The following is a 57671-nucleotide window of genomic DNA, read 5'->3' as shown; positions in this document are numbered from 1 at the left end:
GTGACGGTCAAAAGAATAGGGCGCCCAAGTCATCAGGCGGAGCTCTCGTTTCCCGAGGGTGATGGTCGGTTGGTTCTGCCGCGCCCGCTGCGTCGCGTTGTGCGCTTTCTTGTCAGCCTCGGGAGTGGCCGCATCCATATTCCGGCTCACGTTGGGACGGTATCCGCCTTGGCATTCTTTGCGGCGACGGGTCTCTACGGCATGTCGCTCGGTGGTCACACCGAAGCGGTTGCGCAGGCGACGACGACGGCTGCAGGCTTTGCGATTGATGACGTGAAGGTGTCCGGCAATTCCGAGACCTCCGAAATCGAGATCCTGCAGTTGTTGGGGCTGGACGGTACGACCTCGCTCGTGGCGCTCGATGTCGATGCTGCGCGTCAGAAGATCGCGAAGCTTCCCTGGGTCGAGAATGTCGAAGTTCGCAAGGTCTATCCGAAGACGATCGAGGTAAAGCTCACGGAGCGCCAGGCTTACGCCATCTGGCAGCATGGCCAGGAGCTCTCTCTCGTGGAGAAGGGTGGCTCGGTCATCGCTCCGCTGCGTGACAACAAGTTTTCGCAGTTGCCGCTGGTGGTTGGTCGCGGTGCTGAAGTTGCCGCAACCTCGCTCGAAACCGAATTTGCGAAGTGGCCGGAGATCAGGGCGCGGGTAAAGGCCTACGTCTGGGTGTCGGGTCGCCGCTGGGATCTGCACATGGACAACGGCGTTGCGGTGAAGTTGCCGGAAGACGATGTCGATCTGGCTCTGGCGCGGCTGTCGAAGTTCATGAAGGAGCAGGACCTTCTGGAGCGCGACATCGCTGCGGTCGATCTCAGGCTCACCGACCGCACGGCAATTCAGTTGACGCCGGAAGCCATGGCGCGCCGGCAACTTGTGCTTGATCAGCGGACCAAGGATTTGAAGAAGGCGGGGCAAAATATATGAGCTTGTTCGGTTCGTCCCATTTCGGATTGCCGCGCCTGAAGCCGCTTTCGTCGAAGCGGTCCCACGTCGTTTCGGTGCTCGACATCGGATCGACGAAGGTCGTCTGCATGATCGGCCGCCTGACGCCTCGCGAGGAAAGCCAGGTGCTGCCCGGCCGCACGCACAACATTGAAATCATTGGGATTGGCCACCAGCGTTCGCGCGGCATCAAGACCGGCGCGATTTCCGACCTCGATGCGCTGGAAAGCGTGATTCGCCTTGCTGTCGATGCCGCCGAGCGCATGGCCGGCCTGACGGTCGAAAGCCTGATCGTTAACGTCACGGCCGGTCGTCTGACGAGCGATATCTACACCGCAACCATCGATCTCGGTGGCCAGGAAGTCGAACTGAACGACCTCAAGAAGGTTCTGTCGGCAGCCTGCCAGCAGTCGCTGCGCCAGGATCGTGCCGTGCTGCATTCGCTGGCAACCGGCTTCTCGCTCGACGGCGAACGCGGTATCCGAGATCCCTTGTCGATGTACGGTGACGTTCTCGGCGTCGACATGCACGTCGTCACCGCTGAGCGTACCGCGCTTAAAAATCTCGAGCTCAGCGTCAATCGCGCTCACCTCTCGGTTGAGGGAATCGTTGCGACGCCGTATGCTTCCGGTCTGGCAGCTCTCGTCGACGATGAAGTCGAGCTGGGCTGCGCGGCGATCGATATGGGGGGCGGAACGACGACGATTTCGGTCTTTGCAGAAGGTAAGCTGGTGCACACGGATGCCGTCAGCCTCGGCGGCCATCACGTCACTACGGACCTCGCCCGCGGCCTTTCGACCCGTATCGAAGACGCCGAGCGCCTCAAGGTCGTTCATGCTTCCGCAATGCCGAACTCCTCGGACGAGCGCGAGTTGATCTCGATCCCGCCGATCGGCGAAGACGAACGCGACCTGCCGACGCAAGTGCCGCGCGCTTTGGTATCGCGCATTGTCAGCGCCCGTATCGAGGAAACCATGGAATTGATCCGCGACCGCATCCAGCGCTCGGGCTTCAGCCCGATCGTCGGCAAGCGCGTCGTGCTGACGGGTGGTGCGAGCCAGCTGACCGGCCTTGCCGAAGTTGCGCGTCGCATTCTTGCCCGCAACGTCAGAATCGGTCGTCCGATGGGCGTCTCGGGCCTGCCGACTGCAGCGAAGGGCCCAGCCTTTTCGACGGCCGTCGGTCTGATGATCTATCCGCAGGTCGCGGACCAGGAAACACATGCGTCACAGAGCGGTCTGCTCATGTCGCTTGGGGGAAATACCAGCCGCTTTGCCCGCATGGGGCAGTGGTTGAAAGAGAGCTTCTGACAATTGAGTGAATTGGCCGGCGTGGCGATGCGGCCATAAAGAGAAGGAACGGTAACATGACTATCAAGCTGCAAAAGCCGGATATCACTGAGCTTAAGCCGCGTATCACCGTGTTCGGTGTTGGCGGCGGCGGCGGCAACGCTGTCAACAACATGATCTCCGCTGGCCTCCAGGGCGTCGACTTCGTCGTTGCCAACACGGATGCCCAGGCCCTGACGATGACCAAGGCGGAGCGCATCATCCAGCTCGGCGCCAACGTCACTGAAGGTCTCGGTGCTGGTTCGCAGCCGGAAGTCGGCCGTGCCGCAGCCGAAGAGTGCATCGATGAAATCATCGATCACCTGAACGGTACGCACATGTGCTTCGTCACCGCCGGCATGGGCGGCGGCACCGGCACCGGCGCTGCCCCTGTTGTCGCTCAGGCGGCTCGAAACAAGGGCATCCTCACGGTCGGCGTCGTTACCAAGCCTTTCCACTTCGAGGGCGGTCGCCGCATGCGTCTGGCCGAAGCCGGAATCGAAGAGCTGCAGAAGTCGGTCGACACGCTGATCGTCATTCCGAACCAGAACCTCTTCCGCATTGCCAACGACAAGACGACCTTTGCCGACGCTTTCGCGATGGCTGACCAGGTACTCTACTCCGGCGTTGCCTGCATCACCGACCTGATGGTGAAGGAAGGTCTCATCAACCTCGACTTCGCCGACGTCCGTTCGGTCATGCGCGAAATGGGCCGCGCGATGATGGGCACCGGCGAAGCATCCGGTCAGGGCCGCGCGATGCAGGCTGCCGAAGCTGCAATCGCCAACCCACTGCTCGACGAAACGTCGATGAAGGGCGCACAGGGCCTGCTGATCTCGATCACCGGCGGTCGCGACCTGACCCTCTTCGAAGTCGACGAAGCTGCGACCCGCATCCGCGAGGAAGTCGATCCGGACGCGAACATCATCCTCGGCGCGACGTTCGACGAGTCGCTCGAAGGCATCATCCGCGTTTCCGTTGTTGCTACCGGTATCGATCGTGCGATCAATGCCGCGGCAGGAAAGGCCTTCCAGCCGGCAGCGAAGCCGATCGTGCGTCCTTCCGCGGCCGTTGCTCCGGCTCCGGCCGCTGTTCAGCCTACACCTGTCATGCAGCAGGCACCCAAGCCCGTCGACTCGGTTGCACAGGCAATCCGCACGGCCGAGGCCGAGATGGAACGCGAGCTCGAGATCCACGCTCCGCGTGCTGCAGCTCCGGTGCAGCAGCCGGCAATGCAGGAGACCTTCCGCCCACAGAGCAAGATCTTCGCTGCTCCGGAAGCCGCTCCCGTCATTCGCCCCGCCCCGGTTCAGCAGGCTCCCGTTCACGCGCCTGTTATCAGCCAGCCGGCTCCGCAGCCGGTCATGAGCCAGCCGGCTCCGGTCATGCAGCAGCCGATGGCCGCCCAGCAGGCCGTTCGCATGCCGAAGGTGGAGGACTTTCCGCCGGTCGTGCAGGCCGAGATCGACCGTCGCTCGCAGCCGGCCGCTCCGTCTCACGCCCACGAAGAGCGTGGCCCGATGGGGCTCCTGAAGCGGATCACCAACTCACTTGGTCGCCGCGAAGAGGAAGTTGCGCCAGAGATGACCTCGGCTCCGGCTGCGGCATCGCAGCAGCGCCGACCGCTTTCTCCGGAAGCCAGCCTCTATGCGCCGCGTCGCGGAAATCTCGACGATCAGGGCCGAAGCGTTCCGCAAGCTCGCATGATGCAGGAAGACGATCAGCTTGAAATTCCTGCGTTCCTGCGCCGCCAGTCGAACTGAGGCAAGGGACAGAATCGCCACAAGGATGCCCGGGAGTACGCTCCCGGGCATTGCCGTTTCAAAGCTCTGAATTCGACACGAATTGCGTTGTTATTTCAAAGGCATGCTTTCGTAACAATGCGAAAGAAACAGTGATTTGGATTGGAACCCGGGCGCACGTATGTATGTGCTCAAGGAACCGTCTTCTTGCGCTTTATCGCGAGGCTCTGACGGAGTGAAATGACCCCTGGCGGATGGTCCGGCATGTTAGCCGATGCGGATCACCAGGGATAATAAAGGCAAAAATTTATGGTTATTGGCATGTTGGGTTTTCAGACGACAGTATCGCGCCCGATTACGCTCTCGGGCATCGGCGTTCATTCCGGTGCTGACGTTTCGATTACCTTCAACCCGGCAGAAGCTGACACAGGCGTTGTCTTCAATCGCATGCACGACAACGGCGAGGTTTCCGAATATCGTGCCGTGTCTTCTCAGGTCGGCAATACAGATCTCTGCACCGTTCTTGGTTTCTCGCCGGCGCGATCGGTCGCGACGATCGAGCATGTCATGGCCGCTGTCTACGCGCTTGGTCTCGACAACGTCCTGATCGAAGTTCACGGTTCCGAAATGCCCATCATGGATGGCAGCTCGATGCCCTTTATCGAGGCGATCGAACAGGTTGGCCTAGTATCGCTTGGCGTCAAGCGTCGCTACATCCGCGTCACCAAGCCGGTTCGCATCGAGCATGGTGGTTCGTGGAGCGAGTTCCGTCCCTATGACGGCATGCGCTTTGAGGTTGAGATCGATTTCGACTGCCCGCTGATCGGCCGACAGAAGTGGGAAGGCGACATGACGGCTGCGACGTTCAAGTCCGAGCTGTCGCGTGCCCGTACCTTCGGCTTCATGCGCGATGTCGAGCGTCTTTGGGCCTCCGGCCACGCGCTTGGTTCGTCGCTTGAGAATTCGGTCGTCATATCGGACGACAACACCGTTATCAACGTCGAAGGCCTGCGCTACGCCAAGGACGAGTTCGTGCGCCACAAGGCACTCGATGCGGTTGGCGACCTGGCGCTCGCCGGTGCTCCTTTCATCGGCTGCTATCGGTCCTACCGCGGCGGTCACAAGATGAATGCTAATGCTCTCAAGGCGTTGCTCAGCGACCCGACCGCCTATGAAGTGGTCGAGACCTCTGCGCCGCGCCAGCGTGTTGCGGCTCGGGATTTCATCCGGGTCAACGCGCCGGAATTTGCTCCCTGGTCGGCATGACCTCCATCGCATTTATTAGGCCAGGGCCGCCTCCTTCGGGAGGCGGTTTCTTTATGGGGAGCAGGCTGACGATGATTCCCCGATAGATGTGCTGCCGCAGATGCTTAGTAGCACCAGATGCAGCATTCGCAGTGTAAAACCGGCGTTTATCGCCTGCATCGCCACAAAAATGCGTTAATGCATCATCATTGCGTTGCTCTGGCTCCACATTTGTGGCTAGAAACGCCAGCAAGGCGTGGCTGCCGTTGAGGGATGGCGGCGTTGGGATATTCCGATGGGTTATGCAGGGTCTGATAGTATGATGAAGACAGCGCGCGCTTTGTTCGCATCGCTCTTGGTGCTGAGCGCAGGTGCCTTAATTTCCGGATGCCAGTCGGACCCCGATATCGATATCACCAAGCTCGGCCTCGAGAACGATCCGCCGGATGTCCTCTATACCCAAGGCCTCGCCAACATGAAGGCCGGCAACATGGCCGAGGCGGCGCGCAAGTTCGACGCAATCGACCGCGAAAACCCGTTCTCAGAATGGGCGCGAAAGGCGCTCGTGATGAGCACCTTCGTCAAGTATCGCCAGGGCCGTCTGGACGACGCTCTCGCTTCGGGCAACCGCTATATGGCGCAGTATCCGAAGTCGAAGGACGCTCCCTACGTGCAGTATCTGATCGGTCTGACCTATTCGAAGCAGATCGTGGACGTCACGCAGGACCAGCGCGCGGCCGCCAAGACCGTCGAGGCCATGCAGGCCGTCATCGACAACTACCCGGATTCGGAATACGTCGACGACGCGCAGGCGAAAATCCGCTTCGCACGCGACCAGATGGCAGGCAAGGAAATGCAGGTCGGCCGTTACTACATGGAGCGCAAGGAATACCTGGCGGCGATCTCACGCTTCCGCACGGTTGTCGAGAAATATCCGAATACCAACCAGATCGAAGAAGCGCTTGCGCGCCTTGTCGAAGCCTATTACGCAATGGGCATCGTCGAGGAAGCACAGACGGCAGCCGCGGTTCTCGGCCACAACTATCCTGACAGTCAGTGGTATGCGGACTCCTTCAAGCTGCTGAAGAGTGGTGGCACCGAGCCGCGTGAAAACCCCGGTTCGTGGATTGCTGCCGCGGGCAAGAAACTCCTGCTCGGTACCTGAGGCCAATGCTGATCCAGCTTTCGATCCGCGATATCGTCCTGATCGAGCGGCTGGATCTCGCCTTCGAGACCGGCCTCTCGGTGCTGACCGGGGAGACCGGCGCTGGCAAATCCATCCTGCTCGATAGCCTGTCGCTCGCGCTTGGCGGGCGCGGAGACGGCGGTCTTGTTCGCCATGGCGAGGACAAGGGGCAGGTTACGGCTGTGTTCGACGTCGGTCCGGACCACAGCGCCCGCAAGCTGCTGCGCGAAAACGGCATCGATGATGACGGCGATGTTATCTTCCGCCGTGTCCAGAACGCTGATGGCCGTACCAAGGCTTACGTCAACGACCAGCCGCTCAGCGTTCAGCTCATGCGCCAGGTCGGGCAGATGCTGGTCGAGATTCATGGCCAGCACGACGATCGCGCCTTGGTCGATGCGCATGCGCACCGGATCCTGCTCGACGCTTTCGCAGGCGTGAACGAAGATGCTGCCGGAGTCTCCAATCTGTACCGCATCTGGCGCGATACCGAGCGGACGCTCAAGAAGCAGCGCGAAAAGGTGGCGAACGCTGCTCGTGAGGCCGACTACCTCCGCGCTTCCGTAGAGGAGCTCGAGAAGCTTTCACCGCAGGACGGAGAAGAGGACGAGCTCGCCGATCGTCGCCAGAAGATGATGAAGGCCGAGCGGATCGCCGGCGATATCGCCGAGGCTTCCGAATTCCTCAACGGCAATGCTTCCCCCGTGCCACATATCGCCTCGCTGGTGCGCAGGCTGGAGCGCAAGAGCCACGAGGCGCCGGGCTTGCTGGAAGATACGGTGGCGCTTCTGGATGCCGCTCTGGACCAGCTCTCCAATGCGCAGATGGAAGTCGAGGCTGCGCTGAGGAAGACGGAATACGATCCGAAGGAGCTGGAGCGTGTAGAGGAACGCCTGTTTGCCTTGCGCGCTGCCTCCCGCAAATACTCCGTTCCGGTGACCGAACTGCCGGCGTTGGCGGTCCGCATGATCAGCGATCTTGCCGACGTCGATGCCGGCGAGGAAAAGCTTGCCAAGCTTGAAGCCGAGGTCGGTGTTGGCAAGGCAAACTACGACGCAGCGGCGCGCAGCCTTTCCGATAAGCGTCATCATGCCGGAGACGCCTTGGCTGCTGCCGTCATGGCGGAACTGCCGGCGCTGAAGCTCGAGCGCGCAAGCTTCATGGTAGAGATCACCACCAATCCTGATGACGCGACCTCGGAGGGGATCGACGTGGTGGAGTTCCACGTTCAGACCAACCCGGGCACACGTCCTGGTTCGATCATGAAGGTGGCATCCGGCGGCGAGCTTTCGCGCTTCCTGCTCGCCCTGAAGGTCGCGCTTGCCGATCGCGGTTCTGCGCCGACGCTCGTCTTCGACGAAATCGATACCGGCGTCGGTGGGGCGGTTGCGGATGCGATCGGTCAGCGGCTGAAGCGGCTCTCCGACCGCGTGCAGGTGCTGTCGGTCACACATGCGCCGCAGGTCGCCGCGCGTGCGGCGACGCACCTGCTGATTTCGAAAGGACCGGCCGCCGAAGGCTCGGAGAAGATCGCGACTCACGTCGCGACGATGGCGCCTGGCGACCGGACGGAAGAAATCGCACGCATGCTGGCGGGTGCGTCGGTGACGGAAGAGGCGAGGGCGGCGGCGGCCCGGCTGCTGGCCGGGAACGGCTGATTTCCTAATCGCCGAATTGGGGAGAGGGCGAACGAGGACCTCTCGCTCTCTTTCAATCCATTCATTTTGCTCTAAAACCGACTCCAGATTCCGTGGAGCGAGAGCCGTATGTCGACCGAAGCCATAGCCGTTGATGCCCTGACGATCGAAGATGCCGCCGCCGAGCTTGAGTGGCTCGCCAAGGAGATCGCCCGCAACGACGAGCTTTATCACGGCGAGGATCGCCCGGCGATTTCCGATGCCGAGTATGATGCACTGAAGCGTCGCAACGACGCGATCGAGGCGCGCTTTCCGGAACTCATTCGCGAGGACAGTCCGTCGCGGCGTGTCGGTATCGCGCCTTCGGTAACGTTCGCGCCCGTTGTGCATGCACGGCCGATGCTATCGCTCGACAACACGTTCTCGCAGGAGGACGTGCAGGACTTCGTGGCGAGCGTCTATCGCTTCCTCGGCCGTCTGCCGGACCAGTCGATTGCCTTTACCGCGGAGCCGAAGATCGACGGCCTCTCTATGTCGATTCGCTATGAGAACGGCAGGATGGTGAGCGCTGCAACGCGCGGCGACGGCACGACCGGCGAAAACGTCACGGCCAACATCCGCACGATCAAGGAAATTCCCCAGACGCTGCCGGCGGGGGCACCAGCAGTCGTCGAGGTGCGCGGCGAGGTCTACATGGCCAAGAGCGACTTCCTGGCGCTCAATAAGCAGATGGAAGCCGAGGGGAAGCAGACCTACGTCAATCCGCGCAATACGGCAGCCGGATCGCTGCGGCAGCTCGACGCCAAGGTGACTGCGAGCCGCAAGTTGAAGTTCTTCGCCTATGCCTGGGGTGAGATATCCGACATGCCCTCCGACACACAGTTTGGTATGGTCGAGGTATTCAAGAGCTGGGGCTTTCCGGTCAATCCCCTGATGAAGCGGTTGAATTCCGTCGCCGATATTTTAGCCCACTACGACGAGATCGGCCTGAAGCGACCGGACCTGGACTATGATATCGACGGTGTCGTCTACAAGGTCGACAGCCTGGATCTGCAGCAACGGCTCGGATTCCGCTCCCGCAGTCCGCGCTGGGCGACGGCACATAAGTTCCCGGCCGAGCAGGCTTTCACGACTGTCGAGAACATCGATATCCAGGTGGGCCGCACCGGCGCCCTGACGCCGGTTGCACGGCTGACGCCAATTACCGTCGGCGGCGTCGTCGTAACCAATGCGACCCTGCATAACGCCGATTACATCGAAGGCATCGGGAACTCGGGCGAACGCATCCGCGACGTCGGGCACGACATTCGGATCGGTGACACGGTCATCGTGCAGCGGGCCGGAGACGTTATCCCGCAGGTGCTCGATGTTGTCATGGAGAAGCGCCCCGCTGATGCCGCCCGCTATGAATTCCCGCAAAAATGCCCGGTCTGCGGCAGCCATGCGGTGCGGGAGAAGAACGAAAAGACAGGCAAGCTCGACTCCGTAACGCGCTGCACCGGCGGCTTCATTTGCCGTGCGCAGGCCACCGAGCATCTGAAGCACTTTGTTTCGCGCAATGCCTTCGATATCGAGGGCCTGGGATCGAAGCAGGTCGACTTCTTCTTCGAGAGCGACGATCCGGCGCTGCAGATCCGTAACGCGCCAGATATTTTCACGCTTGAGAAGCGGCAGGCCGGTTCGCTGACAAAGCTTGAAAATATCGAAGGTTTCGGCAAGGTCAGCGTCGGAAAGCTCTATACGGCGATCAACGAGCGGCGGAGCATCGCGCTGCACCGGTTCATTTACGCGCTCGGCATCCGGCACGTCGGCGAGACGACAGCCAAGCTCCTGGCACGCTCCTACGGCACCTATGCCGACTTCGAAGCAGCGATGACAGCTGCCGCGCCGCTCTCGGGCGATGCCTGGAACGACCTCAACGCCATCGAAGGCATCGGTGAGATCGTCGCGCGCGCGATCGTTGAATTCTACAAGGAACCGCGCAATGTCGAGGTGATCTCGCGACTGCTCGCCGAACTGAATGACGGGACGCCCTTGCCTGCAGAGAAGGTTGCTGCTGCAGACAGCCCAGTCGCCGGCAAGACTGTGGTCTTCACCGGTTCGCTGGAGAAGTTCACGCGCGATGAAGCCAAGGCGCGGGCTGAAAGCCTCGGCGCTAAGGTCGCAGGCTCGGTGTCAAAGAAAACCGACATCGTGGTTGCAGGACCAGGCGCAGGCTCGAAACTCGACAAGGCACGCGAACTCGGTGTCCAGACGATGGACGAGGACGAGTGGCTGGCCCTGATCAGCGGATGAGGGATCGGCTGTCACCGACCTCGGAGCGTTCCTCTACCGCTTGATGCGCGCCATCGCGTAAGCATCGACGTAGCTGCCGGCGCGGAAGGCGAAAGCACGGAGTATACCTTCCTCTTCGAAACCAAATTTCCTGTAAAGGGCCAGGGCGGCTTCGTTGTCGGTGTAAACAGTCAATTCCAGGCGCATGATGTTCAGCCAGTTGTCGGCGGCATCGATGACGGCCGCGAGCATCGCGCTGCCGATGCCGCGACCGGTAAAGTCGTCATGCACGCCCATGCCGATGCTGGCGACGTGACTGCGGCGGCCGTGGTAACGGGTCATGCCGATGTCGCCGACGATCTGCTCGTCGATAATTGCGACCAGACGCATTGCATCCGGATTGCTGTTTTCGACATGGCGGCGGGTCTCTTCAATGCTTTGGTAGGGTGGACGCAAGGTACCGGCACGGAAGCCCGGCAGATTGACCAGCGCCGTCAATGCCTCGGTGTCGGACGGACGGATGGCTCGGATCGACAGTCCGGCGGGTATTTCTCTGGGGTTTGGATTCTTCTGCATGCAACTCTCCTTCTCAGTTTGAGGAGAGCCGGTTCCCGAACCCTGCTCGCCTCGGCAGGGTTTAGGGGATGACGGACTGCTTCTAACGCACCATCGCTCCCGCCAACCCTGCAAGGGTGGTCGTCCGCGTCAGCACAATGGTCACCAATCCGGTCATGCGCCATGATTTCGCAATCCGCTTGCGGATGTCAACAGCCGGATTTGCGCGGAGAGGGTGGGGAGGTTATGCCAGATCCATGCTATCGAATCGGAAATCTCGTTGAAAACCATCGCCATTGATTTCGAAACCGCCAACGAACAACGCGGCAGCGCCTGTTCGGTGGGACTGGCATGGATTGAGGACGGCAAGGTTACCCGCGTCGAGGAGCGTCTGATCCGGCCGAAGGAGATGCGGTTCTCCGGTATGAACATCGCCATTCACGGCATCCGGCCTGAGCATGTCGAGGACGCGCCGGCGTTTCCGGAAGTGATGGACGAATTCCACGACGATTTCCGAGGTGCGACCATGATTGCGCACAATGCAGCGTTCGATTTCAGCGTCTGGCGCGCGAGCCTCGATCTCTATCGGCAGTCCTATCCGGAGCTGACGTATCTCTGTAGCCTGAAGATGGCCCAGCGGATCTGGCCGCATTTCCTCTCGCACCGGCTCAACATGATCGCCGAGCATCTCGGCCTGCGTTTTGCGCATCACAATGCCGCCGAGGACGCCGCCGTCTGCGCGCATGCCGCGATCGCGATGGCAAAGGCTGTCGGGGCGGCTGCAGTGAACGCCATTCCCGCTCTGATAGGCATGAAGCCTGGCAGGCTGACGTCGACCGGGTATGAGGCCTGCACCTGCAGGAAGGCGTGAACACTTCCTTGTAAAGGCATCAGGCGCGCTTACCTAAGATGCGGATGCAATCAGGGAACCGTCATGTCCAGAAAGAGTTACATCGCGCTTGCCGCTGCTTCACTCATCGGCCTTAGCGCCGGCGCTGCCTCAGCCGACGTCGTCGGCAAGGTCGGGGTCGACTGGATTGGCAACGACATCATCATCGATGCGGTGGCCGACCCGCAGGTGAAGGGCGTGACTTGCCACGTCACTTATTTCGACCGCAGCGTTATCGATCGCGTGAAGAACGGCAACTGGTTCGAAGACCCCTCGAACAACTCCATCTCCTGCCGGCAGACGGGGCCGATCGAGATTGGCGACATCAATCTGTCGGAGGGCGGCGACGAGGTGTTCAAGACGGGCATGTCGCTTATCTGGAAGAAGCTGGTCGTCAACCGGATCTACGACAAGAAGAACGACACGCTGGTCTATCTCGCCCACTCCCGCGAACTGACTGATGGCTCGGCGAAGATGGCGATTTCAACCATCCCGCTATACGGCCAGAATGTCACGTGGAAGAACGGCAAGCCGCAATAGCAACACGCCTCGTCGCGCTAGGCGCGGCTCTTGGGATGTGCCGGCAGCTCGTCGCAGATGACATCCCAGGACACCTTTTCAGACGTCCAGACGTGAAAGGTCGGATGATACTCATCCGGGTCGTCGAGGCTGACTGTCATGATGTCGATCAGGTCTGGGTCGGCATCGTTCTGATAGCCGATCGGGGAACCGCATGAGCCGCAAAATGTCCTGACAACGCCTCTCGAGGAGGCAAATGCCCGAGGGGCTCCCTGTTCGTATACCAGCGTTCGCACGGGAAAGGTGACGAACGGAAGCGTAGGAGCCGAAGCGACCTTTCGGCATGTCTGACAGTGGCAGATGCCGCTCGCCAGCGGCGCCTCGTCAATTCTGTATCGGACCGCACCGCAGCCGCATCCTCCGGTGTGACGGGTTTTCGCCTCGCGCATTCTGCGTACCCCGTTGTTCTTCTGACAACCATTCGAACGCCCGTTCGCGCACTTCGTTCACTCGAAGCGACGTCGGACGATGCGATGAGGAGATAGCCTGCAATGCGGCCCTAACAATGACCGTACAGAAAAAACCGCTCGCAACGGTTCGATGCGAGCGGTTCGAAAATCTCTTGGCGGTTATGCTGGCTGGTCGCGTCAAGCAGCCTGTGCCAATTCGTCGGCGATTACGGTGTCGAGGTTTAGGAAGCAGACCATGGTCTTTTCCAGGGCGACGATGCCGCGGCAGAAGGCGCGCTGGGCTTCCGGGATGATCTCCGGTGCCGGCTGCAGGTCTTCGCTCTTGATGGTCATCATGTCGGAGACCTGCTCGACCAGCAGGCCGACGAGCTTGCCGGCAATGTCGGTGACGATAATGGCGGAGCGCTCCGACGGCTCGGTCATCTTCATGCCGAGGCGGCAGGCCATGTCGATGACCGGAATTACCGCACCACGAAGATTGATGAGGCCGAGGACGTAGGGCGGTGTGTGCGGCATTGGCGTTACGGGCGCCCAGCCGCGGATTTCGCGGATCGCCATGATGTCGATGCAGAACTCCTGCTCGCCGAGATGGAAGGAGACGATCTCGAGATGCGATCCGGTCTGGTTGATGACGGTATTGTTCATGATCAGAATTCTTCCCAGTTGTCTCCGGCCGGTACGGCCATGGCTCTGGCGGTTGCGCCGCCGCTGAATGCGCCCGCGACCTTGCCGATAAGGCTTCGTGCGGGAGATGGTTTCGGATGCGAGACTGCGGTGGCTTCCCGCGGCGTGGAACGGGCATTCATGCCTTCGCCGATCTTGAACGTCTGGATCAGGTGGATCAGGCTGTCGGCATCGGTGGCGAGCGCGTGACTTGCTGCGTTCGTTTCTTCCACCATGGCCGCGTTTTTCTGCGTGACCTGGTCCATCTGGCTGATGGCCGTATTGATTTCGTTCAGTCCGGTAGATTGTTCGCGTGCAGAGGTTACGATTGATTTAACATGCTCGTCGATGCGCAAAACATCTTCGCCGATCTGGCGCAGGGCTTCGCCGGCCGCCGTTACGAGTTCGCCGCCGGCCTTTACCTCGGCGCCGGATTTTCCGATCAAGGCCTTGATATCCTTGGCGGCACCGGCCGCGCGGCCGGCGAGTTCGCGTACTTCCTGTGCTACGACAGCAAAGCCCTTGCCGGCTTCGCCGGCGCGAGCAGCTTCGACGCCCGCGTTGAGGGCGAGGAGGTTGGTTTGGAAGGCGATCTCATCGATGACGTTGATGATTGTTCCGATCTCGCGCGAGGCGGTCGCGATTCGCTCCATCGCAGCCATGGCATCGGTCACGACCACATCTGATTTCGCGGTATTCTGCCGGGTGTGGGCAACCATGTGGCCGACTTCCTCGGCACGGTTGGTGGCGTTGCGAACCGTCGCGGTGATCTGGTCGAGCGCCGCGGAGGTTTCCTCCAGCGAGGCCGCCTGTTGTTCCGTACGCTTGGCGAGGTCGTCTGCTGCCGAGCGCATCTGCTGGCTGTTTGCCTGGATGGAAGTCCCGTTTCGGGCGATCCCGGCCATTGTCTGGCGGAGCGTCGCCGTGGTGTGATTGAAGTCGGTGCGCAAGCGCTCAAGCTCTGCCGTGAACGGCTGATTGATGGTGACTGTCACGTCTCCGCCCGCGAGGCGCGTAAGGCCGTCGCCCAACGCATGGACTGCATCGTTGAGCGCTTCGGCGTCCGCAAGCTTCGCTGCTTCACGGCTGCGGCGCTCGGCGTCGCTCTGCTGGCGTTCGCTGTCGCTACGCGCCTGCAATTCCTGCTTCTCGATTGCGGCAAGCCGGAAGCTCTCCGCTGCGCGTGCCATGTCGCCGATCTCATCGCCCCGGTCAGTGGCGGGGACAAGGCTATTGAGATCGCCGCGCATGATGCCCTGCATGCTTTTTCGCACACCCTCGATACCGCGACGGATGGAACCGCCATGGATGTATTGCAGGGTGCCCATTGTCAGGATGGCGACGATGCCAAGTCCCAGCTGGATCAGTATCGCCCGCTCCGAGATTGCGTTTGCCTCGTCGATACGCGCTTTGGCCAATTCGCCGCCTTCGTGGGCGAGCTTGTCCAGTGTCGCGCCCACCTTGTCGCCGCCACCGTCGATGGCGTCGTCCAGCTTGTCAAATTCACTGTCCGGCGCCCCGGCTTCGACAGCAGATTTCAAGTCTCCGACGACATTTTTCCCCAGAGACGCCACGTCTGCACCATAGGTGGACAACAGGTTTCCGGCGTTCAGCTCTTCGCCCAGGCGGTGCATCTCCTTGGAGCTGTTCTGCAGCTCGCCGATCGCCTCGTTCATCAGCTTCAGGCGTTCGGGCATCACGGCGCGATCGCCACGGTCGACGATGGTGTCCATGGCGGCAAGAATGAGGGTGAGGTTTGCGGCGCGCATCTCGTTAATCTGGTCGACGCTGGCCTGGATTTCGTTGGCATGTCTCAAAGCCGCGTCGGCGCTCGAATTTTGATACCAGCCAACTGCAAGCATCGAGCCGAAGCCAATGAACGCCGCGCCGGCAAGTGTCCCCAGCCGTTGGCCTACAGAGAGGCTCTTGCGCACTTTCATATCAGTCATTGATGATCATCCCCCTCCGCGATGAGACGCGGTGTGCATCTTGCGCTCACGCGGATAGCCGGGGATTGAAATGCCGGGTGGACCTCATGTCACGAGAACGTAGAACGTTCTATCCATTCCTAAATATAGATATGTATTTTTAAGTATTTGCTAACCCTCAAAGATTGCAACCGTCTTTGTTTCATCTGCTAAGTGGTTGAAGATTTTGGTTTTTGTGAAACCGATTTCGCCTTTTCCGTGTGCTGGTGGGGCAATCGGTCGCCACTGGGAAACGTGTTGTTGAATTGCGCCCCGAAGCAGGAGGCGATATCACCCGATAAACGGGAATAATCCCGATCTTTGAGGTTCGATCGATGAAGACTGTCCGCATTGCGGTCTGGGTTGCGGTGCTGCTGATGGCCGGAATTCTCGGCTGGCTGACGCTTAATGTCACCAAGACGAAGGAGGCCGTTTCCGAGGGGCCGTTCGGCGTGCCGTTCACGCTCGTTGCCCAGGACGGCAAGCCGATCACCGAGCAGGCCTTCCGGGGCAAGCCGACGGCGCTCTTCTTTGGCTTCACCCATTGCCCGGAGGTCTGCCCGACAACGCTCTTTGAGATGAACGGTTGGCTGGAGAAGGTCGATCCGGATGGCAAGAAGCTGCAGGCCTATTTCGTGACCGTCGATCCGGAGCGCGACACGCCTGAGGTGATGAACGAATACGTTTCCAACGTGTCCAAGCGCATCGTCGGCATATCAGGCGCGCCCGACAAGATTGCCGATGTCATCAAGGGCTACCGCGTCTACGCCAAGAAGGTTCCGGTGGACGAAAGCAATCCGAACGGCGACTACACGATGGATCACACGGCTTCTGTCTTCCTGCTCGATTCGGAAGGGCGGTTCTCCGGTACCATCGCCTATGGCGAAAATCCCGATACGGCTGTAAAGAAACTGGAGAACCTCGTCAGCAAGGGATGACGGCATGGCGTCAGGGCATCGCAGCATCTTGATCGCCGGAGCCGGTGCGACTGGTCTGACTGCTGCTCTTGAACTCGCCCGCCGCGGCCACCTCCCGCGCATCGTCGATAGCGACGCCGGACCGGTGCCCCTAACGGAAAGCCGTGCTCTCGGCATCAATGCCAGAACGCTGACGCTGCTTTCACCTTCGCGTGTGACGGACACGATCCTGCAGGAAGCGCAGCAGATACAGCACTTCCGGATCGCCGCCAAAGGCAAGGTCCTTGCCGACATCGACACCACGGAGGTTCCCGGTCCCTACAGTGCCATCCATGCGCTGGCGCAAGGGCATACCGAGCGGCTGCTGCTCGGCAAGCTTTCCGACTACGAGATTGCTCCGGAGTGGCAAACCGTCGTGGAGGCGGTTTCCGGCGATCTTTCGAAACCGAAGGTGACGCTAAGGAAGCTGGATGGTTCGGTCGAAACCGCGGATTTCGATATCGTGATCACGGCCGACGGGTCCCATTCAACGGTGCGAGAAGCCCTCGGCATCGGTTTCCCCGGGCAGGTGCTGGAGAGCAGCTTTTACCTGGCGGATTTTCGCTACGCCGGACCGGTCGATCCCAGCTTTGCCGAGATCAGCCTGTTCGATCCTGGCATGATCGGGCGCTTGCCTGTGACGCGTGACGTGCTGCGCTACATTTCGACGCTCCCCGATTTCGAGAGCCGCATCGAGCATCCCGCGCCCATTGCTGAGCGGGTCTGGGCGTCCGATTTTCGCATTCACTTTCGTCGTGCCGAGGTAATGGCGAGGGGCAACGTTTTCCTTGCCGGGGATGCTGCGCACATTCATTCGCCTGCCGGGGCGCGGGGGATGAACCTTGGCATCGAAGACGCATGCTGGTTGGCCTGGCTGATCTCGGAGAGGCGGGAGCAGGAGTATGCGGTGCTCAGGATGCCTGCTGTGACGACGGTGCTGAAGCAGACCCATCAATTGACATCGCTAATCACAATGACACATCCGATGGCAATCGCGATCCGCAATCTTGCCGTACCGGTTCTTTTGCGGATACCTGCATTCCGACAAAAATTGCTTCACGGTGTTTCCGGATATGATACGCAGTCGCCGCCCTGGATCGATGGCGCCCCATAAAAGAAAGAGTGATTGTGAGTGAAATACGCCTTTATGTGACGACGACCGAAGTGCAGGCCGGTGAGATTCTGGACCTGCTGTCCGAGGTCTTCGGCGAAGAAGACTTCGCGATCGCGACGACTGAAATCGACGAGAAGAAGGACATTTGGGAAGCCTCCGTCTACATGATGCGTGAAGACGAGGCGCAGGTTCGCGCGCGTGTCGAAGACGCGCTGAAGACGAGCTTTCCCGACGCCAAGGTCGAACGCGAGGTGATCCCTGACGTCGATTGGGTCGCCAAGTCACTCGAGGGCCTGAAGCCGGTTCGGGCAGGGCGGTTCCTCGTCCATGGCTCGCACGACCGCGACAAGGTACGGCCCGGGGACATTGCGATCGAGATCGATGCGGGCCAGGCGTTCGGTACGGGTCACCACGGTACGACGGCTGGCTGCCTGGAGACGATCGATCGTGTTCTTCGTTCCCGCTCCGTGCGGAATGCGCTCGACCTCGGAACCGGTAGCGGCGTTCTGGCGATTGCCGTGAGGAAGCTGCGTAACATTCCCGTTCTCGCCACCGATATCGACCCGGTCGCAACTCGGGTCGCGGCCGAGAACATCAGAAGCAACGGGATTGCGTCCGGTATCTCGACGGCGACAGCGCCGGGTTTTCACTCGACGGCCTTTTCCACACATGGTCCCTTCGATCTCATCATCGCCAACATCCTCGCGCGACCGCTGATCAAGATGGCGCCGCAGCTCGTCAACCACCTGGCGCCGGGAGGCTCGGTCATCCTCTCCGGCATTCTGGCCGCGCAACGCTGGAAGGTGCTTGCCGCCTATAATGGTGCGCACCTGCGGCATGTCCGCACGATCTGGCGAAACGGTTGGGTGACGATCCATCTCGACCGCCCTTGAGATGAAGGCAAAAGAAAAGGCGGTGCCAATGGCACCGCCTTGAGACCAGTTTCCCGGTCAGTGCCCGCGAGCTCGAAGGAGGAGGAGCGCTCGAGCGGGCTTCTACTGTTCTGATCGCCGATCCCGTGAGGGAGGAGGAGAAGGGAGCGGCGAGTTGCTCAGAACGTGTAGCTGGTTGCGACCTGATGGCGCGTAACCCTGTGGCCGGCGCCGAGCAGCTTGAGGGTGTCCTCATGCGGCGGACGGCGCGAGCCGATGATGTGACGCACAGTCTGGCGCTCGCCAGCCTGCACCGGGCTGCTGTAAGCGAAGCGCGACAGAGGGGCAGTCATATCCAAATTCCTTTTGTTTCGTTTCAGGTTCGTCTCGAACCCGTCTGATGGCGCCTATATAGCGATTTAGAAAAGCTGAGGGAGAGGGTTTCCTTCATGGGAGCCATGCAGAGAATGCATAAAGCGTGCCAGTTTGTGAATCGGCGCCTCATTTCCGCCGAATTATTGCGCGGCTCTCACTCAGGTATCGCGTAGCAATTTCTCGTATTCTCATGAAATTCCGATACCATAGCCGAATCTCTTCGCTGAGGGGATCGTCCAAAAAAACGGGTTAGTGAGCATGTTCCAGTCTTTCGAAGTCACCTCGACGCCACAATTCGGCCGCGATCGCGTTTCGGCCCTGCGCGCAAGCTTTGATGCGCTTGGCATCGACGCCTTTCTGGTGCCGCGCGCCGACGAGTTCAACGGCGAATACGTGCCAGCTTGCTCGGAACGCTTGTCGTGGCTGACGGGTTTCACGGGCTCGGCGGGGGTCGCGCTGGTGACGCGTTCGGAGGCGATTGTCTACGTGGACGGGCGCTACGTGACGCAACTTGCCGAGCAAGTCGACAACGCGCTCTTCACCGGTGGGGACCTTGTGAACGAGCCGCCTCATGCCTGGCTTGCAAAGAATGGCTCCAAGGGCTTGCGTCTTGGCATTGATCCCTGGCTGCACTCCGGGGCGGAGGTGCGGCGACTTGAAAAGGCGCTTGCCGAAATTGGCGGTTCGCTCGTTGTCCTGCCTCACAATCCTCTGGACAAACTCTGGAGCGACCGGCCGCAGGAGCCGTTGGGGCAGGTGACAATCCAGAACATCGTCCAGGCGGGCGTGCTCGCAACCGACAAGATCGCAACGGTCGCGGCCGATCTTGCAAAGAAGAACCTCAAGGCGGCGCTGATCGCGGATCCGTCTTCGGTCGCCTGGATCTTCAATATCCGCGGTGCCGATGTGCCGCACACGCCGCACCCGCTGGCGCGGGCGATCATCTATGCCGATGGCAAGGCGGACCTCTTCCTCGACAAGCGCAAGACCGGTATCGAACCCGAAGCCTATCTCGCTCAGATGTGCATGCAGCTTCCGCCGTCGGAGCTCGAAAAGAAACTGTCAGCTGTTGCAAAGGATGGTGGTCGCGTCTTCGTGGATCCTGACCTCACCTCGTATGCCCTGGCGGAGATCATTCGCAAGGGAGGTGGCGAAGTCGTGGAAGGGAATGATCCCGCAAAGCTTCCGCGAGCGGTGAAGAACAACGTTGAGATTAACGGTTCCGCGGCCGCGCATCTGCAGGATGGCGCAGCGATGGTCGAGTTTCTCTACTGGCTGTCGCAAGTCAAGCCCGGGACCGTGTCGGAAATCGACGTGGCGGAGAAGCTCGAAGTAGCGCGCGCCCGTGTCGGGCAGAGCATGCAGAACCCGCTGAAGGACATTTCGTTCGATACGATTTCCGGTGCCGGCGAGCACGCGGCGATCATGCACTATCGCGTCACGACGGAAACGAACCGCAAGCTGGAAGCCGGGGAGCTTTTCCTGATCGACTCCGGCGCCCAGTACATCAACGGCACGACGGACATTACCCGCACCGTCGGGATCGGTTCGGTCACCGAGGAGCACAAGCGCTTCTTCACGCTGGTGCTGAAGGGCATGATCCAGATCAGCACCGCGCGTTTTCCGAAAGGCACCCGCGGCTGCGATCTCGATCCGCTGGCCCGCATCGCGCTCTGGCGGGCGGGGGCCGATTTCGCCCATGGCACCGGCCACGGTGTCGGGTCCTACCTTTCGGTGCATGAAGGTCCGCAACGCATCGCCAGGTTATCAACGCAGGAATTACTGCCGGGGATGATCCTCTCGAACGAGCCCGGCTACTACCGTCCCGGCGCTTTCGGCATCCGCATCGAGAACCTGATCTACGTCCGCGAGGCAGAGGCAATCGATGGCGGCGACACGCCAATGCTCGGGTTCGAGACGCTGACCTTCTGTCCGATCGATCGCAGCCTCGTCATTCCAGAACTTCTGAACCATGACGAGTTGCATTGGCTGAACAATTATCATGAGCGCACGCGGGAGGCGCTGATGCCGCTGATCCACGACCACGACGTCAAGGCGTGGCTGGAGAACTCGACCTTGCCGCTGGAATACTGAGCCAGGCGGCCTTGCTCGCCGCCGATGGCGTCACATGCCGATCGTGTGACGCCAGCCCAGAACGAAGAGCCACGCGACGATCAGCATCCAGGTGTGCGAGGCCCGCAGGCCAACGACGAGTGCGACGAGCAGGGCCAGCTTCGAATCCCAGCCCCCCATGAAGAAGGCCGGCGCGACAAGCGTCGTCAAGACTGCAGCTGGGACCGCAGCAAGTGCGGCCTCCATGCGTGGCGGAATGCGCTTCATCGTGGTGATGAGGATATAGCCGCCGATGCGGGTTGCGTAGGTTGCAACCGCCGCAGCGACGATCACGAGTGCCATATGAAGATCGAAGGCCATCGTCATACCTCGTGCAGATCGGATTCGAGTTCCTGTTCGTGGGGCGGCGGTGGGAACAGGGCGGCAAGGATGATTCCCGCTGCGGCACCCAGGCTGACGTGCCAAGGTGAGCCGACATAGTGATAGGCGACAACAGAGGCGACCGCACTGACGGCGGCGACCGGCAGAAAGTTGTCGCGATGGCGGAAATCCAGGACGATGCCGAGGAAGTAGGCCGGCAGCAGGATGTCGAGACCGATCAACTTCGGGTCGCCGATGTAGTTGCCGAGCAGCCCGCCGAGCAGGCTCACCAGGACCCAGGGGATGTAGATGATGATGCCGAAGCCGAGGTACCAGACAAAGGTGACCGGCTTGCCGGCTTCGCCGCGCTTCAGCGTTTCGGCAAACTGCGGATCGACCAGCAGGAAAAAGGTGAAGAATTTCTGGAGCGGCGAAAAATGCTTGATGTAAGGGGCGATGGCCGCCGAATAGAGGACATGGCGAAAGTTGACGGCCAGGATGGAGGCGACGATCAGCCACGCCTGGACGTTATGGCCGAACAGTTCGAGGCCGACCATCTGGCTCGCGCCGGCATAGACCGTGGCGCTCATGAAGGTCACTTCCGCGAGCGACATGCCGTTATCGACTGCGAGCGCTCCAAACAATGCCCCAAACGGGGCCGAGGCCATCGCAATGGCTGAGCCACCGCGCAAGCCGTCGAAAAAATCAGCGCGACTCATCGGCGATAATCCTTCTGGAATTTTGTCCCCCGTCTAGGGACGGGCGGTATCCGCCGCAAGCAAATTTCCTTGATTGACCGATCGATTTCGCTGAACGATGCACACGCGACTGATTGCCGTTCGAGGAACAAAGATGACCCGGATCGAACTATCGAAAGAGGAAAAGGCCGAACTCATTGCGCGGATCCAGCACTATTTCGATAGTGAGTTGGACCAACCGATCGGCCTCCTGAAAGCGGAGTTTGTTCTCGAGTTTTTCGCGAAGGAAGTTGGCGCCGCTTACTACAAGAAGGGGCTCGAGGATGCGCAAGTCGCGCTTGCCAGACGCATGGATGACTTTTCCGAGGACGTCTATGAGTTGCAGCGGACTGCGACGGAGTGATCAGCCTTCCAAAATTTGTCGGCTGGTGACGATGTCGATGCCGTGCTCGCGCATTTCCTTGACCGCGATCGCAACACCTTCGGGTGTGATCCCACGGCTGGCATCTTCGACAAAGCGAACCCGCACTCCGGGCATCATTTCGGTCGCATCGAGGACGGAGAACTTCACACAATAGTCGGTTGCGAGACCGCAAACGTCGAGTTCCGTGACATCCTGCCCCTCGAGAAAGTCGGCGAGCCCGGTGAGGGCGTCCTGATCGTTGTCGCGGAATGCCGAGTAGCTGTCGACACCACGATTCTCGCCTTTCTGGAGGATGAGATCGATCTCGCCCGTCTTGAGATCGGGATGCAGTTCAGCGTCCACCGTTCCTTGAACGCAATGGTCCGGCCACATCATCTGCGGCTTGCCGGAGAGCGTCCCTAATTCGAACGGCTGCTTGCCGGGATGAGATGAGGCAAAGCTTCCATGGCCGGCAGGATGCCAGTCCTGGGAGGCGACGATCAGGTCATACTTGCCGCTCTCGATCAGGCGGTTTGCGATGGGAACCACTTGGTCGCCATCCGGCACCGGCAGGTTGCCGCCCGGGCAAAAGCCATTCTGAATATCGACTAGAAGCAAGGCTTTCATCGGTGCGACTCCCTCGATTTGCACTGCAACATGCCAAGGGCCGAGGGACGGCGCAAGCGCCGAAACGCTTCGCCGCATGGGCGGCGAAGCGGGCCTTGAAATGGTCAGGTCGGCCGGTGCCCCTTCAGCCCATAAAAGGCAATGTAAGCATAGCACAGAACCGGCATCAGGAAGGCGAGATGTATGCCGATCGTGTCAGCAAGGGCGCCTTGCAAAAGCGGCAGCAAGGCGCCGCCGACGATTGCCAGGCAAAGGATTCCAGAGCCTTGGCTCGTGTATTTTCCAAGGCCGTACAGTGCGAGACTGAAGATCGTTGGGAACATGATCGAGTTGAAGAGGCCGATTGCGAGGACCGACCACATGGCGACGTGACCGCCCGAGAAGACGGTGAGTAACAGCAACAGGATGACCGCGGCTGCATTGAAGGCCAAGGCCTTGCCGTCATCGACGTAGCGCATCACGACAGCACCAATGAACCGGCCGATCATCGCGCCGCCCCAGAAGTAGGATACATGATGGGCGGCCTCGGCTTCCGAAAAGCCTGCTATATCCGGCTGGCTCATGAAGTTGACCAGGAAGCTGCCGATGCTGACCTCCGCGCCGACATAGAGGAAGATGCCGATTGCGCCGAGCACGAGATGGCGATACTGCCAGGCCGAGCCGCCGCCGGTGATCGGCTCAATATCTTCCGCACCTTCAACCTGGGGGAGCTTGAGGGCTGCAAAGAGCGCGGCGAGTAACAGGAAGGCGACAGCCAGCAGCATATAGGGGAACTTCACAGCGCTCGCTTCGGCAAGCCTGACGGCGTCGAGTTGTTCCGGAGTGGTGCCCGCAACGGCGGCCGCTGTCGCCGACAGGATCAGGACTGCGCCGAACATCGGGGCAAGTGTCGTGCCGAGGGAGTTGAAGGCCTGTGTCAAGGTCAGGCGGCTTGCGGCGGTGTCGGGTGGACCGAGGACCGTGACATACGGGTTTGCCGCGACCTGTAGCACGGTGATCCCAGTTGCCAGCACGAAGAGGGCGCCGAGGAAGAGTGCATAGATACGGTAGCTTGCGGCCGGAATGAAGAGCGCGCAACCGATGGCGGAAATGATCAGGCCCGTCACGATCCCCCACTTGTAGGTGATGCGCTTGACGAGCGCGCCGGCGGGCAGGGAGACGATGAAGTATGCGCCGAAGAAGCAGAGCTGGATCAGCATCGATTGCGTGTAATTCAGCTGGAAGACGTTCTTCAGGTGCGGAATGAGAATGTCGTTCAGGCAGGTGATGAAACCCCACATGAAAAACAACGATGTCAGGGCCACGAGGGCAAATTGATAGCTCGCTGCCGGGGAAGCCGATGCCGGGCGCGTCGTCGCGGCACTGTTGGTGATGATACCAGCCACAGTCTTGTACCTCTTGTTCTTGTTGCGCCGGAAATTTTCTCTTGAAGCCGTCGAAACGGCGGGCCGGCGGTGGCTCGGCAAGGCACTTGGGAGGAGGCATGCAGCAAGCCACAAGGCTCATATATCCATTTGAAACCAAATTGGTAGTATTCAAACGATTTTTATTGTGCGTTGCGGCGGGTGGTTCGCCCCTGCGAACATGTGCTGACGCGGCCGGTTCTTGCGCCGGCGTTCCAAGACCGTGGAGAGATTTCCTGCGCCGGGGAAATGGTCAGGCCGCCGAAGCGGACTTTTCATTCGCCGCGACGCTGCCTTGTCCTTCTGTCTTGCGGCTGGCGTGATAGGCGCGTTTCTGCGCGTACATCGCAATGTCGGCACGCCGCACCATGGCTTCCATCGTTTCCCCCGGCTCGCTTGTCGCGACACCGAGCGATATGCTGAGCGGAGCATTGGAGTAGAACTGATTGTTGATCTTCAGCAGCTCGCCGATGGTCTCGACCATTGCGGCGACAGCCTGCTTGTCGGCGCCGGGCATCAGCACCGCAAACTCGTCGCCGCCGATGCGGGCAGCATGGTTTGGCTGTGTGGCGGCGCCATTCAGAACTTCGCCGAGACGGCGCAGCAGCGCATCGCCGGCATCGTGTCCCAGCTGGTCATTGGCCTCCTTCAGGCCGTTGAGATCGATGACGACAGCCGAGACCGGCCGCAGCGACTTGCGTTCGAGCCTGTTCAACTCGTCCACGTAGAAGGCGCGATTGTGAAGCTTGGTCAGGACGTCGTGCTTGCCGAGATATTCGAGGTAAGCTTCGGCCTTCTTGCGCGCTGTGATGTCGGTGAGGGCTACCTGCACAAGTGCCCAGTCGCCTTCGTGGCCGGGAAGGACGGAGAATTGCAGAAGGACGTAGCGCTCGGAGCCGTCGAGGGCGTAGTTGATCACTTCGCGCTGATGAAAGAGCCGGCCGTTCCAAAGCTCGATCAGCTGTTCGCGGAAGTGTTTTTCCATGTCGTCGCGGAAGACATCGCCAATGCGCTGCAGAAGCGTATGCCGGTCGGGTGCGCAGAACAGGTCGAGGGTTGCCTGGTTGACGTCGATCACCTGGATCTCGCTCATGCACTGACGCACGAACTCGGGATGGACATCGGTGAAAACCCTGAAATCGTCGATGCCGCGATCGCGGACATTCTCAAGCAGCAGTTTGATCTGGCTGAAATCCTCGACCCAGAGCGAGACCGGGGAATGCTCGAAGATGCCTTCGGCGTAGCGGCGATTTTCGCGCTCCTTGCGGCGCGCTTCCTCACGTGCGGTGACATCTTCCGTTGTCAGCATTATCTGCGCAAGCGACTGCTCATGGCCCGGCAGCACCGAACCACGGAGCTGGATATCGAGCCTGCGGCCGGACAGCGTATAGTTGACCGCGCTGCTGGTGAATTCGGTCTTGCCATCCCAGAGTTCTGCCAATTCGTTGACGTGGCTTTCGAGCATCTCGTCGCGAAACACCAGGCCGAGATTGGCGACCAGGTGGTCGAGATCGTTAGCCCCGAAGAGTTCGAGTGTCTTTCGGTTGACGCGCAGCACGCGGATAAGCTGTGAGCAGGCGGCGATGCGCGTTGTGTCTTCTCTAAGGTAAGCTCGGATGTCTTCGACGCCCTCAGCGCGCCAGCGATCGAATTGCGCCTTGACCCCGCTGAAATCCTCGATCCACATCGCGATCGGTGACAGGTCGAAGATATCGGAGTCGCTCATGATGAGACTTTCGGTTTGTTGTCGCATGTGTGGAGGCGCAGCGTTGTTCGTCGGCTTTTAAGCATGATTCGTAAACCTTCACTTGATGCGGCGAAGATCGGTTTCCCGATCCTCGTGCGATTCATGCCATTGACGCGCGCTCAGTCAGGCCAATCTAGAGATAGGAGACCTTGTGCCCGCGACAGTGCGAGTGAGTGATGATGGTGAGTAGCGTTCAGAGTCTCGGGCGACAGGCGACAGTCGCGACGGCCAAATTCTGTCTCGTCATGCTGGTCATGATTTTCCTAGCGGCGGGATCCCTGTCTTACTGGCAAGGCTGGGTGTTTCTCGTGCATTTCTGCGGGTGGTGCGCAGTCCTCACGGCCTATTTCGTCAAGCGCGACCCGGAACTGGTCCGGAAACGCATGAGTGTCGGACCGGCGGCGGAACGCGAGCCATCGCAGAAGCGCATACAGTCCTTTAACAGCATCGCGATCCTTGCGCTTTTCGTCGTTTCGGCGCTCGACCACAGGTTCGGCTGGTCGGTCGTTCCGGCCTCGATCGTGCTTCTCGGCAATGCATTGATCGCGGTCGGCTTTATCGGCTGCTTCTTCGTGCTCCGGCAGAATTCGTTTGCCGCGGCGACAGTCGGCGTGACGGCGGGGCAGCGGGTGATTTCGACCGGCCTCTACGGCGTGGTGCGCCATCCGATGTATGCCGCGGCGCTGGCGATGTTTTTTGGCGTGCCCTTGGCGCTGGCTTCCTATTGGGGTCTGCTTGTGTTGGCTCCCGTCATTGGTGGTCTGGTCGCCCGCCTCCTAGATGAGGAGAGGTATTTGGTGGGCAATCTGGTCGGCTATGCCGAGTACCGCAGCCAGGTCCAATGGCGCCTAGTGCCTGGGATCTGGTGACGGATCATTCCTCTGGAGGCTGGTGAGGCGGCGGCCCTTGCGGTAAATATCGCGGCAGGTCGATGGAGGGCGTCGTGGCAATCAGGGTCGTGCAATTGGGTTCGCCGCGGGCAGAAGGCGAGGGGGTGCGGATCGGTACCGTCCGCCGACCGCCACGGGGCGTGCCGAAGGAAGAATTTTCCAGCCGCAACTACTATGACGTCTGGCTGCCGGTGCTTTCGCCGAGCCAGCCCCTTGTGACGGAAGCGAAGGCCGCGACGACTGACGCCGAGTGGGCGGCCTTCGTCCGCAGCTTCACGAAGGAAATGAAAGTGCCGGAGGCGAGCCATGTGCTAGACCTGCTCGCCACGCTTTCGCATGCCAGTCATTTTTCAATCGGATGCTACTGCGAGACCGAGAGCCGCTGCCATCGAAGCGTGTTGCGGCGCCTCCTTGAAGAGCGCGGTGCGACATTTGCCGCGGAAGGCTGTGCCTGATGGCTGCAGAGGATGACCTGAAGCGAAAGCCAACGACCGAGCCCGGTCCTGATGAGAAGATCGATGCGACCTTTCGCAACGGGTCACTGACAGCAGCCGGCATCATTCTCGGTTTTTCCCTGAGTTTCATGAGCCGTTGGGCTTCGAATCCGAACGACTGGAGCCGGATCGATATCCTGCCGATGTTGCTGCTGACGGTAGGGATTGCCTTGCAGGTCAAGGTCTTTGCCGATCTGCTGGCCAGGGACTCGCTGATTGCGGCCAAGTACGATCGGGCGAGGCGCCTGTTCCTGATCGGAATCGCGGTCGTCGCCGCCGGGATCGGGCTCGCATTGCTCAACGACATACTGGGGTTGGGATCGATGCCGATCCTGGGGTGAGCGGGCGCCACGCCCGCTCCATGAATTCGGACTTCCTCGCTTGTCGGTAGTCGTTCGTGTACCTGCGGGATCAGGTCCCTAGGATGATCTTGCTGCAGGCAAATGCGACGGTCGGACTGCTCAACACGGCAATCATGAGCGAGGCTACGATCAGAGGCAGCGAATAACGTTTCATCTGCGTCCTCCTTCTCTCCCGCGATCGATGCGCGCGGGAGTTCAGTATGCGGGACGCGGGGCAGTAAACGAAGTCACGAAAGGGTGAGGCAAGCCGCGCTGTCGTTTGCTGCAGTTGTTGGTACATTATCTGAGGTCAGTGAGTTGGCGGTTCCGCTTTAGGAAACCCTCTCCACAAACCCATCCAAGACGCGCTTCTGGCCTGCCCGGTCGAACTCGATCGTCAGCTTGTTGCCCTCGATCTCCACGATGTTGCCGTTGCCGAATTTGAGGTGGAAGACGCGATCGCCGGTCTTGAATTTCGAGGGCTCGGCGGCGGTTGATTTCGCCACGAGTTCGCCATCGATGGTGCGGCTGCGCGGGCCGCTTTCGCCGTAGCCGATGCGTTCGACGGCGTGGCCAGAACGTGTGCCCCAGTTGTCGCGGGTGGCGTCCGTCTTGTTCTGCTGGGCACGCTTCCAGCCGGGCGTCGAATAGGAGTTGGCGAAGGGGTCAGCCTTGTCGAAACGGGACTGGCCGTAGCCACCGCGACCATAGCCGCCGTAGCTCTGCTCGGCTTCCGCCACCTCGACATGCATTTCCGGCAGTTCGTCGAGGAACCGCGAAGGGATGGTCGACTGCCAGAGACCGTGGATGCGCCGGTTGGAGACGAACCAGATGTGGCAGCGGCGCTTGGCGCGGGTGATGCCGACATAGGCAAGGCGGCGTTCTTCCTCGAGGCCGGCGCGGCCGCTTTCGTCCAGTGAACGTTGGTGCGGGAACAGGCCTTCCTCCCAGCCCGGCAGGAAGACGGTATCGAACTCCAGGCCCTTGGCGGAATGCAACGTCATGATCGAGACGGCGTCGAGGTTTTCGTTCTGCTCGGCGTCCATGACAAGCGCGACGTGCTCGAGGAAACCACGCATCGACTCGAAGCTCTCCATCGAGCGAATGAGTTCCTTCAGGTTTTCGAGACGGGTCGGCGCGTCCGCCGACTTATCGTTCTTCCACATGTCGGTGTAACCCGACTCTTCAAGGATCTGCTCGGCAAGCTCAGTGTGCTGGGTGTTTTCCAGCATTTCCTGCCAGCGGCGGAATGATTGGACGACGTCGAAGAGAGCTTTGCGCGCCTTCGGCTTCAGCTCGTCGGTTTCGATCATGTCGGCGGCTGCGGCCAGCATCGGAATGTCGCGGGCGCGGGCATAATCGTGGAGGGCGCGCACCGTCGTATCGCCAAGACCGCGCTTCGGGGTGTTGATGATGCGCTCGAAGGCGAGGTCGTCGGCAGGCTGGGCGACGAGGCGGAAGTAGGCCATGGCATCGCGGATTTCGAGGCGCTCGTAGAAGCGCGGGCCGCCGATGACTCGGTAGTTGAGGCCGAGCGTCACGAAGCGGTCTTCGAACTCGCGCATCTGGAATGAGGCGCGCACGAGGATCGCCATGTCGTTGAGCAAATGCCGCTTTCCTTTGGCGTCGCCGCGTTGAAGTTGCTCGATCTCCTCGCCGATTTCCCTGGCTTCCACCTCTGAATCCCAGGATGCGTGCACCTGGACCTTGATGTCATCGGGGTCGCTGCGGTCGGTGAAAAGCGTCTTGCCGAGGCGGCCTTCATTGTGAGCGATCAGGTGGCCGGCGGCGCCAAGGATATGCGCCGTCGAACGATAGTTGCGCTCCAGCTTGATGACCTTGGCGCCCGGGAAGTCCTTCTCGAAGCGGAGGATGTTGTCCACCTCGGCACCGCGCCAGCCATAGATCGACTGGTCGTCGTCGCCGACGCAGCAGACGTTCTGCGGCTCGCCCTTTGGGCGCTGGGCAAGCAGCCGCAACCACATGTACTGGGCTGTGTTGGTGTCCTGATACTCGTCGACAAGGATGTAGTGGAAGCGGCCGTGATACTCCTTGAGAAGATCCGGGTTTTTCCGGAAGATCGCGATCGGGTGCATCAGGAGATCGCCGAAATCGCAGGCGTTCAGCGTCGAGAGCCGTTGCTGATAGGCAAAGTAGAGTTCGCGGCCCTTGCCGTTGGCAAAGGCGCGGGCGTCGCCCTCGGGAATGTCGCCAGGGCCGAGGCCCTTGTTCTTCCAGCCATCGATCATTCCGGCGAACTGCTTGGCAGGCCAGCGCTTGTCATCGAGGCCTTCCGCCTGGATCAGCTGCTTGATCAGCCGGACGACATCATCGGTGTCGAGGATCGTGAAGTCGGAGCGCAGGTTTACGAGTTCGGCATGGCGGCGCAGAAGCTTGACGCCGATCGAGTGAAAAGTGCCGAGCCAGGGCATGCCCTCGACGGCGCCGCCGACGAGCACGGCAATACGTTCCTTCATCTCGCGGGCGGCCTTGTTGGTGAAGGTCACGGCAAGGATCTGCGAGGGGAAAGCGCGTCCAGTGTTCAGGATATGGGCGATGCGCGTCGTCAACACGCGCGTCTTGCCGGTGCCCGCACCGGCGAGCACGAGTACGGGGCCTTCCAGTGTCTCGACGGCTTCGGTCTGTTCAGGGTTCAGGCCGGAAAGGTAATCGGGGCGCCCGCCGCCATCGCGAGCTGCCATGGCACGGGCGGCGAGCCTTCCGGCGGCGGGAGCGGCAGGGGCCGGTTGCTTGCGCGGCGGCTCGCCCGGCTCTTCATCGAAGAAGGGGATATCGTCGAAACTATTGCTCATGGCGCGTAATGTAGTGATTCGGGATCGAAAGACCAGAAAAGATGTTCTGCTTTCATTCCGCCCCGCACCCGCTGTCCTCAGCTTATGCAGTGCATTCGAGCAGTCCTGCCCGGGAATTGCCCATGTGCGCTGTAAGGGCGGGCTCGGTCGCGCGCAAACATCGTCAATAAAACTCAGAAAACAAAACCGTCATTTGACGTTGGCGATGAAATTCTACAACACGGCAGGCGGCGGTCGAGAGTTGCCTGACAGTAACTCAGTCTTGAATTACAATTCAGTAATGCTGGAGCAATTCGCTTGCTGGTGATCGGCAAAGAGACAATATTGTCGCAGACGCGCGGCAATTTGTCCTGCGAACGCCTCTTTCGATAGACCCTGGACCAGCCTCGTGTCCCTCTGGAGACGTGAATGCCATTTTGGAAGCAGTTTATAGTTTGCCTTGTCGTGATTGCGGCCGGCTTTGCTGGATGGGTTTTCTTCGTGCCAGGGGCTGGCGAGACGCTACGGAAGGCCGGCTTTTCAGAGGTTTCAAAGCTGGCGCCCGGTGAGGCTGCACCGAAGCCGGTGGGGAGCGAGGAAGGGCAATCGAGACGTCGCAGCGGCGGAGCAAACGCGCCCGTTCTGGTCGCCACGCAGGCCGTCGTTCGTGGTGTCGTCAATGATCGGCTGAGTGCCATCGGCACGGGCGACGCCATCCGCTCCGTGGTGGTGATGCCGCAGGCAAGCGGGACAATTCGCGAGATCCTGATCAAGTCGGGCGACAGGATCACCAAGGGGCAGGTGCTTGCAAAGCTAGACAGCGAAGAGCAGGTCATCGCTCGCGGTCAGGCCGATGTGGCGCTGAAAAGCGCCGTCGAGAAATCCAGCCTCTACCACAACATCAAATCCAGCGTGTCGCGCATGGATGTCTTCGATGCAGAAATCGCCGAGCAAGGCGCACGCCTTCAACTGCAGGCCGCCGAACTCAATCTCGAGCGTCGCAGCATTGTCGCGCCGATCGATGGCATTGTCGGCATCATCCCGGTCAACGTCGGCGACAACGTTTCGACGACGACGCCGATCGCGACCCTCGACGACCGGACCGAAATCCTGGTCGACTACTGGGTGCCGGAACGCTTCGCCAACACGATCACGGTCGGCCAGCCCGTGGAGGCAACGTCGGTGGCACGGCCAGGTCGGGTATTCTCGGGCGCGGTCGAGGCAATCGACAACCGCATTGACGCCGCCAGCCGGACAATGCGCGTGCGGGCCCGAATCGACAACGCATCGGACGAACTGCGCGCCGGCATGTCGTTCAATGTCGGGATGAGGTTTGGCGGCGACCAGTATCCCGCGGTCGATCCGCTCTCAATCCAGTGGGATTCGCAAGGCGCGTTCGTCTGGCAGGTCGTCGACCGCAAGTCCGGCAAGGTGCGTGTCAGCATCGTGCAGCGCAATCCCGACTATATTCTCGTCAAGGCCGATCTGGACGATGGCGATGCAATCGTTACCGAAGGGCTGCAGCGTGTCCGTGAAGGCGGCGCGGTACGGGTGGCCGGCGAAGTGGCGTCGAATTCGGAGCCAGTCACGCAATGACCGTGACCGAGATGCAGGAGAAGCCGGCTTCCGGCAAACAGACCTTCACCGCGCTGTTTGTCAGGCGCCCGATCCTTGCGCTTGTCTTCAACGCCCTGATGATCGTTGCCGGCCTTGCAGCCTATGCCGGGATCGAAGTGCGCGAACTGCCCGATGTTGACCGACCCGTGGTGACGGTGCGCACGACTTTCGACGGTGCCTCGCCACAGACTATCGACCAGGAACTGACGAAGGTGATCGAGGGCGCTGCCGCACGCGTCAGCGGCCTCAAATCCATTTCCTCCAGTTCTCAGTTCGGCCAGAGCCGGGTGACGCTCGAATTCTCTGACTCCGTCGATCTCGCGGTAGCGGCAAACGACGTGCGAGATGCCATCGGCCGTATCGCCGACCGTCTTCCCGAAGAGGCGGATGCGCCGCAGATCGTCAAGGCGGATTCCGACTCTCAGCCGATCATGCGTCTTGCCGTTACGTCGTCGAAACTGAACATGGACGATCTGACGCTTCTCGTCGAGAACCAGGTCATCGACCGGCTTGCCTCGGTAGATGGCGTTGCCGATGTCGAAACCTACGGCGACCAGGAGAAGGTCTTCCGCGTCGACGTGAACCAGAGCGAACTGGCCAGTCGCGGGCTGACCGTTGGCGATCTGACGAAGGCGCTTTCAAGCGCTGCTCTCGACGTGCCGGCCGGATCGCTAAAGAGCCCGACGCAGACGATCGTTGTCCGCGCGATGGCAAGTTTGCAGACGCCGGAGGATTTCTCCAACGTCATCCTGCAGAACCACGTGCGTCTCGGCGATGTGGCAAATGTTACCCTCGGACCGCGCGACGGGCAGACGGCGCTGCGCTCGAACGGCGTTCCCGGCATCGGCCTCGGCGTCATCCGCCAGGCACAATCGAATACGCTGAACATCTCCAACGGCATCAAGGACGCCGTCGCCGAGCTTTCAAGAACGCTTCCCGAAGGCACGCGGATCGCCATCACCAGCGATGACGCCGTCTTCATCCAGGGCGCGATCCATGAAGTGGTACTGGCGCTCATCCTGGCCGCGGTCATCGTCACCGGCGTCATCTATCTCTTTCTGCGGGACTGGCGTGCGACGATTATCCCTGCCGTCAGCATGCCGGTTGCGCTGATCGGAACCCTGGCAGCGGTCTATCTCGTCGGCTTCTCGATCAACATCCTGACGCTGCTAGCGATCGTGTTGGCGACCGGCCTTGTCGTTGACGACGCGATCGTCGTTCTCGAAAACATCGTTCGCCGCCGTTCGGAAGGCATGGGACCTCGAGCGGCTGCCGTGCTCGGCACGCGCGAAGTGTTCTTTGCTGTCATCGCCACGACCGCGACGCTTGCAGCGGTCTTTATTCCGCTTTCCTTCCTGCCGGGGCAGGTGGGTGGTCTGTTCCGCGAATTCGGCTTCGTGCTGGCTTTCTCGGTTGGCCTCTCATCCATCGTTGCCCTGACGCTATGTCCGATGTTGGCTTCACGGATACTGACGAAGGAGATGCTTGAGGACCATGGCCTTCTTGGCCGTTTCGGAAGGTGGTTCGCCGACGCCTACCGATGGTCGCTGCACGCCTGCCTGAATGCACCGCTTGTGGTCGTCGTCGCTTCGTTGCTTTTTGCCGGTGCCGCTGTTCTTGCTTTCCAGACGGTTCGAAGCGAGCTGACGCCGAACGAAGACCGCGCGATGGTGATGATGCGCCTGACCACGCCGCAGGGGTCAAGTCTCGAATACACGCGCGACAAGATGCAACGGGTGGAGGAATATCTCCAGCCGCTTGTCAATAGCGGCGATATCAGCAATGTCTTTTCGATCTCGGGACAGGGCGGACAGGTCAACAGCGGCTTCATGGTGCTGACGCTGGCGCCGTGGGGTGAACGCCATCGCACACAGGCGGAGATCGTGGCCGATATCAACCGGGCCGCAGCAAGGGTTCCGGCGCTGCGCGGCAATGCGATCCAATCGAACAGCCTGCGCATCCGCGGCGCCGGCAACGGACTGCAGATGGCCTTGGTCGGCAACGATCACGAGGCTCTGACGACTGCGGCTGCTCAACTGGTGCAGGCCCTCGACGCCACGGGCCATTACGATACGCCGCGACTGACCAACGAACCGACCCAGGCCCAGGTGTCGGTGACGATCGACCGCGAGCGTGCCTCCGATCTCGGGATCGACATCACCGGCCTTTCAACGGCTATGCAGTCGCTCCTGGAAGGGCGATCGGTCGTTGACGTTTTCGTCAAGGGCGAAGCCTATCCGGTGCTGCTCACGTCGAACACCCGACCACTCGACGATCCGACGGATCTAGAGAACGTCTTCCTGAAGACGGGCGATGGCAAAATCGTGCCGATGTCTGTAATCGCGTCACTGACGGAGAGCTCGGTCGCGCCGCAATTGAACCGCGAACAGCAGCTTGCGTCGGTAGCGATCACGGCCGGCCTGAAGAATGGTCTTTCGCTCGGAGATGCCGTCAAGGAAGTAACCGAGATCTCCAAATCGATCCTGCCTGCCGGTGCGCGTCTCGTGCCACTTGCCGAGGCGGCGACGCTGGAGGAGAACTCAAGCGGCATGGCACTGACCTTTGGCTTTGCAATCGTCATCATCTTCCTGGTTCTGGCCGCGCAGTTCGAGAGTGTGCTGTCGTCGGTTATCATCATGTCGACGGTTCCGCTCGGGCTGGCATGCGCCGTCTTCGCGCTGATCATTACCGGGTCGAGCCTCAATATCTACAGCCAGATCGGCCTTGTTCTGCTTGTGGGCGTGATGGCGAAGAACGGTATTCTGATCGTTGAATTTGCCAACCAACTCCGCGATCGCGGCGAGGAGGTGCGCACGGCGATTGAGAAGGCGTGCGCGCTACGCCTGCGCCCCGTGATGATGACCATGATAGCGACGATCCTCGGCGGCGTTCCGCTGGTCTTCGCCCATGGCGCTGGCGCGGAAGCGCGCATTGCGCTTGGCTGGGTTATCGTTGGAGGGCTTGGCTTTGCGACACTGGTGACGCTCTATATTACGCCGGTCGCTTACCTGCTGATTGCCCGCTTCGCGAAGCCGCATGCTCACGAAGAGGAGCGGCTCCACGAAGAAATGGCGCACGCATCGCGTCCGCGCCCTGCCGCCAAGGCAGGCCGGCTGGAGGCGGCAGAATGAACCGCGCCTTCAGCGGGTAAGGTCCTGCGAGTTATGGCTTATAAAAAGTTGTAGGATTGGATGAATTTCTTCTAAATTTTAGACGTTTTTTAAGTGTGAGCGGTAATCATTCCGACAGAAGCCGAAAGGTCCTCCAGCGTTTTCTGAGGGCCGCCCTGGTGCCTCGTTCAGGCGCTCCCGGACAATGATCGTTCGCGGTACGGTTTGTTTGTATCAGTGTATTGTTGTGTTCGGAGTACAGTACCTTGAGCATTTATCGGCGCACCTCGGTGGATGCCGCGCTGTATGTATTGCGCGACATCGGTCGCGACATGACCAAAACCCAGAGGCAGGTGTCTACCGGCCTCAGAGTCGAAAGAGCGTCCGACAACGGCGCCTATTGGGCGATTAGTTCGACCCTGAAAACTGATCAGAAAGCTCAATCGGCCATTCGCGACGCTCTCGGCCTGGCGGCTGCGACGATGGGCACGGCCTATAACGCCGTCGACAGCGCAATTGATCTCGTCAGCGAGATCAAGGCAAAGCTGGTCGCAGCGACCGAGTCTGGTGTCGACAAGGACAAGATCAACACCGATATCGCCCACCTGAAAGATCAGCTCCGGTCGGTCGCGCAGTCGGCGGAGTTCAACGGCGACAACTGGGTTACGATCGACGATTCGGCCGATCCCTCCAAGCCGAGGGAGATCCCGTCGTCGTTCGTCCGCTATTCCGACGGAACGGTGAAGGTCGATATGCTGAGCTATGAGGTCGATCTCGCGCCCGTTGGGGCAACCACCTCGAAGGATGCTCGCTACCTGATTGACGACCGTACCACCGGTTCCGGTGAATATGGCGCTCTTACATCCCAGTATTTCGCGACCGAGGCCGGTGCCTCGCAGAACTATGTGATGCTCAAAGGCGCTGGTAACACGGCTGGGCAGGTTGAAATCGGTGTTTCGAGCAGCACGACGCAGGCGCAGGTGAAGGAGATGATCACCGTCGTCGATATGATGCTGAACCAGATGACGACGGTTGGCTCGGCCTTCGGTGCGCTTGAAAAGCGCATCAGCATCCAGAGCGACTTCGCGCAGTCGCTGGACGACTCCTATTCCCGCGGCATCAGCCGTCTGATCGACGCCGATATGGAAGAGCAGTCGAGCCTGCTGCGTGCCTTACAAACCCAAGAGCAGCTTGGCTTGCAGTCGCTGAACATCGCCAACGCCAGCTACGACACGGTTCGCCAACTCTTCCAGAACTTCTAACCGGTCGTCTTGAAGTAGAACTGTCGCTTAGATTCCGACGGGCGACTTAGCGGCCTGGCCGTTGTTGTTGCTTGCCGTCCGCAGTAGTTGTGCTTTTTGCCCAATTTCGAGCATCTGCAGCGTCTGCTTCATCTTGTTGCCGCAATCCTTAATACTGGTCGCATTAACACCGAATTGGAGATTCGCCCGTCCATGATCAAGAAATTCATACTTTTGACTGTTGCCGCAACTTACCTTAGTGCTTGCACCACGACCGACCCCTATACGGGCGAGCAGAAGATGTCGAATACATCGGGCGGCGCGCTGCTGGGTGCCGGCGTTGGCGCGCTTGCCGGTTTGGCGGTCGGCGGCTCGCCGGTCGGACGTCGCAATGCCGCGCTGATCGGCGCCGGCGTCGGTGCGCTCGCAGGCGGTGCGATCGGCAACTACATGGACCAGCAGGAATCGGAACTGCGCGCCCAGCTCCAGGGAACGGGCATTTCGGTGACCCGCCGCGGCGACAACATCATCCTCAACATGCCGTCCAACATCACGTTCGATGTTGACCAGGACGCTGTGAAGTCTGGCTTCTATCCAACGCTGAATTCTGTCGCGATCGTCCTGCGCAAGTTTAACCGCACGCTGATCGACGTCAACGGCCACACCGACTCGACCGGCAGCTTGCAGCACAACCAGGATCTGTCACAGCGCCGCGCCATGTCGGTTGCCGATTATCTCGGCACGCAGGGCATCGACCCGCGCCGCGTTTCCGCTGTCGGCTTCGGTCCGTCGCAGCCGATCGCTTCCAACGCTACGGAAGCTGGACGTGCTCAGAACCGCCGCGTCGAAATCCAGATTGCGCCTGTCACGCAGAGCTGATCCAGACTTCAGTCAAGAGAAACGGCCGGGCCAGCGCCCGGCCGTTTTCGTTATTGATGCATCGTCGCGCCCTTGGTGATCTTGTCGACGATCTTCTTTTCGGCCCGGATGGCTATGCCGACGACCTTGGCATCGTCGGGTGCGTATTCGGCAAAGACGGCCCTGTTGGCGGCGTCGTGGCCGGTTGCAAACATCTCCTCGATGAACAGCGACGAGGTTATGCCGCGCTCGAGCGAGCGGCGGTGGATTGTCGACATCGTTTCGTCCTCTGCAGACAGTACAATGATCGGCTGGATGGAAAGCGGATTGTAGAGATTGCCGGCGCGGTCTTTGTAGGCCTTGCCGATCATCTCGGGGTGCTGGCCGGCAATGCCACTCATCAGGAAAGCCGTGACGTTCAGCTTCTGCCAGGATGCAAGATTGTTTCGCAGGACGATCGCAATTTTGGTATCAAACATTCCAGTCTCTTTCATGCAGGTTCGAAAGTCGCGTTGGACCAGGATGTAACCAGTCACGCCTTCGAGGGTCTTGAACGTTTGTGCACGGAGCCCGGCGCAGACAGGATCGTGATTGCGCCGGTTTTTCCGGGAATCGAGCGGATGGAAGCGCAGTTTTCCGGCAAGGCCTTCGAGCCGCATCGCCACGATACCTATGCTCTCGGCGTCACGATGAAAGGCGTGCAGACCTTTTCTTATCGCGGCCAGCGGCGCTTCAGCATGCCCGGGCAGGTGCTCGTGCTCCATCCGGACGAGGAGCATGATGGTGGAGCAGGCACCGATGATGGGCTGCAATATCGCATGCTTTATCTTGAGCCGGCGCTACTGCTCCAATGCCTTGGAGCGGAAAAGATCGGGCTGCCCTTCGTTGACGACCCTGTCATCGGAGATCCGGTTTTGGCGGGTACGCTGCTAGCTGCACTCAGTGAGCTGGATCGCGAGCTCGACGAGTTGTTCGTCGACGACTTTGTTTCGCGTGTTGCCGGCGGACTTGCAAAGCATGCAAAGACCCCGCGGCGGCCGCTCGGCAACGTTGCGTGGCAGCGTGCTAGATTGGCGCGCGATTATCTCGAAGCACATGCGACGGAAGCGGTGCGATCCGGTGAGTTGGAGACGGTCACCGGTCTCGACCGCTTCTCCCTTTCGCGGCACTTCCGGGCCGCCTTCGCCACAAGCCCGCATCGCTATCTGCTCATGCGGCGGCTGCAGCAGGCGCGCGCCATGATCGGGGTGGGTGACGGGCTTTCGGATGTGGCCGCGGCGACGGGCTTTGCAGACCAAAGCCATCTGACACGTCATTTCAAAAAGGCCTATGGCATGACGCCCGGCCAATGGGCGAGCCTTAGACGGGCTTCTCCGCAAGGCCGGAGCGGCGCGCGATAAAGCGTGCCAGCATTGGGCCAGTAAACAGGATCACCAGGAAGCGGCCGGTTTGCATCGCCATCACGAAGGGCACGTTGACGTCGGTTGACGCCGCAATGATCGCCACAGAATCAGCCCCGCCGGGACTGGTCGCCAGATAGGCCGTCAGCGGATCGACGCCGGCGAATTTGTGCAAGGCAAGGGCCATACAGCCGCAGATCGACATTAGCAGCAGGATAGAGGCCGCGACGCGGGACAGGGCACGCGCGGCGTGCATGACGATGCGGCGTGTGAAACGCAGTCCGATGTTCCAGCCGATCAGGGCATAACTGATCGCCAGCAGCCAGAGCGGAAGTTCGATCTTGAACAACCCGAACCCTTGAAGCAGCGCGCCGAGAACCAACGGCACGGTGATCGTGCCGCCCTGAATGCGAAAGCGCACCGCAATGTAGGCGGACAGGCAGGTGAGGGCGACAGTGGCGGCCAGCGCCTGCCAGTCGACCGACGGGAAGAGGATGAAGGGCGGCGCTTCGCCACCATCGGCGGCAACCCAGAGGCGCGAGACAACCGAGGCCGCCACCGCGACGAAGACCACCCGCAGATATTGCATGAAGGCGACGAGACGGGCATCGGCGCCATAAGCTTCGGACATGATGACCATCGCGGACGCCGCGCCTGGCGAGGAACCCCAAACCGCGGTCGTTCCCGGCAAGACCTGCCAGCGCGTCAGCAGCCAGCCAAGGCCGGCCGCGGCAACGATGACGGAGAAGATCATCGCGAGAAAAAGTGGCGCGTCGGTCGCCATGGTCTTGAGGATATCGACAGTGATGGCGCGCGCCATCAGAAAACCGACGAGCGCCTGCCCGAAGAGGAGTGGCCAGCGCGGCACCTGAAGCGATCCCTGCCCGATGGAAAGGGCAAGGATGATTGCCGCCACCATCGGGCCGATAAGGAGCGAGGCTGGCAGCCCGAGCATTTCAAGCCCGACCACAAGCAGGGTCGAGATACTGAGCAGGAGAAACCATCGCGGCAGGCTGGCGTATCGAAAGAAACGGCTGGCGTCGTACAACGGCATGATTCCCATGCATGTCTTGCCAATGCTGGAGCCGCGATCAGGCGAAGCAGGAGAGCAGCACTGGCTGGCAAAAGAAGCCGGCCGGAGGGGCCGGAGGATATGCGGCGATATAGGCGCCTGCCGGGGAAGCGGTCAATTGCGAAATCCTGTCGGTTTCGCGAGGTCAGAGGCTGACACGCTCCGCCAGGAAGTCGAGCAGGGCCCGCACGCGAGCCGGCAACGGACCGCCCTGGCCAATGTAGACGGCGTAGAACTCCTCGATGTCGCCGGGGTTGAGATCCTCGAGAACGGGCACCAGCCGCCCGCTCTCGATATCGGCGCGAACGGTGAAGGTGGCGAGGCGGACCAGGCCTGCGCCTGACAGCGCCATGTATCGCATCGCTTCGCCATCACCCACCTGAACGCCTGGCGTAATCGGCAGGCCAATGGTCTCGCCACCATCGAGTAACGGCCAGCCCTGAACGCTGCGTGCGTAGGAGAAGCCGACACGGCGATGGCGCTTCAAATCCGTGATCGTCTTCGGTTCGCCTTCGCGTTTCAAATAATCCGGCGATGCCACGATGACGTTGCGGGTGAAGCCAAGCTTGCGCGCAATGAGGCTAGAGCTCTTCAACGGTCCGGCGCGGATCGCCACATCGGCGCGATCCTCGACAAGATCGACAATGGCATCGGTATGAGAGATGTCGAGGGTGACGGCGGGATTGAGCGCCAGAAAATCCGAAACGAGCGGTGCAAGGATATGATGGCCGAAGGAAGCGCTCGTGTTGATGCGGATGGGACCCGCGGCCTGCTCGCCGGCGGAGGCGTAGCGTTCGGCCTCCGCGATGTCCGCAAGGATCGAAACGCTACGCTCATAAAAGGCGGATCCCTCCGGCGTCAGATGCAGCTTGCGGGTCGAACGGTTGACGAGGCGAGCGCCGAGGCGTGCCTCAAGGCGCGCCACAAGCTTGCTGACGGCAGATGGTGTCATGCGGCAGGCACGCGCTGCGGCCGTGAAACCGCCGAGTTCGACGGCACGCACGAAGACTTCCATTTCGCCGGAGCGATTGATGTCTTGTCTGCTCATGATGAATTCAATTCATGGATAGTTTTCCTCCCGGCAATCTATATCACGATAGATTCAGTGTCTATCTCTTCTGAAGTCCACAACAGGAGACCGACCATGGAATACAGAAATCTCGGCGCATCGGGCCTCAGGGTGCCGGTTTTGAGCTTCGGTGCGGGAACATTCGGAGGCTCGGGTCCGCTCTTCGGTGCCTGGGGCAACACGGACGCCGCCGAAGCTCGACGCTTGATCGACATTTCGCTGGAAGCGGGCGTCAATCTCTTCGACACCGCAGATGTCTATTCGGGCGGCGCCTCCGAGGAAGTCCTTGGCCAGGCTATCGCCGGCCGGCGCGACGCCGTGCTGATCTCAACCAAGATCGCGCTACCGATGGGCGACGGACCGGGTGATTGGGGAACGTCGCGCTCGCGCCTGATACGTTCCACTGACGAGGCGTTGAAACGCCTAGGGACCGACTATATCGACCTGTTGCAGCTCCATGCATTCGATGCTTCGACGCCGATCGAAGAGGTACTCGCAACACTGGACGGGCTGATCGCGGCAGGGAAAATCCGCTATGTCGGCGTCTCCAATTTCGCGGGATGGCAGCTGATGAAGTCGCTCGGCATTGCTGGGCGGCATGGCTACCCGCGCTATGTTGCGCATCAGGTCTACTACTCCCTTGCCGGCCGCGATTACGAATGGGAACTGATGCCGCTCGCTGCCGACCAGGGCGTCGGTGCGTTGGTCTGGAGTCCGCTTGCCTGGGGCCGTCTCACCGGCAAGGTCCGCCGTGGCCAACCATTGCCAGAAGGCAGTCGGCTGCACCAGACGGCTGAATTCGGGCCGCCGGTCGATGATGAGAAGCTCTATGATATCGTAGATGCGCTGCTGGAGATTTCCGAGGAAACGGGCAAGACCGTCCCGCAGATCGCGCTCAATTGGCTGATCGGTCGCCCCACTGTTTCCAGCGTCATTATCGGCGCGCGCAACGAGGAGCAACTGCGGCAGAATCTCGGTGCCGTCGGCTGGTCATTGGCCAAGGAGCAGGTGGAAAAGCTCGACAAAGCGAGCAGTGTAACCGCGCCCTATCCCTACTTCCCATACCGCAGGCAGGAAGCGTTTGCGCGGCTAAACCCGCCGGTGGTCTAAGGGTGCTCGATCGGGGACGTTCCCCTTAATCATGCACTAGACAGGCGCCGTCTCTTGTCTCATACCAACCTGCCTCCGGGTGTGAAGGTGAAGGAGATCAAAGAGATGGCGCTCAAAGATGCAAAATCCGGAACACGGCACGAAACAGGCATCACCGCCGCTCTTGCTGTTCTGAAACAGAGCTTTGGTGAGTGCTTCCAGACCGGCGAGGCCTTCCGCGCACAGCACGCGCATACTACTACCTACATCCCGGCTCAGCTGCCAGACGGCGTGCTCTTTGCAGAGAGTGCCGACGATGTGAAGGCCGCAGTCAAGATTTGCGCCGAGCACAAGGTGCCGGTCATTGGCTTCGGCACCGGCTCGTCGCTGGAAGGGCAGGTCAATGCGCCGAATGGCGGTATATCGATCGATTTCAGTCGAATGAACCGGGTTCTTGAAGTCAATGCTGAGGATCTCGATTGTACCGTCGAGCCCGGGGTGACGCGGGAGGAGCTCAATACCTATCTCCGTGACACCGGTCTATTCTTCCCGATCGATCCTGGAGCAAACGCTTCGATCGGTGGCATGACTTCGACGCGGGCCTCCGGAACGAATGCCGTGCGCTACGGCACGATGAAGGACAATGTGCTTGCCGTGACCGCGGTTACCGCGAACGGAGAGGAAATTCGTACAGCACGACGCGCCCGCAAGTCGTCGGCCGGATACGATATGACCCGGCTGTTTGTCGGCGCGGAAGGCACGCTTGGCATACTAACGTCGGTGACGCTGAGGCTGCAGGGCATCCCGCAGAAGATCGGCGGTGGCGTCTGCGCCTTTCCGACTGTTCGGGCCGCCTGCGATGCCGTGATCATGACCATCCAGATGGGCATTCCCGTCGCCCGCATCGAACTTCTCGATGCGCTGCAAATTCGTGCCTGCAATGCCTATTCCAAGCTGAACTACGAGGAAACGCCGACGCTCTTCCTCGAGTTTCATGGCACGGATGAAACCGTTGCCCTGCAATCGGAACAGTTTGCCGAGATTGCCTCCGAATGTGGAGGCGGCGCGTTCTCATGGACAGTCAACGCCGAGGAGCGCAGCAGGCTCTGGAAGGCAAGGCACGATGCCTACTGGGCATCGCGCGCGCTGGCGCCGGAATTGGCCGCGCTCTCGACGGATGTCTGCGTGCCTATTTCCCGTCTTGCCGATTGTATCGGCGAGACGCAGATCGATATAGAGGAACATGGCCTGCTGGCGATGATCGTCGGGCATGCAGGCGATGGAAACTTCCATGTGCTCCTGTTGTTCGACGACAAGACCGAGGAGGGCATTGCTGCTGCCGAGGCCTTTGTCGGCAGGCTCAACGCTCGCGCTCTGGCGATGGACGGCACCTGCACTGGCGAGCACGGCATCGGCCAGGGCAAGATGGCATTCCTGGAAGAGGAGCTCGGCGGCACGGTTGAACTGATGCGGCAGGTCAAGAAGGCGCTCGATCCGGATGATATCTTCAATCCTGGCAAGATATTCCACCGCACCTGAAGTAGGATTCCGTCGAGCCTGTGGGCCGGCAGGGTTGACGCTACGGAAGATTGACTGGCGATGAGGCGAATTCATCTCCAAATCAATTAAATAGGGCATGATGTTGCCCGAAAGCTGCTTCACAGCTTTCGGGATCATGCTCTAGTGTCCGCGATGGATTCCCGAATGGAGAATAGTTGAGTTGGTAGGCCGGTTCCTCGTCTTTTTGGGCGGAGTGATTGTGGTGGCGCTGTTCGTAGCGCTGCTGGCACCGCTGTTTATCGATTGGACCGATTTCCGAAAGAATTTCGAGGATCAGGCGAGCCGGATTATCGGCAAAAAGGTCGTCGTGCACGGAGCGGTGGACGCGCGCCTTCTGCCGTTCCCTTCGGTGACGCTGCATGATGTACGCGTTGGACAGGAGGTCGACGGGTCGCCGATCGTGCAGATCGAGCAGTTCTCCATGGATGCTGAACTCGCGCCTTTCCTTTCCGGCGAGGCGTTGATCTTCGACATGCGCGTGGTCAATCCGCGGGTGAAGCTGCGCCTCTTGAAGGATGGCACGCTCGATTGGACCCGTGGCAGCCAACCCGAAATTCCGGCCAAGACGGTTGTTCTCGAAAACGTCCACGTTACTGGCGGCGATATTCAGTTCATTGACGATCAGTCAGGGCGGTCGCGCCGCATCACAGGACTGAACGCCGAAATGTCGGCTAAGTCGCTTGCCGGTCCGTGGAGGATCGAAGGCGATGCGGCGCTGGATGGCGCACATGGGAGTTTCATGATCGCCAGCAATCAGCCTGATGAGAACGGGATCCTGCGGATGCGCACGCGACTGCAGCCCGACAAGCAACCGGTGATCGTCGATCTCGATGGCGAGTTGAAACTTGTCGACCGCAGGCCGAACTATCAGGGAGCGATATCTGCATCGATCGAGAGCCGGAACGCCAAGGCGGCCGACAAGACCGATGTTCCTCCGCGACTGAAAGGCAAGTTCGAGCTTACGAACGAGAGCATTCGTATACCGGAATACCGTCTCGAGATCGGAGCCACCGATGATCCCTATGTGGTCACGGGCGAGGCGGCCCTGGACACCGGAAGCCAGCCGCAATTCCTGCTGATTGCGAACGGCCAGCAGATCGACGTCAATCGCATCGGCAATCAGGGTGCGAATGGCAAGACGACGCGCGATCCCGGCCTATCGGCGCGGCAGCGCCTGAACGCGCTGATTCAGATCGTTTCGCAAGTGCCTGTACCGCAGGTGCCGGGTAAGGCAACCGTTCGGTTGCCGGCGATCGTCGCCGGCGACACGACAATCCGCGATATCCAGCTCGATGTGCAACCCGCTGGCAAGGGCTGGATCATCGACAACGTGGTCGGCACGCTTCCGGGACGCACACAGGTGGAAGGCCAGGGCAAGCTCAATTTGCAGGGGCAAGCATCGTTCGTTGGGCAGATCACGGTGGCCTCCAATCAGCCCACGGGCCTTGCGGCATGGCTTTCCGGCTCAGTCGATCCGGCGATCCGGCAACTGCGGCAGGCGGGCTTTTCCGCTGATGTCAGCCTCACGCATGACCGGCAGACGTTCAACAACCTGGAAATCGCCGTTGGACAGGCCACGTTGAAGGGTCGGATGGACCGACAGGCGTTGGCCAACCAGGTACCGACGCTTGATGTCGCGCTTGCCGGCGACGCACTCGATCTGGATGCACTGCGTGCGCTGACAGGGCTGTTCACCGGCCAGGATGGCGGCGACAACGTACTCGATCACAAGATCACTGCACGGCTCAAGGCCGACAAGTTTACAGCCTTCGGCGTCGAAGCGGGCGATGTCGAGGCGAGCTTTGCAATTGCCGATGGGGCTCTCGCGGTCGACAAGCTTTCTATCAAGAACCTGGCGGGTGCCGAAGTGACTGCGACCGGTCGCGCCGAGGGATCGCTGCTCGATTACAAGGGCTCTGGGGAAATCACCTTCAAATCGGCGGATCCGGGCTCATTCTTCACAATGCTCAAGCAGCATCTGCCGCAGCATCCGGTCGTGGATAGGCTTGTGCGCAATGCCGCATGGTACACGAATACCGCACTGCGCGGAGCTTTGACTCTCGGAGGCGACGAGGGCGACGGCCTGACCCTGACATTGGCGGGGGTGACCAACGGCAGTCGTGTCAACCTCGACTACCGCATGTCGGATCTTCTGGCGCTGACGGGCAAGGGCACAACGAGCCTTGAGGCGACGCTTGAGAACAGCGTCACCTCGATCCTGTTTGGGCAGGCGGGTCTTGATCCGTTGCCGGTCGAGGCCGATGCCAATGGCCGCCTGACCCTGAAGGTGCAGGCAGAAGGAACGGATCCTGCCGACGCCCAGCTGACATTTGCCACCGACCGCACATCGTTTACGGCTGGCGGCAAGGTGGACGTTCGCCCGCAGGCCTTCATGAACGGACAGCTTGCAGTATCCCTGGAGAGTGCCGATCTTGATCCGTATCTTGTCATGAACGGCATCGCTGTGCCGCAAATGGGTACGGGCCTGCCGTTCAAGCTGACAACGAACGCGACCATCGATGGCGACAAGATTTCCTTTGCGGATATCGCAGGACATGCCGCCGACAACGAGTTCAGCGGCGCCCTGACCGTCGACCGTAAAGCGGAAAAGACCACGGCGACGGGCGAATTGGCGCTATCCAAGGCCGATGCCACCTGGCTAGGGGAAGCTGTTTACGGACCTATGACGGATGCGGCGACCGGCGACCTGTCGGCCGGCGCGCTGGGCTTGCCGATCTTCAAGGATTTGGACGTCAACCTCAAGCTCTCCGCCAAGCAATTCTGGCCTGGCTGGTCCGGCGCGATTTCGGATTTCACGTCAAACGTGGCCTACAGGGGCGACGAATTGCAGCTGAACGACATCAAGGGCGGTTGGGATGGCGGCAGCGTCAACGGCAGCCTGCTGTTTACCAATGCTGACGGTACGGGCTTCTTCCAGACGCAACTGGTGCTGGCAGATGCGGATTTGGCCGGTGTCGTGTGGCCCCGCGATGGCGCGCCGGTCGCCAACGGCAAGTTCGGGCTTGGGCTCTCCATGGAGGCTTCCGGCAAGTCCATGAAGGATATCGCTGGTTCTTTGAACGGCTCCGGCGAGCTTCGGCTTGGCGATATCAGCGTACGTGGTCTCAATCTCGGCATGCTGGCGCCATTACTGGCCGCCACCGATCCGATGCAGGATCAGCTGAATGCCGGCAAGGTTCATCCGATCGTCGAGACCTTGCTCAACAACGGCGAAGCGAAGCTGCCGCCGACTGCGATTCCGTTCAACGTGACGGATGGGGTTCTGCGCTTTCAGAACGTCAGCGTGACGACCGACCAGGCAAAGCTCGTCGGCAACGGCCAGATCGACCTGCCACAGGAGCGCATCAATGCGTCGCTCAACATTGCACTGAATCCGGGTGGCGAGGTGCTTCCCGGTGCGGAGCCTGCGGTACGACTCGACTTTTCAGGACTGCTCGCGTCGCCTGGGCGAACCATTGATGTCACGGACATCACCGGCTTCCTGTCGTTGCGCGCCTACGAGCGCGAACGCCGGCGCGTCGAGCGCCTGCAGTCCAACGTACTGGAGAAGCAGCGACTGCGCCGTGAAGTTGCTCTCTACAAGTTCAACGATATCGAGCGCCAGAAGGCCGCAGCCTTCGAGGCGCAACGGCAGGCGGAAGAGCAGCGCCTGAGAGCTTTGGCCGCGCAGGCCGAGCGCGATAGGCAGGCAGCGGAAGCGAAAGCAAAGGCTGACGCTGAAGCCGAAGCGCGCGCCAAGGCAAAGGCGGCGGAGGGCGCAAAAGCGGCCGCAGAGGCGGCGCGACGGGCACAGGAGCAGCTTACCGTGCCCCCGGAGAACTCACTCAATTTCGAAACGGTGCCGGGGTTGCCGGGCGTGCAGGTGCCGCAGTAGTGTGTTTGCGATCGCGGTATGTGGGCATCCTCACGCGCGGTAGCCTTCGAGGCGAACTAGCCCGCGCTCTCGGATTTCAGCCAATGAAGGACATAGACGCGCAGCGCTGACGAGAGGTTGCTCTCCGGCTGTCGCTGATCGTCTATGTCGGAAATCAAGGCTGCGAGTGGGATGGCGCGCGCTTTGGCGATTATGTTCAACTCGGTCCAGAACTCGTCTTCCAACGAGAAGCTGGTGCGGTGTCCGTGTAGAGTAGCCGAGTGCTTGCGGATCATCGCAAGGCTTCAGAATTCGGTTCGAGCCGCTGACACGTTGATTCCAGAAAGCCTGCCAACTGATTGATCCCGGAATCTTTTGCGTTTCTCGGGGCGCTCATTTGTCGTCTTCAGATTTCTCTATCCGGCCTTGCTGGTGAGAGCGTTCGGCCTTCTCATTGAGCGCCTTCGTCAGCTGCTTCTCGGCCTTGGTGCGGCCAAAGGAGATACGGTTTTGCTCCGCCTGCTTCGCCTTGTCGGCGCGGGCCTGTTTCTTTTTGAACTGGCGGAGATTGACGACTTCGGCGGTCACGGTTGGCCTCGATCGGAATTGAAAAAGGGAAGCAGTTGCTTCCCTTGGTTTTACTGCTTCTTTCGGAAGGCGTCGAGCGAGACGACCGAGCCGGGTTTCTTTTCCTCGCCATCGGTTTTGGCGGCGGGCGTTTCCTCGGACTTCTCGGACGCAACCGGATAGGCGGTGATTTCAGCGGCGGGAAGCTCTTCGCTGTCAGCGAGAGGCACGTCGAATTCCAGCTCGAAGTTCACGGACGGGTCATAGAAGCCGCGGATGGCGTTGAACGGAATGAAGAGCTTTTCCGGAACATCCGAGAAGGAAAGGCCGATCTCGAAAGTGGTCTCCGTGATCTTCAGTTCCCAGAACTGGTGCTGGATGACGATAGTCATCTGTTCCGGATACTTCGCCTTCAGGTGCTGCGAGATGCGAACACCAGGGGCGCCGGTCAGAAAGGTAATAAAGAAATGATGCTCGCCCGGCAGGCGGCCCGTCGCGGCAACTTCAGACAAGACCTTGCGGATGACGCCGCGCAGTGCGTCCTGTGCCAGAATGTCGTAACGGATGTGATCCTGCCCCATGCTTTCCTGTCTTTCTTTTGGTTCGGACTCGTTTCCCAAGGCTGTATGGCATGCCAAGACGCCCTGGAAAAGGCCTGAGCCGAGTCATGCTTGACCAAACCATACATGATTTGCGCGCAAGGGAGAAGGTGAAGGCTTCTGTTGCCAGGTGCCTTCGGACCCCGCCTAGAGGTGCGAACCACTAGGGCTTTATTTGAAGTGTCACACCGCGATTAAGCAGCGAGACGAGCTTCCGCATAGTTGTCGTTTGCAACTACAATTTTAGCCCGATAACGGCGGTACAATGCCGAGCAAAAAGACGATCTTTACACCCTTGTCGATCCTGTTTCGCCCCCATCAAAAGCCGGCCATCTTGTTGCAAGCCGCCGGTTTTTGGTGGAGGCGCCGGGTACCGCCCCCGGGTCCAATAGGTTTATTACACCGCTCATTTATCGCCATAGCCGGCCCGAGGACCGGCATGGCTGATATAGTGTTTTCCGCCTCGGTTGGGAAGAGGTGTTGTCACAAAACCGTTTCGTAGTGAGCGGGACTGCAGGAATTTCGCCCGTGCTCTAGCAGACGGCCGTTGCCTCATCGAAAACACCGCGCTTCTTGAGCAGACTCACCATACCGGTCGCAGCGCCCACGACGGCCATGAAGAAGACAAGAAGAGATAGATAGGGGAGAGACAGCGCATTGGCTGCGCTGGCGACCCGGTAGATCTCGATCAGGAGAACGGCCAGAAGCGCGGCGGAAACAGTCGAATAGTCCTTCGCGATGACGCGTTTCGCATTGAACACCATCCCTTGCGTTGCCGGCGCAAAATTGCCAAGGCGAAGCATCCAGCGCGGAACGTCGGCGTCGCCAAACTTGTTTTCGAGAAATGCTTCCTCGGCGTAGACGATGCATTGGTAGATGAGCATGAAGAGCGCTATGCCGACAACTACGACCATTGGATTTCCATGCAGCAAGAAGACCGCTGCATAGATCAGCATGTTTCCGACATAGAGCGGGTTGCGGCAGACCCGAACATCCCCTCGGTCACAAGATCGCTGGCGTAGACGCGCTTCTTCAGGCCGCCTCGCTGAATATAGGCATAGCCGATCACGGTTGCGCGCAAAGCCAGGCCGGCAAGCAGGATCAGAAGTGCAACTACGTCTTTAACACGCTCCGCCGTAACGCTTCCCCCGATTTCCGAGGGGGGTAGCGTCATCAGAAACAAGGTGACAATTATGAGCGGGAACACCTGATTGCGATATTTGAAGAAGAAGTTCCCGATATGGATCATGGCTGTTTTCATTTCTGCGCCCAGACTCACTTGACGGCCACGATGCCGCAGAAATTGTACCAGCGGAAAAAGGCCTCGATACTGCGGAAGCCGACCTCTTTCAGAAGCTGCATGTTCTCTTCCAGACGATAGGGGATGAGCACATTTTCAAGCGCTTCGCGCTTCTAGGCGATCTCGATTTCGGAGTAGCCGTTTCGTCGCTTGAAGTCGTAATAGTGCTAGATGAACAGCCGGTTGAAGGCCGTATCCTCGCTGGTCAATTTCTCAACGAGGAGCAGGCAGCCCTGATCGTTCAGGCCGGAGAAGATCATCTTCATTACGCGCTCGCGAAACAGCGGGCGAATGAATTGCAGCGTCAGCAGCATGGTGACGACGCTGGCGTTCTCCATGTGAAGACCCTGGTGGAGATCGACGACTTTCAAGTCGATCGGGCGCCGCGCGTCTGCATGCTCGATTTTCTGTGCCGCCTTTTCCAGCATGTCAGGGGCATTGTCGATGCCGATGAAAGTGACGTTCGGATTGATCATTCGGTCGAGCGTAAGCAATGTCGTCGCCGTCGAGCAGCCGATATCGTAGAGATTGGTGTTCGGTACGGCGAAGTCCTGCGCCAACTCACAGACCATCCGCTGCATTTCTTCGTAATACGGCACGGATCGGCTGACCATGTCGTCAAAGACATCTGCGACCTTCGCATTGAAGGTGAAGTCGCCAATCGGCTGATCCTCTTTGGCGAATTCTTCGTCCCGCCGCTCTGTTCGCAGCTGCAATCGTATCGGGCTCTCTGCCATCATTTCCCCCCCCCAAAAAAAGCGGTTGGTCCCAAAGGAGAGCGGCGTGAATTGCCGCTAATATACTGACAGTGCTGAACCCCGTGGAGCGCCCCCGCGCTGAGCATAGGGCGACACGCAAACCTGACGGTAGCCTGAAAGCGCCTCCGACCGTCTGGCAGGTATCGCGGAGAATTGCCGGGATAATAGCCGCACTATGATTGGTTTCGACGGGTAAAACGCCTAAATAGGTACGGAACGGAATCGGCGGCGGACGATGAAGCAGTATCTCGATCTCTTGAAGCATGTCATGGAACACGGAACCGATCGTGGCGATCGAACGGGCACCGGCACACGCTCGGTGTTCGGCTATCAAATGCGGTTCGATCTTCAGGAGGGCTTTCCGGTCCTGACGACCAAGAAGCTGCATCTGCGTTCGATCATCCACGAGCTTCTCTGGTTTCTTCGCGGCGACACCAATATCGGCTACCTCAAGGACAATGGCGTCTCGATCTGGGACGAATGGGCTGATGAAAACGGCGACCTTGGGCCGGTCTACGGCGCACAGTGGCGTTCCTGGCCTGCTCCCGATGGCGGCCATATCGACCAGATCTCCAATCTCGTTTCGGGCATCGTCAAGAACCCGAATTCACGCCGGCATATCGTTTCGGCATGGAACCCTGCCGAGGTGGATGACATGGCGTTGCCACCTTGCCATTGCCTGTTCCAGTTCTATGTCGCCGACGGGAAGCTGTCCTGTCAGCTCTATCAGCGTTCGGCCGACATCTTCCTTGGCGTACCCTTCAACATTGCCTCGTATGCCCTGCTGACGATGATGGTGGCGCAGGTAACGGGCCTGAAGCTCGGCGATTTCGTGCACACGCTCGGCGATGCGCATCTGTATCACAACCACTTCGAGCAGGCGAAGCTGCAGCTGACGCGCACGCCAAAGCCATTGCCGTTCATGCGGATCAACCCCGACGTGAAGGACATCTTCGGCTTCAAGTTCGATGATTTCGAGCTGGTCGGCTACGAAGCCGACGCCAGCATCAAGGCGCCGATCGCGGTTTGATCGGGGAGTTCTGACGCGGCGAGTTCCGGTTGGCGCAGCGCTGTCTATCACGGCTTCCACGAGCTCAGGCCTACCAGCGGCCGATCTCACCATGGATTTTTGACGCATGCCATAGGTGGCTTCACCGCTGGCGACTGACTGCTGGCCAGTCGGCGCTTGGGAGCGGCGGGCCAAGTGGTCGCGCAGCGTAAAGGGACTCAGCGCGGAGATCCAAAAGACCGTCTGGGCCGGTTTCCCAGCCTACCGACACTACATGTCCGTGACTTTTGCTCAGCAGCGGGGAGCGTTGATGCGCGACCTCCGGTTGGTTTAACTTAGATCGTTCCAAAATATTCTAGATCGACACCGACCCAATTTCTTGCGAATAAGCAAGCGCTGTAGATGATATTGATGTATTTTCCGTGGCTTAGATATTCCGAAGCGCAGAGGCGTAATTCCTGTATGGCGATTGCTTTTCCGGCAAGAAATGCGGAATTGCCACTTGACAAAATTGGAACGTTCCAATTATTTGGGCGCCGTGGCTAAGGCCATTGGAGGATCTCATGACAAAAGGGCGGGTCACCGTCATCGATATTGCGAAGGCGGCGGGCGTCTCCAAGTCGACCGTTTCGCTTGTCTTGCAAGGATCGTCCCTGGTGAACGACGGCACGAGAGCGAAGGTCAATGCGGTGATGCGCGAGCTTGGCTACGTGTACAATCGCGGAGCCGCCAATCTGCGCCAATCCGGTTCGAAGTCGAAAATTATCGGCGTGGTCGTCAACGATCTGACCAACGGGTTCTTCGCGGAACTCGCCGTTGGTGTGGACATGGTCGTCCAGTCCGCGGGATTCGTCCAGTTCCTGTCCAATACCAGCGAGAACCTGGACCGACAGCGGGAAGTTATCGCCTCCATGCGCGAGCATGGGATTTCAGGGCTGATCATGTCGCCCGCCCGTGCGACCGAAGCCGCTGACCTGAAGCCGCTGGTCGCCGCTGGCATTCCCGTCGTCGTTGCTGTCCGCAACGTTCCGGGAGCTAAGGTCTCGTCCGTCGTTTCGGACAATCGCGAGGGAATATCTGCTGGCGTGCAGCATCTCGCTTCGCTTGGCCACCGCCGGATCGCATTCATCGGCGGCTTTAGTGATACGGCGGTCTTCGACGAGCGCATCGACGGCTATCGCGGCGCAATAGCGGCTTGCGGCCTTGAGCTTGACGAAGATCTTATCCTGCCTTCCGCCCCCTCGAGAGCTGGTGGTGTCGATGCGATCGGCCGAGCGCTGGCAATCGCTGCCGCTCCCACTGCCGCTGTGTGTTTCAACGACGCAGTCGCGTTCGGTGTGTGCGACGGGCTTCGCGCCCAGCGCCTCGAGCCTGGACGTGACTTTGCAGTGGTCGGCTTCGATGACGTCATCGAGGCAAAGGCCGCCGTTCCGGCGCTGACGACGATCTCGGTGGATCCGCAGGGAATGGGCAGGCGCGCAGCGCAACTGCTTCTGAAGCAGATCAGCGCGGGTAGGGCGGAAGCGGAGTCGATCGTCTCCTCTGTACGGCTCGTGGTCCGGGAGACCTGTGGAGCAAATCTGGCAGGCGGTTCCAACAGGAGGCAGGCATGAGTTGGTCGCTGGCGACGGGTCCCGCCGTTGTCGAGGCGGCGAAAAGCGGCTCGGCCGTGAAAATCGAAAAAGGGCTTTGAGTAATCAGATGAGCAAGCACATTACCCCGACGGAAGCCGCAGCACTGATCCCCGACGGAGCGGTTGTCTCCGTATCGTCGTCGAGCGGCCTCGGTTGCCCCGACCTGATGCTGAAGGCGATCGGCGAGCGCTTCGATAGCACCGGTCATCCGCGCGATATCACGACGCTGCATCCCATCGCGGCGGGCGACATGAGCGGTATCAGGGGTGTGGACTATATCGCCAAGAAGGGCCTGCTCAAATGTATCATCGGCGGCTCCTATCCGTCGGGACCATCCAGCGCGGAGCCGCCGCTGATCTGGCAAATGATCACGAACAACGAAATTCCGGCCTACAACATTCCCTCGGGCATCATGTTCGATATTCACCGGGAGGCTGCCGCCAAACGCCCGGGTGTCCTGACAAAGGTGGGCATCGACACGTTCGTGGATTCAAAGAGGCAGGGTTGCGCGATGAACGACCTCGCTGCCCAGGACCCGGTGGTCAAGCGCGTCTCGTTCGAAGGCGACGACTACCTGTTCTTCCCGTCGATCGTGCCGCAGGTCGTCATCATCCGCGCGACGACCGCGGACGAGCGCGGCAACCTGACTTATGAACACGAGGGTGCCTATCTCGGCGGTCTCGACCAGGCGCTTGCTGCCCGCAACAATGGCGGCATCGTCATCGCTCAGGTCAAGCGGATCACCAAGGAAGGTTCGCTGAAGCCGCATGACGTGCGCGTCCCCGGTATGCTCGTCGATTACGTGATCGTCGATCCGGACCAGAAGCAGACCACTCAGACGCTCTACGATCCGGCTATCTCAGGCGAGATCTTTCGCCCGTTGGAGAGCTTCCGCGTTCCGGAATTCAACATCCAGAAGGTCATCGCGCGCCGCGTTGCCCAAGAGTTGCAGGCAGGCAGCTGCGTCAATCTGGGCTTCGGCATTTCCGCCAACGTGCCGCGCATCCTCCTTGAGGAAGGGCTGCACGGCTCCGTCACCTGGGTCATCGAACAGGGTGCCGTCGGCGGTGTCCCGTTGCTGGACTTCGCGTTCGGCTGTGCATCCAACGCCGACGCCTATATGCCCTCGCCATACCAGTTCACCTATTTCCAGGGCGCCGGCTTCGACGCCTCGTTGCTCTCCTTCCTCGAGATCGGCCGTGATGGCTCGGTGAACGTTTCGAAGTTGTCGTTCCGTCCCCACGTCACCGCGGGTGCCGGCGGCTTCGTCGATATCACGGCGCGTGCGAAGAAGATCGTCTTCTCGGGGATGTTCAATGCCGGCGCAAAGCTCGCGATCGTCGACGGCAAGCTCGTGATCGAGAAGGAAGGCAAGTTGAAGAAGCTCGTCAACGAGGTCGAGCATGTCACCTTCTCCGGCAAGCGGGCGATCGAGCAGGGCCAGGACATCACTTATGTCACCGAACGATGCGTGATGAAGCTGACGCCTGAAGGCATTGTTCTCACGGAGATTGCGCCGGGTGTCGACCTGCAGGCCCATATCCTCGATCAGTCCGAGTTCTCGCTCATCATAGCAGAGGACCTCAAGGTCATGGATGCGAAACTCTTTGGTGAAGCAAACATCGGCCTGACTCTACCGAAGAAGAGCGCCCGCGTCCTGGAGGGCACGTTCAATGGCTAGCGGCACGGTCAAGATCCACGTCGAAGATCACATCGCGATCATGACGGTATCGCGTCCGGAAAAGCTGAATGCGCTTGATCTCGACATGCTCAAGGCGCTGGCAGATGCCGCCGATGACGTCGAGGCTAACGGCGACGTTCGTGTGGCGATCCTGACAGGCGAAGGCAAGGGCTTCTCAGCGGGCGGCGACATCAAGGCCTGGGGTGGCATGCGGCCACAGGAGTTTGGTCATGCCTGGGTACGCCACGGACATCGCATCTTCGAAAGACTTGCGACCCTCAGAATGCCTCTGATCGCGGCCTTGAACGGCCATGCGCTCGGCGGTGGGCTGGAGCTTGCCGGCGTCGCCGACATTCGCATTGCCGAAGAGAACATCAAGATCGGACTTCCGGAAACAGGCCTCGGCATGGTTCCCGGCTGGTCGGGCACGCAGCGTCTTGTGAAGCGCTTCGGCGCGCAGGTGGTCAGGCGCATGGCGCTGGGCGGTGAGATCTTCACCGCCGAGGAAGCCCGCGCGCTTAGCATCGTCGATGTGGTGACATCGACCGGTAATGCCGTGGAAGCGGCCAAGGAATATGCGGCCCGCATCGCGATGAGGGGGCCGGCTGCTCTTGAAGTGGTCAAGCTGATGATTGCCTCCGCGAACGGCGAGGACAATGGCACGGCCGTCGAGGCGCTGGGCTCGATCCTCGTTGCGAAGACCGGCGACCTCAATGAGGGGGTGGCTTCGTTCACCGAAAAACGCCCTGCACACTTTAAAGGAGAATGGTAATGACGGTTCTGGTTACTCCCAAGGCGCTTAGCGATCACAAGGCCCGCGACTTCAAGATGCTGGTCGATGGCAAGTGGGAGGCCGGCTCCGGCCAGCCGATCGAGCGCGTGGCGCCAAGCCATGGCGTCGTCGTGAGCCGCTTTCCGGCGGGAAGCAAAGCCGATGCCGAGCGCGCCATCAAAGCCGCCCGCAAGGCGTTTGACACGGGTCCCTGGCCCAGAATGACGGCATCCGAACGTTCCGCCATCTTGCTCAAGGCTGCCGACCTGATCTCAGCCCGTGCGGACGAACTCGCCTACCTGGACGCGATCGAGGCCGGCAAGCCGATCTCCCAGGTGCGCGGCGAAATCGCCGGTTCGGTCGACATTTGGCGATACGCAGCGGCGCTCGCCCGCGATCTTCATGGCGAAAGTTACAACACGCTTGGAGACGGCACGCTGGGCGTTGTCCTGCGTGAGGCGATCGGCGTCGTATCGATCATCACTCCCTGGAACTTCCCCTTCCTGATCGTCGGCCAGAAGCTTCCCTTTGCGTTGGCGGCGGGCTGCACCACGGTCGTCAAGCCATCCGAACTGACCTCGGGCTCGACGCTGGTTCTTGGCGAAATCCTTCAGGAAGCAGGCGTGCCCGATAGCGTCGTCAACATTGTCACCGGCACGGGACCAGAGGTCGGCGCGATCATGACGTCCCATCCTGAGGTCGACATGGTGTCGTTCACCGGCTCAACCGGCGTCGGCAAGCTCACCATGACGAATGCCGCGCAGACGCTGAAGAAGGTCTCGCTGGAACTGGGCGGCAAGAACCCGCAGATTGTATTCCCGGATGCGGATCTCGATGCGTTCATCGACGCGGCCGTCTTCGGCGCCTATTTCAATGCCGGCGAGTGCTGCAATGCGGGCTCGCGCCTTATCCTGCACAAGAGCATCGCTTCCGATGTGGTCAAGCGCGTCGCCGAACTCGCCAAGGACGTCAAGGTTGGCGATCCGCTCGATCCGACAACGCAAGTGGGCGCGATCATCACGCCGCAGCATCTGGAAAAGATTGCCGGTTACGTGGCCGGTGCGACGAGCAGCGGTGCGCAGGTGGCGCATGGCGGCGAAAAGCTCGACTTGGGCATGGGGCAATACATGGCGCCGACGATCCTCGAAGCTGTCACGCCAGGCATGGCGGTTGCGCGCGAGGAAGTCTTCGGACCGGTGCTGTCCGTCCTCACGTTCGAAACCACCAGTGAGGCGATCGCGATCGCCAACTCCATAGACTACGGCCTTTCCGCTGGCGTCTGGAGCCGTGACTTCGACACCTGCCTGACGATCGGTCGGAAGGTCAGGGCAGGGACGGTCTGGATGAACACCTTCATGGACGGCGCCTCCGAGCTGCCGTTCGGAGGATACAAGCAATCCGGCCTCGGCCGCGAACTCGGCCGCCATGCGGTGGAGGATTACACCGAGACCAAGACGCTCAACATGCATATCGGCGCCCGGACAAACTGGTGGATGCCGAAGAGGGAAACGCTGGGATAACCGGCAACGAGACTACGCCCGAGGAGGGCGGGTAATCGGTGCGGGAATGGTCCCGCACCTTCGAACTTGCAAACCGGGAGGAAACGATGCGCAAGTTTTTGCTGACGACAGCGTTGGTGACGATGAGTGTTGCGGGCTTGGGTGCTGCCAAGGCTGCGGATGTGAAGGAAGTGCAGATGCTGCACTGGTGGACGTCCGGCGGCGAGGCTGCGGCCTTGAACGTGTTGAAGGAGGATCTGTCGAAGGAGGGGTTTGCCTGGAAGGACGTGCCGGTTGCCGGCGGTGGCGGTGATGCGGCGATGACGGCGCTGAAGGCGATGGTTGCGGCCGGCACCTATCCGACGGCCTCGCAGATGCTCGGCTACACCGTTCTCGACTA

At 60.4% G+C, this 57671-nt stretch carries 51 protein-coding genes, 1 other RNA gene and 1 pseudogene (2 of these 53 only partly in view); 32 read left to right on the top strand and 21 right to left on the bottom strand.

Going from position 1 to position 57671, the window contains the following annotated elements; translation table 11 throughout:
* On the top strand, positions 1-4 hold the 3' end of the coding sequence (locus AF71_RS12085; protein WP_018858328.1) for a D-alanine--D-alanine ligase. It extends 923 nt beyond the left edge of the window; only the last 4 of its 927 coding nucleotides appear in the window; its start codon lies off the left edge, out of view; its stop codon occupies positions 2-4.
* Positions 1-924: the 3' portion of a cell division protein FtsQ/DivIB gene (locus AF71_RS12080; RefSeq protein WP_026371941.1), read on the top strand. The gene continues 9 nt to the left of window position 1, outside the view; only the last 924 of its 933 coding nucleotides appear in the window; the start codon falls outside the window, past its left edge; it ends in the stop codon at positions 922-924. Before AF71_RS12085 ends, AF71_RS12080 begins: the two co-directional genes overlap by 13 nt.
* Positions 921-2252: a cell division protein FtsA gene (ftsA, locus tag AF71_RS12075; protein ID WP_018858330.1), complete on the top strand. Its 1332-nt coding sequence runs from the start codon at positions 921-923 to the stop codon at positions 2250-2252. The genes AF71_RS12080 and ftsA overlap by 4 nt, the downstream gene beginning before the upstream one ends.
* Before the next feature lie 56 nt (positions 2253-2308).
* The gene (ftsZ, locus tag AF71_RS12070) at positions 2309-4033 is read left to right on the top strand and encodes a cell division protein FtsZ (protein WP_169681456.1); all 1725 of its coding nucleotides are present in this window, start codon (positions 2309-2311) and stop codon (positions 4031-4033) included.
* A gap of 288 nt (positions 4034-4321) precedes the next feature.
* The gene (lpxC, locus tag AF71_RS12065) at positions 4322-5278 is read left to right on the top strand and encodes a UDP-3-O-acyl-N-acetylglucosamine deacetylase (RefSeq protein ID WP_018858332.1); all 957 of its coding nucleotides are present in this window, start codon (positions 4322-4324) and stop codon (positions 5276-5278) included.
* A gap of 274 nt (positions 5279-5552) precedes the next feature.
* Positions 5553-6422: an outer membrane protein assembly factor BamD gene (locus tag AF71_RS12060; RefSeq protein WP_025659382.1), complete on the top strand. Its 870-nt coding sequence runs from the start codon at positions 5553-5555 to the stop codon at positions 6420-6422.
* Between the two features lie 5 nt (positions 6423-6427).
* The gene (gene recN / locus AF71_RS12055) at positions 6428-8101 is read left to right on the top strand and encodes a DNA repair protein RecN (RefSeq protein ID WP_169681454.1); all 1674 of its coding nucleotides are present in this window, start codon (positions 6428-6430) and stop codon (positions 8099-8101) included.
* A gap of 108 nt (positions 8102-8209) precedes the next feature.
* Positions 8210-10375 carry an NAD-dependent DNA ligase LigA gene (ligA, locus tag AF71_RS12050; RefSeq protein ID WP_169681452.1) on the top strand — a complete coding sequence of 722 codons (2166 nt, stop codon included), beginning with the start codon at positions 8210-8212 and terminating at the stop codon, positions 10373-10375.
* Between the two features lie 33 nt (positions 10376-10408).
* Here the strand turns inward: ligA and AF71_RS12045 are convergent, their stop codons facing one another.
* A complete protein-coding gene (locus AF71_RS12045) occupies positions 10409-10930 on the bottom strand; it encodes a GNAT family N-acetyltransferase (protein WP_169681449.1) in 522 nt (173 codons plus the stop codon).
* A gap of 259 nt (positions 10931-11189) precedes the next feature.
* Between AF71_RS12045 and AF71_RS12040 the strand changes: the two genes are divergently transcribed.
* Together AF71_RS12040 and AF71_RS12035 are read left to right on the top strand one after the other, a co-directional pair.
* The gene (locus AF71_RS12040) at positions 11190-11780 is read left to right on the top strand and encodes a 3'-5' exonuclease (RefSeq protein WP_018858337.1); all 591 of its coding nucleotides are present in this window, start codon (positions 11190-11192) and stop codon (positions 11778-11780) included.
* A gap of 63 nt (positions 11781-11843) precedes the next feature.
* The gene (locus AF71_RS12035) at positions 11844-12338 is read left to right on the top strand and encodes a CreA family protein (RefSeq protein WP_018858338.1); all 495 of its coding nucleotides are present in this window, start codon (positions 11844-11846) and stop codon (positions 12336-12338) included.
* A gap of 17 nt (positions 12339-12355) precedes the next feature.
* On the opposite strand, the gene AF71_RS12030 is transcribed toward AF71_RS12035, so the two are convergent.
* The 3 genes from AF71_RS12030 to AF71_RS12020 all read right to left on the bottom strand — a co-directional run bounded on the left by AF71_RS12030 (position 12356) and on the right by AF71_RS12020 (position 15399).
* Positions 12356-12766 carry a GFA family protein gene (locus AF71_RS12030; RefSeq protein ID WP_018858339.1) on the bottom strand — a complete coding sequence of 137 codons (411 nt, stop codon included), beginning with the start codon at positions 12764-12766 and terminating at the stop codon, positions 12356-12358.
* Between the two features lie 198 nt (positions 12767-12964).
* Positions 12965-13432 carry a chemotaxis protein CheW gene (locus AF71_RS12025; RefSeq protein WP_018858340.1) on the bottom strand — a complete coding sequence of 156 codons (468 nt, stop codon included), beginning with the start codon at positions 13430-13432 and terminating at the stop codon, positions 12965-12967.
* Positions 13433-13434: 2 nt separating this feature from the next.
* Positions 13435-15399, bottom strand: a complete 1965-nt coding sequence (locus tag AF71_RS12020) for a methyl-accepting chemotaxis protein (RefSeq protein WP_169681447.1) — start codon at positions 15397-15399, stop codon at positions 13435-13437.
* A 353-nt stretch (positions 15400-15752) separates the two neighbouring features.
* Between AF71_RS12020 and AF71_RS12015 the strand changes: the two genes are divergently transcribed.
* Genes AF71_RS12015 through AF71_RS12005 form a run of 3 tightly spaced genes read left to right on the top strand, consistent with a single transcriptional unit; the run spans position 15753 to position 18380 of the window.
* A complete protein-coding gene (locus AF71_RS12015; RefSeq protein ID WP_018858342.1) occupies positions 15753-16355 on the top strand; it encodes an SCO family protein in 603 nt (200 codons plus the stop codon).
* 4 nt (positions 16356-16359) lie between these two features.
* The gene (locus tag AF71_RS12010) at positions 16360-17487 is read left to right on the top strand and encodes an NAD(P)/FAD-dependent oxidoreductase (protein ID WP_169681445.1); all 1128 of its coding nucleotides are present in this window, start codon (positions 16360-16362) and stop codon (positions 17485-17487) included.
* Between the two features lie 14 nt (positions 17488-17501).
* Positions 17502-18380 (top strand): 50S ribosomal protein L11 methyltransferase, encoded by an 879-nt coding sequence (locus tag AF71_RS12005; RefSeq protein WP_026371944.1) that lies wholly within the window; start codon positions 17502-17504, stop codon positions 18378-18380.
* Positions 18381-18538: 158 nt separating this feature from the next.
* On the opposite strand, the gene AF71_RS12000 is transcribed toward AF71_RS12005, so the two are convergent.
* Positions 18539-18712: a hypothetical protein gene (locus AF71_RS12000; RefSeq protein WP_018858345.1), complete on the bottom strand. Its 174-nt coding sequence runs from the start codon at positions 18710-18712 to the stop codon at positions 18539-18541.
* A 280-nt stretch (positions 18713-18992) separates the two neighbouring features.
* Here AF71_RS12000 and AF71_RS11995 point away from each other — a divergent pair, with 280 nt between their 5' ends.
* On the top strand, positions 18993-20828 hold the full coding sequence (locus tag AF71_RS11995) for an aminopeptidase P family protein (RefSeq protein WP_169681443.1): 1836 nt from the start codon (positions 18993-18995) through the stop codon (positions 20826-20828).
* 30 nt (positions 20829-20858) lie between these two features.
* Here the strand turns inward: AF71_RS11995 and AF71_RS11990 are convergent, their stop codons facing one another.
* Both AF71_RS11990 and AF71_RS11985 read right to left on the bottom strand, forming a co-directional pair.
* Positions 20859-21167 (bottom strand): AzlD domain-containing protein, encoded by a 309-nt coding sequence (locus AF71_RS11990; RefSeq protein ID WP_169681441.1) that lies wholly within the window; start codon positions 21165-21167, stop codon positions 20859-20861.
* A gap of 2 nt (positions 21168-21169) precedes the next feature.
* Positions 21170-21886 carry an AzlC family ABC transporter permease gene (locus AF71_RS11985; protein ID WP_018858348.1) on the bottom strand — a complete coding sequence of 239 codons (717 nt, stop codon included), beginning with the start codon at positions 21884-21886 and terminating at the stop codon, positions 21170-21172.
* A 133-nt stretch (positions 21887-22019) separates the two neighbouring features.
* On the opposite strand from AF71_RS11985, the gene AF71_RS11980 reads away from it, so the two are divergent.
* Positions 22020-22268 (top strand): DUF2164 domain-containing protein, encoded by a 249-nt coding sequence (locus AF71_RS11980; protein WP_113471819.1) that lies wholly within the window; start codon positions 22020-22022, stop codon positions 22266-22268.
* Here AF71_RS11980 and pncA read toward each other — a convergent pair whose 3' ends face one another.
* From pncA to AF71_RS11965, 3 genes are all read right to left on the bottom strand, one after another.
* Positions 22269-22895 (bottom strand): bifunctional nicotinamidase/pyrazinamidase, encoded by a 627-nt coding sequence (gene pncA, locus AF71_RS11975; RefSeq protein ID WP_169681439.1) that lies wholly within the window; start codon positions 22893-22895, stop codon positions 22269-22271. It abuts the gene before it with no gap.
* Between the two features lie 104 nt (positions 22896-22999).
* Positions 23000-24271, bottom strand: a complete 1272-nt coding sequence (locus tag AF71_RS11970) for a sugar MFS transporter (RefSeq protein ID WP_348644129.1) — start codon at positions 24269-24271, stop codon at positions 23000-23002.
* A gap of 280 nt (positions 24272-24551) precedes the next feature.
* Entirely contained in the window at positions 24552-26024 is a 1473-nt protein-coding gene (locus AF71_RS11965) for a sensor domain-containing diguanylate cyclase (RefSeq protein WP_169681435.1), read from the bottom strand.
* 197 nt (positions 26025-26221) lie between these two features.
* Here AF71_RS11965 and AF71_RS11960 point away from each other — a divergent pair, with 197 nt between their 5' ends.
* The 3 genes from AF71_RS11960 (at position 26222) to AF71_RS11950 (ending at position 27770) form a co-directional block, all read left to right on the top strand.
* A complete protein-coding gene (locus AF71_RS11960; RefSeq protein WP_018858353.1) occupies positions 26222-26914 on the top strand; it encodes an isoprenylcysteine carboxylmethyltransferase family protein in 693 nt (230 codons plus the stop codon).
* Between the two features lie 74 nt (positions 26915-26988).
* Positions 26989-27390: a DUF488 family protein gene (locus AF71_RS11955; protein ID WP_026371947.1), complete on the top strand. Its 402-nt coding sequence runs from the start codon at positions 26989-26991 to the stop codon at positions 27388-27390.
* Entirely contained in the window at positions 27390-27770 is a 381-nt protein-coding gene (locus AF71_RS11950) for a hypothetical protein (protein WP_018858355.1), read from the top strand. Before AF71_RS11955 ends, AF71_RS11950 begins: the two co-directional genes overlap by 1 nt.
* Positions 27771-28102: 332 nt before the next feature.
* Here the strand turns inward: AF71_RS11950 and AF71_RS11945 are convergent, their stop codons facing one another.
* A complete protein-coding gene (locus AF71_RS11945) occupies positions 28103-30583 on the bottom strand; it encodes a UvrD-helicase domain-containing protein (protein ID WP_169681432.1) in 2481 nt (826 codons plus the stop codon).
* Between the two features lie 408 nt (positions 30584-30991).
* Between AF71_RS11945 and AF71_RS11940 the strand changes: the two genes are divergently transcribed.
* The 4 genes from AF71_RS11940 to AF71_RS11925 all read left to right on the top strand — a co-directional run bounded on the left by AF71_RS11940 (position 30992) and on the right by AF71_RS11925 (position 37409).
* A complete protein-coding gene (locus AF71_RS11940; RefSeq protein ID WP_169681430.1) occupies positions 30992-32158 on the top strand; it encodes an efflux RND transporter periplasmic adaptor subunit in 1167 nt (388 codons plus the stop codon).
* Positions 32155-35310 carry an efflux RND transporter permease subunit gene (locus AF71_RS11935; RefSeq protein ID WP_169681428.1) on the top strand — a complete coding sequence of 1052 codons (3156 nt, stop codon included), beginning with the start codon at positions 32155-32157 and terminating at the stop codon, positions 35308-35310. Before AF71_RS11940 ends, AF71_RS11935 begins: the two co-directional genes overlap by 4 nt.
* Positions 35311-35555: 245 nt before the next feature.
* Positions 35556-36551: a flagellin gene (locus AF71_RS11930; protein WP_169681426.1), complete on the top strand. Its 996-nt coding sequence runs from the start codon at positions 35556-35558 to the stop codon at positions 36549-36551.
* Between the two features lie 192 nt (positions 36552-36743).
* The gene (locus AF71_RS11925; protein WP_018858362.1) at positions 36744-37409 is read left to right on the top strand and encodes an OmpA family protein; all 666 of its coding nucleotides are present in this window, start codon (positions 36744-36746) and stop codon (positions 37407-37409) included.
* Between the two features lie 50 nt (positions 37410-37459).
* Here AF71_RS11925 and AF71_RS11920 read toward each other — a convergent pair whose 3' ends face one another.
* Complete coding sequence (locus tag AF71_RS11920) at positions 37460-37867, bottom strand: DUF2000 family protein (RefSeq protein WP_018858363.1); 408 nt, start codon at positions 37865-37867, stop codon at positions 37460-37462.
* A gap of 33 nt (positions 37868-37900) precedes the next feature.
* Between AF71_RS11920 and AF71_RS11915 the strand changes: the two genes are divergently transcribed.
* Complete coding sequence (locus AF71_RS11915) at positions 37901-38788, top strand: AraC family transcriptional regulator (protein ID WP_169681424.1); 888 nt, start codon at positions 37901-37903, stop codon at positions 38786-38788.
* Here AF71_RS11915 and AF71_RS11910 read toward each other — a convergent pair.
* Positions 38748-39842: an AbrB family transcriptional regulator gene (locus AF71_RS11910; RefSeq protein WP_029792349.1), complete on the bottom strand. Its 1095-nt coding sequence runs from the start codon at positions 39840-39842 to the stop codon at positions 38748-38750. The genes AF71_RS11915 and AF71_RS11910 overlap by 41 nt on opposite strands.
* Positions 39843-40005: 163 nt before the next feature.
* Positions 40006-40908: a LysR family transcriptional regulator gene (locus AF71_RS11905; RefSeq protein ID WP_029792350.1), complete on the bottom strand. Its 903-nt coding sequence runs from the start codon at positions 40906-40908 to the stop codon at positions 40006-40008.
* A 96-nt stretch (positions 40909-41004) separates the two neighbouring features.
* Here AF71_RS11905 and AF71_RS11900 point away from each other — a divergent pair, with 96 nt between their 5' ends.
* The 3 genes from AF71_RS11900 (at position 41005) to AF71_RS11890 (ending at position 47473) form a co-directional block, all read left to right on the top strand.
* A complete protein-coding gene (locus AF71_RS11900) occupies positions 41005-42039 on the top strand; it encodes an aldo/keto reductase (RefSeq protein WP_029792351.1) in 1035 nt (344 codons plus the stop codon).
* 105 nt (positions 42040-42144) lie between these two features.
* A complete protein-coding gene (locus tag AF71_RS11895) occupies positions 42145-43557 on the top strand; it encodes an FAD-linked oxidase C-terminal domain-containing protein (RefSeq protein WP_029792352.1) in 1413 nt (470 codons plus the stop codon).
* A 181-nt stretch (positions 43558-43738) separates the two neighbouring features.
* Positions 43739-47473 (top strand): AsmA-like C-terminal region-containing protein, encoded by a 3735-nt coding sequence (locus tag AF71_RS11890; RefSeq protein ID WP_029792353.1) that lies wholly within the window; start codon positions 43739-43741, stop codon positions 47471-47473.
* A 56-nt stretch (positions 47474-47529) separates the two neighbouring features.
* On the opposite strand, the gene AF71_RS11885 is transcribed toward AF71_RS11890, so the two are convergent.
* The 7 genes from AF71_RS11885 to AF71_RS11860 all read right to left on the bottom strand — a co-directional run bounded on the left by AF71_RS11885 (position 47530) and on the right by AF71_RS11860 (position 50658).
* On the bottom strand, positions 47530-47748 hold the full coding sequence (locus AF71_RS11885; RefSeq protein ID WP_018858370.1) for a ribbon-helix-helix domain-containing protein: 219 nt from the start codon (positions 47746-47748) through the stop codon (positions 47530-47532).
* 97 nt (positions 47749-47845) lie between these two features.
* Positions 47846-48040, bottom strand: a complete 195-nt coding sequence (locus AF71_RS11880; RefSeq protein ID WP_025659412.1) for a DUF4169 family protein — start codon at positions 48038-48040, stop codon at positions 47846-47848.
* A 50-nt stretch (positions 48041-48090) separates the two neighbouring features.
* The gene (locus AF71_RS11875) at positions 48091-48600 is read right to left on the bottom strand and encodes an SspB family protein (RefSeq protein ID WP_029792357.1); all 510 of its coding nucleotides are present in this window, start codon (positions 48598-48600) and stop codon (positions 48091-48093) included.
* 127 nt (positions 48601-48727) lie between these two features.
* Positions 48728-49096: a transfer-messenger RNA gene (ssrA, locus tag AF71_RS11870) on the bottom strand.
* Positions 49097-49151: 55 nt separating this feature from the next.
* Positions 49152-49574 carry a hypothetical protein gene (locus AF71_RS31630; protein ID WP_246733639.1) on the bottom strand — a complete coding sequence of 141 codons (423 nt, stop codon included), beginning with the start codon at positions 49572-49574 and terminating at the stop codon, positions 49152-49154.
* Positions 49568-49879: a hypothetical protein gene (locus tag AF71_RS31625; RefSeq protein WP_246733638.1), complete on the bottom strand. Its 312-nt coding sequence runs from the start codon at positions 49877-49879 to the stop codon at positions 49568-49570. Before AF71_RS31625 ends, AF71_RS31630 begins: the two co-directional genes overlap by 7 nt.
* Positions 49880-50085: 206 nt before the next feature.
* A complete protein-coding gene (locus tag AF71_RS11860) occupies positions 50086-50658 on the bottom strand; it encodes a methyltransferase domain-containing protein (RefSeq protein WP_246733637.1) in 573 nt (190 codons plus the stop codon).
* 253 nt (positions 50659-50911) lie between these two features.
* Here AF71_RS11860 and AF71_RS11855 point away from each other — a divergent pair, with 253 nt between their 5' ends.
* The 6 genes and pseudogenes from AF71_RS11855 to AF71_RS11830 form a co-directional block, all read left to right on the top strand.
* A complete protein-coding gene (locus AF71_RS11855) occupies positions 50912-51706 on the top strand; it encodes a thymidylate synthase (protein WP_018858374.1) in 795 nt (264 codons plus the stop codon).
* Between the two features lie 542 nt (positions 51707-52248).
* Positions 52249-53298, top strand: coding sequence for a LacI family DNA-binding transcriptional regulator (locus AF71_RS11850; RefSeq protein WP_018858375.1), 1050 nt, complete (start codon positions 52249-52251; stop codon positions 53296-53298).
* 88 nt (positions 53299-53386) lie between these two features.
* Positions 53387-55000, top strand: a complete 1614-nt coding sequence (locus tag AF71_RS11845) for an acyl CoA:acetate/3-ketoacid CoA transferase (protein WP_029792358.1) — start codon at positions 53387-53389, stop codon at positions 54998-55000.
* Positions 54993-55772, top strand: a complete 780-nt coding sequence (locus tag AF71_RS11840; protein WP_029792359.1) for an enoyl-CoA hydratase/isomerase family protein — start codon at positions 54993-54995, stop codon at positions 55770-55772. The genes AF71_RS11845 and AF71_RS11840 overlap by 8 nt, the downstream gene beginning before the upstream one ends.
* A complete protein-coding gene (locus AF71_RS11835; protein ID WP_192240796.1) occupies positions 55766-57292 on the top strand; it encodes an aldehyde dehydrogenase family protein in 1527 nt (508 codons plus the stop codon). Before AF71_RS11840 ends, AF71_RS11835 begins: the two co-directional genes overlap by 7 nt.
* An 86-nt stretch (positions 57293-57378) precedes the next feature.
* Positions 57379-57671 (top strand): annotated as a pseudogene (locus AF71_RS11830) (sugar ABC transporter substrate-binding protein); the annotation flags it as partial.

Source organism: Rhizobium sp. 57MFTsu3.2, assembly GCF_012932765.1.
Classification (GTDB): domain Bacteria; phylum Pseudomonadota; class Alphaproteobacteria; order Rhizobiales; family Rhizobiaceae; genus Rhizobium; species Rhizobium altiplani.
Note: the sequence above shows the minus strand (reverse complement) of the source record. Positions and strands in the feature narration are given on the sequence as shown.

What these genes read in the sequence shown, in the direction of transcription:
- AF71_RS11945 (WP_169681432.1), bottom strand. Translation starts at nt 30,583, where the DNA reads ATGAGCAATAGTTTCGACGATATCCCCTTCTTCGATGAAGAGCCGGGC.
- AF71_RS11925 (WP_018858362.1), top strand. Translation starts at nt 36,744, where the DNA reads ATGATCAAGAAATTCATACTTTTGACTGTTGCCGCAACTTACCTTAGT.
- AF71_RS12025 (WP_018858340.1), bottom strand. Translation starts at nt 13,432, where the DNA reads ATGAACAATACCGTCATCAACCAGACCGGATCGCATCTCGAGATCGTC.
- AF71_RS11935 (WP_169681428.1), top strand. Translation starts at nt 32,155, where the DNA reads ATGACCGTGACCGAGATGCAGGAGAAGCCGGCTTCCGGCAAACAGACC.
- AF71_RS11835 (WP_192240796.1), top strand. Translation starts at nt 55,766, where the DNA reads ATGGTAATGACGGTTCTGGTTACTCCCAAGGCGCTTAGCGATCACAAG.
- AF71_RS12000 (WP_018858345.1), bottom strand. Translation starts at nt 18,712, where the DNA reads ATGACTGCCCCTCTGTCGCGCTTCGCTTACAGCAGCCCGGTGCAGGCT.
- recN (WP_169681454.1), top strand. Translation starts at nt 6,428, where the DNA reads ATGCTGATCCAGCTTTCGATCCGCGATATCGTCCTGATCGAGCGGCTG.
- AF71_RS11840 (WP_029792359.1), top strand. Translation starts at nt 54,993, where the DNA reads ATGGCTAGCGGCACGGTCAAGATCCACGTCGAAGATCACATCGCGATC.
- AF71_RS11940 (WP_169681430.1), top strand. Translation starts at nt 30,992, where the DNA reads ATGCCATTTTGGAAGCAGTTTATAGTTTGCCTTGTCGTGATTGCGGCC.
- AF71_RS11910 (WP_029792349.1), bottom strand. Translation starts at nt 39,842, where the DNA reads ATGCCGTTGTACGACGCCAGCCGTTTCTTTCGATACGCCAGCCTGCCG.
- AF71_RS12020 (WP_169681447.1), bottom strand. Translation starts at nt 15,399, where the DNA reads ATGACTGATATGAAAGTGCGCAAGAGCCTCTCTGTAGGCCAACGGCTG.
- AF71_RS31630 (WP_246733639.1), bottom strand. Translation starts at nt 49,574, where the DNA reads ATGCTGATCTATGCAGCGGTCTTCTTGCTGCATGGAAATCCAATGGTC.
- AF71_RS11885 (WP_018858370.1), bottom strand. Translation starts at nt 47,748, where the DNA reads ATGATCCGCAAGCACTCGGCTACTCTACACGGACACCGCACCAGCTTC.
- AF71_RS11995 (WP_169681443.1), top strand. Translation starts at nt 18,993, where the DNA reads ATGTTCCAGTCTTTCGAAGTCACCTCGACGCCACAATTCGGCCGCGAT.
- AF71_RS12045 (WP_169681449.1), bottom strand. Translation starts at nt 10,930, where the DNA reads ATGCAGAAGAATCCAAACCCCAGAGAAATACCCGCCGGACTGTCGATC.
- AF71_RS11965 (WP_169681435.1), bottom strand. Translation starts at nt 26,024, where the DNA reads ATGAGCGACTCCGATATCTTCGACCTGTCACCGATCGCGATGTGGATC.
- AF71_RS31625 (WP_246733638.1), bottom strand. Translation starts at nt 49,879, where the DNA reads ATGAAAACAGCCATGATCCATATCGGGAACTTCTTCTTCAAATATCGC.
- ftsA (WP_018858330.1), top strand. Translation starts at nt 921, where the DNA reads ATGAGCTTGTTCGGTTCGTCCCATTTCGGATTGCCGCGCCTGAAGCCG.
- AF71_RS12010 (WP_169681445.1), top strand. Translation starts at nt 16,360, where the DNA reads ATGGCGTCAGGGCATCGCAGCATCTTGATCGCCGGAGCCGGTGCGACT.
- AF71_RS11990 (WP_169681441.1), bottom strand. Translation starts at nt 21,167, where the DNA reads ATGGCCTTCGATCTTCATATGGCACTCGTGATCGTCGCTGCGGCGGTT.
- AF71_RS11980 (WP_113471819.1), top strand. Translation starts at nt 22,020, where the DNA reads ATGACCCGGATCGAACTATCGAAAGAGGAAAAGGCCGAACTCATTGCG.
- pncA (WP_169681439.1), bottom strand. Translation starts at nt 22,895, where the DNA reads ATGAAAGCCTTGCTTCTAGTCGATATTCAGAATGGCTTTTGCCCGGGC.
- AF71_RS11985 (WP_018858348.1), bottom strand. Translation starts at nt 21,886, where the DNA reads ATGAGTCGCGCTGATTTTTTCGACGGCTTGCGCGGTGGCTCAGCCATT.
- ftsZ (WP_169681456.1), top strand. Translation starts at nt 2,309, where the DNA reads ATGACTATCAAGCTGCAAAAGCCGGATATCACTGAGCTTAAGCCGCGT.
- AF71_RS11960 (WP_018858353.1), top strand. Translation starts at nt 26,222, where the DNA reads ATGATGGTGAGTAGCGTTCAGAGTCTCGGGCGACAGGCGACAGTCGCG.
- AF71_RS11920 (WP_018858363.1), bottom strand. Translation starts at nt 37,867, where the DNA reads ATGTTTGATACCAAAATTGCGATCGTCCTGCGAAACAATCTTGCATCC.
- lpxC (WP_018858332.1), top strand. Translation starts at nt 4,322, where the DNA reads ATGGTTATTGGCATGTTGGGTTTTCAGACGACAGTATCGCGCCCGATT.
- AF71_RS11855 (WP_018858374.1), top strand. Translation starts at nt 50,912, where the DNA reads ATGAAGCAGTATCTCGATCTCTTGAAGCATGTCATGGAACACGGAACC.
- AF71_RS11860 (WP_246733637.1), bottom strand. Translation starts at nt 50,658, where the DNA reads ATGATGGCAGAGAGCCCGATACGATTGCAGCTGCGAACAGAGCGGCGG.
- AF71_RS12060 (WP_025659382.1), top strand. Translation starts at nt 5,553, where the DNA reads ATGGGTTATGCAGGGTCTGATAGTATGATGAAGACAGCGCGCGCTTTG.
- AF71_RS12030 (WP_018858339.1), bottom strand. Translation starts at nt 12,766, where the DNA reads ATGCGCGAGGCGAAAACCCGTCACACCGGAGGATGCGGCTGCGGTGCG.
- AF71_RS11900 (WP_029792351.1), top strand. Translation starts at nt 41,005, where the DNA reads ATGGAATACAGAAATCTCGGCGCATCGGGCCTCAGGGTGCCGGTTTTG.
- ligA (WP_169681452.1), top strand. Translation starts at nt 8,210, where the DNA reads ATGTCGACCGAAGCCATAGCCGTTGATGCCCTGACGATCGAAGATGCC.
- AF71_RS11905 (WP_029792350.1), bottom strand. Translation starts at nt 40,908, where the DNA reads ATGAGCAGACAAGACATCAATCGCTCCGGCGAAATGGAAGTCTTCGTG.
- AF71_RS11845 (WP_029792358.1), top strand. Translation starts at nt 53,387, where the DNA reads ATGAGCAAGCACATTACCCCGACGGAAGCCGCAGCACTGATCCCCGAC.
- AF71_RS11850 (WP_018858375.1), top strand. Translation starts at nt 52,249, where the DNA reads ATGACAAAAGGGCGGGTCACCGTCATCGATATTGCGAAGGCGGCGGGC.
- AF71_RS12035 (WP_018858338.1), top strand. Translation starts at nt 11,844, where the DNA reads ATGTCCAGAAAGAGTTACATCGCGCTTGCCGCTGCTTCACTCATCGGC.
- AF71_RS11875 (WP_029792357.1), bottom strand. Translation starts at nt 48,600, where the DNA reads ATGGGGCAGGATCACATCCGTTACGACATTCTGGCACAGGACGCACTG.
- AF71_RS11950 (WP_018858355.1), top strand. Translation starts at nt 27,390, where the DNA reads ATGGCTGCAGAGGATGACCTGAAGCGAAAGCCAACGACCGAGCCCGGT.
- AF71_RS12015 (WP_018858342.1), top strand. Translation starts at nt 15,753, where the DNA reads ATGAAGACTGTCCGCATTGCGGTCTGGGTTGCGGTGCTGCTGATGGCC.
- AF71_RS11895 (WP_029792352.1), top strand. Translation starts at nt 42,145, where the DNA reads ATGGCGCTCAAAGATGCAAAATCCGGAACACGGCACGAAACAGGCATC.